This window comes from Pontiella desulfatans, assembly GCF_900890425.1.
Classification (GTDB): domain Bacteria; phylum Verrucomicrobiota; class Kiritimatiellia; order Kiritimatiellales; family Pontiellaceae; genus Pontiella; species Pontiella desulfatans.
The window spans coordinates 633,958-691,628 of record NZ_CAAHFG010000003.1 but is presented as its reverse complement, the minus strand read 5'-3'; the positions used below and the strand labels follow the sequence as shown (position 1 = coordinate 691,628).

Below are 57,671 nucleotides of genomic sequence, written 5' to 3'. Positions count from 1 at the left end.
CGACATCAAGTAGGAATCCTGCGAAAAGGTGGTCAGCTGCAGATCGCCGTAGTTGTCCACCCCGCCGAACGATGCATGCTTGAGGTAGTTCAGGATCGGATCGTCCGGATACGCGTAGTGCAGCACCCGGATCGGCGCGGAGGCGCCCAGCGGGAAGAGCCCGCCGTTTTCCGCATCCTTGAAAATCTCACTGCCCCAGGGCGCCAGGTGGTGGAAGGTGAATTTGCGCACATGGTTCAGGGGCATGGCCGAACCGATCAGTTTCCGCCCGGTCTGCTGGGTACGGCTGAGCATGGCCATGGATCCGGTCACCAGGCTCGCCTTGCCCATCCCCTCGGCGGAGGCGCCGGATTCGCTGTCCCCGAACAGGATGCCTGAAAGCTCCACCGCCCGGGCGGCAGTGGCATAGCCCTCCGGATCAAATCCGTCCTCCTCGTAGATGGCGCTCAGTGCCAGCAGGTATTCACCGGTGATCCAGTTCTGCCAATTGGACCGGTGCGCATCCGACGCCGGCTGACCGTTCATGCCGATGCTCCAGTGGCCGGCGGCGGCATCGGCAATGATACCGCGGATCGTTGCGCGCTCGGCGGGGGTCATCCAGGCATAGAGCCAGTCATAGATCAGCGGTGTGGCCCGCCGCTGCAGGATATCGTGGTAATCATGGCGCCAGTGCGAGGTGGCCAGGCGGGAGGCATCAATCACCGGACGCTGCAGCGCGGCGGTGGCGATCAGCCAGTCAATGACGTTGCGGGCCTTCACGGAGTCGGCCTCCAGCAGAGCCAGGTAGGCCTCGGCAACGATCGTGGCCGCGGCCCCGTTGTCGGAGGTGAAGTTGGGAATGCCGCGTTCATCGCTGCCGCCGTCGAGGCTGAAGGCGGGCTGGTAGTTTCCGCTGGTATCCATGTTGCTCAGCCGCTCGACTTCAGTGTACTGAAAAAGCTCCGCAAGGGTGCGGTGCCCGTCGCGCCCGCGGTACTGCGCCCGGGCCGCGGCGAGATCGTCGCGCGAAAAGACAATGCGCGGATGCTCGTAGGCAGCCGGCGCGGCGCCGCTGCCGAAACGCGCTTCCGCAAAGCCGTTGGTGACATACTGTGGCGTCAGTTCCGGAAAATACTGCTGAACAAATGAAGGAGAATAAGCCCCGGTCTTATAGGGATCCTCAGCGGCGCGGTTGACGACCGTATCCGCGGACTGGCTGTACAGCAACGAGATCTCCTCGTTATTGAGCGTCGTTCCATATACGGCCACATCATCGAGCAGTCCGCGGAAACAATAGCTTCCCGAAGTAGTGCTGAAAAGCAGGCGCGGGCTTCCGCTGCCGGCAGCCAGCGGATCAAATTTCATACTGCCCTCCAGATTGCCGTTGAGGTACAGCTTCCTGAACCCGCTGGATGCGCTGTAGGTGATGACGATATGGTTCCATTGTTCACCGGCCTTAACGGGGCAGCTCACGCTGTTCCAGTTCAGCTGACCGTAGCCGTCCGGCAGCCCCCCCTTATTATGCTGGTTACCCAGCTTCCAGTAATCGGTTGTTCCCGTGCCGTTGGCCCGGAACAGATCCCCCCGCTTGTCCGTGCGGTCCGACCGGATCCAGAACGAAAGTGAAAACTCATCGGTAAGTTCTGTGAAGGTCCCGAGGTCGAACAGCTGAGGCGTCACCGCCCCCGGTGCCACATGCAGGGCACCGCCGAACATTCCGTCGGAGCTCCACGCGCTGGATCCGATATTAAAACTGCCGCCGGCCGATCCCGTGGCCGTCGCGGTGGTACCGCCTCCCTCATCAAAGGCATAGTGTGCCACGAGGGGGAGCGCGCCGGAAGCCTTCCTGGCATCGCGCTCGGGCTCGTAGTTGTTGACCAGCAACGGCACATTCGGATCGGCCGTAAAGAAGGAGGACCCCCCGGAGGAACCGGCGTCAAACACCACGGTATGGACCAGCCCCGTATCGACGGCGGCTCCGTTGCCGGTGATCAGCCGCAGCACATAATCCCCCGCCGTATCGGCCGTTGCGGCGCTCTTCGGATCGGTTGCATCCGCAAACATCAATGCCGCCCCGGCAGGCTTTTCAGCCACCTCCCAGAGATAGCTTACCGCAGCGGTGCCGTTGGTGCCGGGCAGCAGCAGGTCGCCGTCGAGCTCAAATTCGGCCGTTGCCCCGTCCAGCCAGACGGTGTACCCCATGCCGGGATCGGCCACGGGCGGAACCACCTCATCGGCATAAAAATCGGAAGAGGGGTCGGCCAGTGCGGCCACCTCCTCCACACTGAGGATACCGCCATAGATGCGGAACTCATCAATCGGCCCGTCAAAGCGGTGGTGCGCCTGCCCCCGGGAACCGGTCAGCATAGGCGTCACGGCGATCGACGGGTCCCACGGATTGGCCACGATTCCGCTTCTGCGGACCAGCGCCGTTCCATTGAGATACATGTTAATCGCATCGTTTCCGAAGGTAACCACCAAGTGCACCCACTCATCGACCGCCCAGGCGGCCGAGGGGTAGAATTCAGCACTCTTGGACGATCCGTTCACCACCGAACCGATCTTGAATTTACCCTGGGTAAAAGTCACGGTAAGGGCCTTTGTCGTACCGTCATCCGTCCAGAAAGCGATCATGTCTTCAGAGCGGATAATCTCATCAGCATCCTTCGGTTTCAGCCAGATGGAAACGCTCCATTCCGACGGCAGGGTGAGGGGTTCGTCGGAAAAAATGCTGCCGCGGTCGACCACCGCCGCCGCGCCGCCGATGATTCCTTCACCGGGCCGGTACTCTCCGCCACCGCCGCGCCGTGTCAGATACCAGACCAGCCGGCCATCGTGCGAGTTCCCGGAGGCATCCGGCTCAATATAGCCGTTGGGGTAAACGGAATCGAATGTCCAGTTCAGAATCAGATCGCCCTGCGCCGAACTATCCGCCGCAATCAGGATCCATATCAAAAAGAAGGTTACGCGCAAAAAATATAGTTTCATCAAACGCTCCATGATCATTTTTGTATAGAGGCCGGCATCTTCCGTGCCTTAACATCCAGCTGCAGTGCCAGCTTTAGACCCCCTTTTTACTTTTACGTTGATAAACTACACGCTCGGCAATTTCAATTCATTTTTTTATATTTAATTTGCAATACTTTGCACTCGCGCACAAAAAACCTCATGAACGCGAGGGTTGTATCATTTGGCGAACTTCTTACTGTGCGGATGTGGTAGCCCCAATCCTCAACCGGCAGGGATGCAGAATCGTACGCAGGGACTCTACAGGATTTTCGAGCCGTCGGACCATGCGACGAAGAATGGTCACACCCATTTCTTCCGATGAAATGGAAACCGTGGTTAATTCCGGCAGGCCGTTTTGAGGTGGAGCCGCATGAAAACCGGTAATGGAAAGATCCTGCGGAATCCGGATCCCCTCGCTCAGCAAGGTCTCCATAAGCGAATACCCCGGCATGTCGCCGGAACAGACCACGGCCGTCATTCCTTCAGCCATATTTTTTTTAAGACCGGAGACCACATGGCCGACATCAACCAGGGAAACCGACATCAACTCACTAAACCCCAGCCGGGTCGTGAAATTCAGATTGACATCATAGTTCCTGCGGACCAGAGACTCAATGTAGGCACTGTATCTTGAACAGCTCCAGGAGACCTCCGGGCAAAGCCCGAAAAACCCGATCCGCTGATGCCCCAGCTCAACCAAATGATCAATCAAGATGTTCATGCAATACTGATGATCGATCCCTACCCGGTCCATAGGGCCGACATTATACTCATGAACCATCGAAACGACAGGGAAACTCTGCTCCAGCTTTGCGACCACCGAATCGGGCCATTTGAACAGAAAAATAATGCCGTCAACCTGCCCGCATCGCAACGCTGGCGGCTGCATTTTCGGATCAAGCAGTTCTTCACACCGCTCCAACGGCAAACAATGCGTCAAGACCGAAACATTCGCCCCCACCGCCGCCCGGCTGATCCCGGACAGGTAGTCCTGCACCTCGCCCCCTCCGCTGGTCTGGGCCAGCACTAGAATCGTCCGTCCCGTGTGCTCGTCTTCCAGCGTCTTTCCGTACCCCATCTCACGCGCAACCTCGACCACCTTGTTCCGCGTGGCCGGATGCACCCCCTTGAGGTTGCGTATCGCGCGCGACACCGTCGAAATCGAAATATTCAGGCGCTCTGCTATTTCGCTGAGGTTAACCCCATCGAATCCCATATCTGATGAACTTCTTCTTGGCATGAAAAACAAAATACCATAATCACGCAGATGGGAAATATTATTTTGCAATATTTTGCACCACATTCAGAACACAATGCAAATCGATTCGTGAATACTACGAAAATCAGGCATACTATCTCACATTACCATGAAGACGACGGGAACAGGCTGAGGCAGATCGACATTTGAAAACCTCTAATAATACATGGATTTGGGGCGGGTTGGATGGGTGCGGGGTTCTTCCGTTTTGAACATTGGCAGAATAGGACCACTCTGCCTGTTGCGTCCATACTCCACATCCTCCACCTCGACGGTAAGCATGGAGCAGAACGTGCCCCCGGGCACTTCGCCAATCACCACTTCCATTTTCTTCGGCTCTCCGGCCCTGAGCGTAATCCATTCGCCAACAACGGCTGTACTGTTGCCCATATAAAACCGTCGACTGTCCGCGGATGAGCTCGACCAGCCACCAAGACCGGGTTGCAGGAAACCTTCAGTCCCACGCCCACAAGCGTTCAACACGCATTCCCCATCAACCTTCACGACCAGGATATCGTCGCCTTGCCCCCGGAACCGGAAGGTGATGTCCTCGCGGTGAACCAACTGCCCCTTGTAATGGATAGCCCAGCAATATCCGATGGTTTCGCGCTCATTGAATGCCGAGGGAGCCAGCTCCTGCTTTTCACTCATACTGTCTCCTGGTTTGAATTTAATCGGTCTGTTGTCGGCTCTGCTTTTAGCGGCGTTGTCCGCACACAAACTTATACTGTCCCGCGCCAAGATCCACGACGGTCCTATCTTTCTCGACCCTCCGGAAGTTCACCTGTTCGGCCTGCTGGATGGACGATCCATTTACAGTGACATCGGCGGCGGCCTTTGCAGGCAGATAGACCGTCGCGGTGGAGTTGGCCGGAATCTTCAGCGTCATATGGATGACATCGCCGTCCCGTTTCCAGTCACTCTGAATCGTGCCGTAGGCGGAATCGTGACTTCCATTCACATAGCTGAGTTCATTTATGAAAGCAGGTTTGATAATGACATGTTTGAAGCCGGGTTTTTCGGGATCCGGACGAATGCCTGCGAGCCCCTGGATAAACCAGGAGCCGATGCTGTTATAGCAGTTGTGTATCCGGGACGCCCTGCCATTCCAGTGCTCCCACGTGGCGGTGGCCCCCTGTTCAATCATGTGGCCCCATGACGGAAACGTTTTTTTCGAGGCAAAGAGATAGATCAGGTCGTCGCGGCCGATCTGCTGCAGGTACTGAACCATCATGTAGGTCCCAGAGAGGCCCGTGCTCAGATGACCCTTGTCCTGCTCTTTGAGCGTCTTCTCGAACCCGGCGAAGACCTCGTCCCGCAGTTCCTCGGGAACGACGCCCCCCGCGAGCGGCAGGATGTAGGTCATCTGGGTGCCGGTACCGTATGTTGTACTCTCCTTATCAAAGCGATTCCGGTGCGTCGCTTTGCGCCGGGCCTCGGCCCAACCCCTGAACGTTTTTGCATCATCGGCCTTACCCAGTACGTCTGCAAGTTCAGCCGCCTGCTCAAGCGCGTAGCCCATGTATGCCTGAATAAAAACATCCGCATCCTTCTCGCCGCTCCGGTCATCGCCCTTTGGCGATGCCCAGTCGCCGAGGTACCAACGTTGGTCGGTGAACTTCTGCTGCAGATCATTGACCGTTTTGCTCTGGGCCAGCTCGAACCATTTCCGGATGGCCGGGTAGTTGCGTTTTACCAGACTGAGGTCACCGTAGTGATGGTAGTGCTTCAGGGTAGCCGCCGTGATAAATCCGCACCAGAAGGGACCGCCGCCATGCCCTGAAGCAGGAGAGGTATAGGTGAACCCGCCATCGCTTTTCTGGCCATCCAGCCAGTCCCGGGTCCACTTACGGTAGAAGGCATCAGCGCCCAGAAAACAGAGCGTGGTATCCAGCGAAGAGTGACCATCTCCGCCGTAGCCGTACCGCTCCCGGGAGTGGCAGTCCACCTGATAGCCACCGAGCATAAGACAGCGAAGCGTGTGCTCCATCATTTTGTAGATTTCGTTCAGCGTTTCGTCGGAACAGCTGAAGGTGCTGGCCTTGGGAAGCTGCGTCGTGATAAAGTACCCCTTGATATCCCCGGGCGTGAGCTCGCCCTCGGGCGCGTTGGTGATCAGGATGTATCGGCAACTGGCATAGTTGAAACGGTTCTTGAACGTTTCTGTGCCGCTGCCGCGGAAAATGTACTCGCTTGCCTGACCGAAGCTGTTCAGCTCGGGAGTACCTCCATTGTCGGAAGGCGTGTATGAATCGCCAAACACCATCGATACGTTGTGCCCCTTTTCGGCTTTCGGGAAGGTGATCTCAAAGGTCCCGGTCATGGCTTTGCCCATATCAACGAGCCAGGCACCCCCGCTCAGGCTCGTGACCTTAACAGGCGTGATCGTCTCGATGACCCGACTGCGCTGAAGCATCTCCGCTGAAACGATGGTGTCCACAAGCTCGTCTGGTTTGGCCATGGCCCATTCACTGTCATCAAAATCGGCATCCGCCCAGTCGGGTTGATCCTGGCTTCCAGTATGCACTTCCCCGCCGTACTTACCCCACTTCCATTCGCCCAGATAGGCCATGGAACTGGCCTTTACGCGCCAGGACGCATCAGTAACGAGTGTGGTCATTTCTCCTTGAGCATCCGCGATCTCAAGCTGTGCCCGTACAGCAGGAGCTGTCTTTACCCCCGCACCACCGCGGCTCCAGCCGCTGCCCAGCCAGAAACCAATGGCGTTCTTTCCCTTCTTCAGATATTTCGTCACATCATAGGTGATGCAGAAGGTGCGCTTGTCGAACTGCCCTACATGCGGCGCAAACTCATCGTTCCCCACTCTTTCGCCGTTGATGAAGAGCTGGAAATATCCGAGGGCATTGACATAGATATACGCCCTCGCCGGAGGCCCCGTTAACTCCAGCGACTGACGCAACCAGGGCGAACTGCTCCCCTCTGTAATCCACTCCGCCTGCCAGTCCTTATTGAATGGCATATCGAAGAGGGTCCAGACGGCGGGAGTGCTCCATGAAGAAGCCTCACCCATTTCGTTCCATATTCGCACCATCCAGTAATGCGGAATACCGCGTGAAAGGCTTTTGCCCGCATACAAGATGTGCTGGCTCCGGCTGGCGGTGACTATGCCCGAATCCCAGAGATCTGCTGAACCTGGTTTGAGCAGTCCCGGGGAAGTCGCAACAAGCACCTGGTACGCGGACTGCGCTGCGCCGTTTGCACTGGACTGCATCCGCCATGAGAGCCGCGGCTTGAGAATATCAATTCCAATCGGATCTACGAGGTCCTCGCAGCGCAGGTCGGAGACCGAAAATCCGCCCGAATCAGCGAAATCCACCGCCCTCGCGGGGACGGTCATTACAAGTGAGAGTGTGAGCGCCACAGCAACGCCTGTAAAGATTCCGGTCCGGCTGCTTTTTCGCGAGCAGTCGTGGAGCGGTCTCATATTTCCGGTTATCCCCAATATCATAATCTTCCTTTTTATTCTTCCTGAATTTTAATTGTCAGCACCTCTTCCTTGACCCCGCTCCGTAGTGCTCGCGCGGAAAACTTCAATTTCACCCCATGTTTTCAACCAATTCCGACGCAGACACCTTTCCGCACCCTCCAAAACAGATACCAGCATGGACTTCATGTTCAGACTCCTTGACTCATTGAAATGTGCAGCTGTTCGTTCCCATCCGGCTCCAGCTCGAGCGCAACGATCGCGCCTTTTGAGTCAGCATCATACTCAACAGAAACGGGACTTCCGTTGAGTCTTACCTCGGGCATCGACTCCGCCCACAGTTCCAGTCGGACCAATCCAGCTCCCTGAAGACGGGTCTCGATCTGATTCCCGGAAGATTGGTAGTCCTTCAGGACCGCACCGTTTCCGCGTGTAATCATCAGCGGATACGGCGGCTCCGCCACGCGCCGGACGGTAACCGCAACATGGTTCTTATCCTGATAGCACTCCAGCGGAAGCTTGTTCGTACCCCGGACGGTCCGGCCGCCGACCTCAAGCGTTTCAATAAACGGACCGCTGCCCTGCATGGAGAAATCAAAGGTTTTACCCAGGTAATGCAGTCCTTCGAGCACCATCTCCTCCCCGCTGTAGGGATGGAAGGTGATGCCCCCGGCATCGGCATCGACGCCCACGACACCATGTACGATACCCTGATACCAGGTGCGCATGGCAAACGCCTGCCAGGCCCCCTTCAACGCGCTCCAACGGTCGGTTTCGGGGCGGTCGGTTTCGATATGGCACGAAACCGCCTCGGGACAGGAAAGCTGCCCGTACCAGTATTCCAGCCAACCGACCCAGCGCTCCAGCAGATCCTTGCGATCCAGCGCATTGGCCATGCGGACAAACGATTCATCGGCCACGGGCCACCAGGCCTGCAGCTGGTTGGCATCCGCGCCATAGGCCGGGCACCAACGCGGAACCTCACGGATACCGGACCGGCAGACCAGATGGGTTTCAACAAAGTCCATGCACCGCTCCATGACGGGGCGGACAAGATCATAGTAATAATCGTTTTCCCACCGCAACGAACACATCTGGAACACCTCGCGCGGCCGCCCTGTTGAGGCCTCCAGCGACGAGACCGGAAATCCTTTTTCCGTATCGAAGAAACGGTCCATAAAACCGGCTTCCATCCGCTCAGCAAAACGGGCGGACTCCTGCCGGACGGCCTCATCGCCCATCAGCGCAGCCAGGCGGTTCATGGATCGCGACGCGCAATAAAAGATCGAATTGTTCAGCGCACTGATATCGTCGCCGGTCTCTCCGATGAGGTCCCGGTAGTCCGGAAAGAGCGACTGTCCCTGGGTCATTCCGCTTTCGCCGACCTCGGTTGCCGCGGCCATCCGGTAGATCCTGACTGCAAAATCATAGTTTTTACGAACCTGCTCCAAATCAGCGGTCTGGTCGGCATACAGTTGCAGCAGGACCAGGTAGATGCACTGGGCGGGAACCATCGATACCTCTTTAATCGACATGTCATATTCATACCAATGCACAATCCCGCCCTCCGGATCGGCCGTTTCACGGTAAAAGTCGAGCATATCCCCGATGTGCCGGGTATCGCCCCAATAGGCCGTGGCGCTGTTATTGGTCATCCCGTCCCAGCCCCAGACCCAGTAGCGCCAGGTTTTGGCCCGCACCGCACCGGGAATATCCGTCACTTTCAAGGACTCATGGTAGTGCGGAAGCAACTCAAAATAGCGGTTCAGATCCTGGTACGGACTGCGCAACCGCGGAACCGAATCCGCCAGTTGCCGATATCGCTCATACTGCTGCCCGATCTTTTCATCGGCCTCTTCGATAAACGCACGGTTGCGGGTCATGGCGCGTTCCCGCTCCCGGGCAAAACTGATCATCAGCCGGCAGGTCTGCCCCGGTTGAAGCTCCGGGCCGGTCAACACATGCACATTCCCTTTCTCATCGATCCGGTATTCCATTGGAAAATCCGCCCCGAACACACAGCAGAAATCATAGGCCTGCGGGAATTCTGTTTCGGCGAGCCGGTATCCGCCGACCAGCACATTTCCGTCAGGATCAAACGCCCACTCCTTCCATTCCCGGCCCGGCCCCGTCGGATGCCGAAAATCCAGCCGGTCGGAATAACTGAGCGCAAAGGCGGTGTTGAAATCAAACTTAAACCGGCACCCCGGCGGTAGATCGGCGGGCGCGGTCAGCTCAAAAACCATGGTCTCATCAACGGCCAGCACCTTATGGCTGAACACGTGGTCTTCCAGCGGCCATTCCGCTTCCACCCCCCAGGGCCGCACAACCGTATTCCGATAGACCGGGCGATAGTTGAGTCCATCCTGTTCAATGTAATACCGAAACCCGTCCCACAGGTGACGCATAAATACCGTACCGCAGTTTTTTTCATACCAGGCCACCTCGGTTACGGAATGCTCCTCCAGGGAAAAAGCCAACCGGCTGTCCGTAAACCAGCGCGGCATTTGCGGAATGCCCTCCCCGCAGCGGACCGCTCCGCGCTCCACGAAAAAATTTTCATCCAACGTCATGCTACAACTCCGTAATCGTTTTGCCATCGCGGACGATCTTGACCCGGGTGCGGCCATCCTCCCCATCCGCGAAGGAAATGACATCCTTCTGGTCGGCCCATTCAACGCTCACCTGCGTCCGCGCATCGTTCCATGCAATCTCCGGCAGTGTATCACCCTGACGGTGCGGGAACAGCAGCATTTTAAATTTGGGCTCCACGCTGAAACTCGGAACCACCAGGCGCTTGACCAGTCCGAAACTGCGTCCATCCGGCCAGTTGCGGGCATCCTTGAACTCGATGGTTTCAAGGCGGATCTGCGGATTGTTAAACATATTTTCAGGCAGGCTGCGCTCGAGTACCTTGATATAGAGCTGCGGATCGCCCGGCTCGGCCTTGCGGTCAAAATTATAGGTAAAACTGCCCGTCTGCCTGGCCGGATCCCCCCCGAGAAGAATTTCATCAGTCTTGACGCTGACCAGTTCAACATCCGGATCCACCATCATGTTCCAGTCGAAGGTGTGCGGGGCATCATCCTTGCGGATATCATCCACCACTAGGGCATAGGAATGGGTGCCGCGCACCAGACCCGCGGAGCGGAACGCCTTCTGCACCGGATTGTGCGGTACGTGGACCGGCCGGGAATATTCATCCCACATGCGCGGATCCCCCGCTTCAAAGCCCGCCCAGTATTTTTCCACCTGCGGCGTACGGTCAATGTGGGCCTGCCAGTCGACATCCGGATTTTCCGCCAGCCACGTATCTGTTTTGTCCACATACTGCGCCCAGCGCTGATAGTGCCGTCTCGGCTGATTCTTGTCGGCAAAGCCCGTAACCGTGGTCTGCCAATACCCATCATAGGCATGCTTCGCATCGCAGAACCCGAAGGTGGCCGATTCGTCGTCCACCAGGCCGAGCCACCTGCCCGGCGGGGTAAAGTAGCCCTGCCCCATGTAGTCAATCGTCACCACATTGTGATGCCGACTCTCGACGCCACGGAAATGTTCGATCCCCCAGACACGCCCTGCTCCCGCCAGCGTAAACGCGCCGCGGTCGGCATGCTGGTGGTTGGCGGTAAAGGCGTCCTCGCGACACTCAAACTGCAACTGAACCTCATCAGCCCCGAAGCCGGCGTTCGCAATGAGCGAACCGCGTTCCGGATCAAAGAAGGTGTGCCCCAGCGCTGCGCGGGCCGCATCGGCCTCTTCTTCGGTCGCCGGATCGGCGGCATACAGGCACTGCAACATCACATACCCGCGACCGCCATCCACATAGTCATTGCCTCGGTTCACCTCTTCAAGGGCGTTCCGATACACATAATCCACCAGCCGGTCCTGCGGAAAAGCCTTTTTAAACATCAGCGGTGTGAGAATCTGCGGACCGTCATGGCCGCCGTCGCCATGACTGATAAAGCGGCCGCCGCCCGGCTGGACCGCGTGGGCATACCACTCGAGCTGGTTATACCAATTCTGCCGGTTCCACAGGTTGTGTCCGCGCCGTGCCATGGCCACCATCGCCGGACCGCTCCACCGCAGCCCGAACTGGGTATAGCCGATGGCCTCGCGCGAAGATCCGGCCTGTGACCAGCCATATGTAACATAATCGGTCTGGATTTCTTTTGTGTGTTCATAGACGCGGAGATCGTGCCCTTCCTCACCCTCGGTCGCCACCGCATTCAGCAGCAGGCCGGCACCGACCGCGACCCAGTTCCAGTTACGGAAGTGGTGCGGCATGTGCGATCCCATCGTCGTCCTGCCACCGATATAGGTATTGATGGCCTTGCGGCAGGCGGACTGCTGTTTTGCATCCATCCAGTTGTAGGCAAAGTCATACATATAGGCAAACCAGGGCTCCCCGCCAAACGCTTGACGACGTCCACTGCGCCAGACATCCGAATTCAGCTCGCTGTTCGCCGGCATGGCATTGCCATCCCGGTTAACAGAATTCGGTATGCCCAGCCCGCTCAGGAAAGCGGTGTCCATGGCATCGAGGCGTTGCTGGTAAACCTGCGCCAGCGTGGTGACGGCCTTCGCCAGTTCCTGGCCTTTTCGGGCGTCGTCATCCACCAGCGCCGAAAAACATTCCAGCATCAGGATATATTCAAAGTTGGGCCGATGATGCCAGCTGGTGCCGTCATCCGCCCCTGCCTCGCGATAATTTCCAAGCAGTTCATCGACCCGGGCCGCATCGCCGACCAGCAACGCCGTGTAGACATTTGAGAACGCCGTGCTCTCCTGCCGGGCGGTTGCATTGCGCTGCTTGAGGTTTGCATAGGCCTTGCGACCGAGATCGGTATCGTTGACCCCCTTGCGGATGGCCGGCAGGTCCCCAGGTGAAAAAAGAATACGCGGATGAATCCCCGGGGCGGGGACCTGTCCGAACGCATCGGGGTCAAACCCTTTGTCGTTCACCCGTGAAATCTTAATCTCCGGCGAAGCGGGCCACAGGTATTGGCCATTCAAAATCTGTTCCGCGGTCAATTCCCCCGGAAGCTCAGCCGGCGGACGCGCATCCGCATGTGTTATCCATCCCATCCCGCTCAACAACGCGGCCAACACCCATCTGTACTGTACTGGTTTCAAACTCATTTTTTCCTCCACCCGCTCAGAAACGGGATTATTTGTTACACCAATCAACGTCCAACCATCAGGACCGCAACTCAGTATTCGAAGCTTCACTACACCTATTACATCACGACCATCGGACGGACGATACGCGATCCGCCGTCTGCGGCGATCAGCAAACCGATTGTTTCGGTTCCGGGCTCGGACTCGGACTCGGGAACAGCCTCAATCGCCGCATTCAGTTCGGCTGTGGTATCAATCTCCGAGAAGCTGTCCGCCCCCAGCACATAGCGCAGGTAAAGATGATCTCCGGCATCGATATAGCCATCGGCATCGACATCATCCCAGACAATCCCGATCGCATAGACACCTGCACCGCTGGAATCCGTTGCACGGCCGATTCCCGGACCATCCGTTGACCCGACCAGGACCCAGTTGAGGCCGATGTTAAAACCGTTCCGGGGGGCTCCAAGACCGTCGGCCTGATCGTCATTCGGCCGGTTCCCGTCTGCCATCTTCAGATAGATCGGTTCGCCGGACTGCTCATTACTCCACCGTTCAGCATTCCATATTGTGCCGTTAACAGGCACCAGGCCGGAGCCCCCTTGAGGGGCAAAACAGTTATGCGAGCCACGCAGATCATTACGGAAGCGGAAATAACGCGCATTACAGGCAGAACGATTGACGGAATAGATCCCGTACTGGGGATTTGAACCCGCATCCAGCATCAAATCATAACCCGGAACCGAATCTCCGGTACCGGCCTTGCCGAGCGCGGTATAGGCGGCGGTTGTCCAATCTCCCGTATCACCGAAAAATTCGCCGTAATAAATGGCGGCCGGTGCGGAAGCGACTGCAAACCACCCCGTCACCAGAAAAAGATGCCTTATCCCTGCTTTGTATCTCATTTCCTGGTTCCTTTACCGAAACGAAACCATTCGTTTCACCTAAAAAGAAGTCCGGCCATCAGGCCGGACTTGATCATACGCCGGTTTACCAACCACGGCTACATCATGAACAGCCGACGGATCGCAACCAGTCCGCTACCCGCGGCAATCACCAGCCCCAATGTCCCGGGCTCGGGAATGGCTGCATTCAGCTCGGCGGTGGTATCGATTTCCGAAAAGCTGTCGGCGCCCAATATGTAGCGAAGATAAAGGTTATCGCCCGTGTCGATATTACCGTCGGAGTCGAGGTCATTCCATACGATGCAAACTGCATAAACGCCAGCACCAACAGAATCAACGGCGCTACCGATACCGCTTCCGTCGGTAGCCCCGAACAACGCCCAGTTGAGGCCTTCGGAAAACCCGTTCTGTGGGGTGCCTAGATCACTTGTATTTGCATCATCCGGCCAGTTTTCAGCAGAAAATCTCGCATAAGCCTGATTGCCTGATTGCACATTACTCCACAGATCTGCGTTCCATATGCCGCCGGTTGTGGGAACCAGCGCAGTGCCTGCCTGTGGAATCATTTCATTCTGACCGCCGCGCAGATCAGCTTTTAAGCGAAACAACCGTGTATTGCCTGTGGGCGTATTCCCAGTGAAAATGCCATACTGGGGATTGTTCCCCACGTCTGCCATTATGTCGTAGCCGAGGATCGTATCGCCGCTGGTGGCATTGCCGAGTTGTGTAAAGGCAGCCGTGCCAGGGTCAGTTGTCGTGCCGTGATACTCGCCAAAGTAGATCGATGCCTGAGCAGAACCGACTGCAACACATCCGATCACGATCATGTACTTCATCATTTCTTTGTATCTCATTTTTTCTCCTTTTCGTTCACCCTAATCAAAACCATGTGCGCCAAACCGCAACACCGTTCTCTAATTGCAGGAAGTTGTTATACATACCCCTACCGAACCAATGCAAACCATATATTCGGTTAATTTTGCTTTGTCTTTGCATTCTTTTGCTTTCGCTACTCACGGCCTCGTGCCGCATTAAGGGGTCGTGGTAAATGACCAAACAGCACCGGTCGTAACTCCACTGTCATTCACCTCATCCACGGCCCAGTAATAGGTGGTACCGGCCGTCAGGGTTCCCGGATCATATACATGAGCCGGCTGATTCGTCTCAAAACCCAAGGGAACGGCTGTTCCCCAATAGATATCGTGCGATGAACTCATCAGGCCAGGAGACCATTGCAGCAACACATCCTGAGCTACATTGGTCGCCCCATCCAAGACCGGGTCAGGTGCGGGGCATTCGTTGGTTAAGGATTCGCTATGGAAGTCTGACCACACATCGGTGTTCCAGAACTTTGTGGTTTTTCCAGAGTGCTCCAGTCCCGTCCATTTTCCCCCATACCGTAAAACAGGTTGCCGTCGGCATCTTTCAGCTGAAAGGCCCCTTAAGGGGTGATGTTGCAATGAGCAAGCTGCACACGAGCTGATTCACCGTTTCAAAACCACCGAAACGGGCTCATCGGAAGCTGGAATTTGCAACTCATAAAACCCATTGCCGAGGGACGCAATCGAGTATTCGTCAGAGGTGGGCTCACTTTCAGCATAGATCACCAGCGGGCCCGCGCGCTCGAGGAAAAGGGTCAGGCGGCCTGAGTCCGCTTCAACCGACTCAACCGCCATCGCGCCCATATACTTGTCGCTTCGACCGATCACAGCCCAACCGTTTTGGACTGGAGCGATTAAATGGAGCGCACATTCAAGAGCGGACAGATTCTTTTCGATTGGTTTTATGAACGCCCGGCCGGACTTCGCGAACCAGTCGTAGATCACGGTATCCACCGAAACAGACCATAGACCTTCATAGGGTTGGATCAACCCCCCGGCGCAGGCGTAGTCGGCAGGTGAGATCGTGGCACTCACCATGGTGTCTTCCCGAAGGTTGAAGCTCGCGATTGCCGCGACCTTTTGTTTCAGGGGGGCGATAATCTGTTCGGCAGACTCATCGCAGAGCGAATCGGAGAAGATCGAATCCGGCAGGGGCACTCCCGGGGCGAGGGTTCGCAGCAACCGGCCATCGGAGTAGATGATGGGTTGAAAAATAGACGGATTCATTTTGCCGGGGTCGTCCGATGGGTAAACCGGCCCCCCGGAGATGGCTCGAGCCAGACTAAGGAATAACGCCTCGTCGTCTTTGGATGAGTAAAAGCTGTCGAGGTCGCCCCAAACGATGGGGCCCATCCACAGGTGGTTGTCGAAACACTGCTGGACGATGGCGGTGTTGGTGATCTCTTTTTTATAGTCCTCCCCGGAACGCATGAGCGCAGAATAGTGGGTATTGAAGAAGTTGAGGTTGTATTGAGCGATACAATGGAGCAAACCAATATTCATTTCATCACAGATCTTACCCAGGGCCTGGTTACGAAGATGGATCTGATATACGGAATTACCGGAGCCGCGATGCAGGCCAATAGCACGGCTCTGGAAATCCACTTTAACAAAATCGAATCCATTGCCCTTCGAGTGCCCGACCATTTCGCTGTAGAACGCTTCGGAAGCTTGAGCGTTCGGCTGAAGAATCCAATGTTCGTTGTGATGTTCCCCGGGGAGCCCGGCAACAAAATGTTCCTGCAAATGCGCCATCGTGTGCTCTTTGTGAACACCACGATTGATCCCATTGAAATTTCGCCAGATGCCCATCCACTTGATGGTGGCCTCATCTTTAAGTTTGGTCAGCGGTGTCAGGCCGTTGGGGAATTTTTCGGGATCGACGCCAAAAGAGAGGAGTTGTTTGTTCCTCAGGTCCAGGTAGCCGTCATCAAGCAGGAACCAGCGGAACGGGACCTCATGGTTTTTCAGGCCTTTGATCGCTGCCGTCATGTTCTCCTCGTTAATGTTCCACTTGAATTTTTCCCAACTGCACCAACCAAGGTAGTTGAACGGTTCGGGGTAGTCCTTTTCCTCCCGTAGTCGTGTCGTGTGCCCAATCGCGGAAAGCGCTTGTTCCCAGCAGATCCGCGAGACGCTGTATGGATCGTTCGCAGTGGCATACGCAAAGAGCGGATAGTCGCCCTCCGCCCGGGCTGTTCCCCAGGTAAAAAGCCGGCAGAAAAGTTGTCCTTCAGCGACGTCCATCTCCGCGGCAGCCCGGGGAGAGACCAGTGGCAGGATACCGAAATAGCGACCGTCCGGAAGTTCCAGAATGAGAAAATTCCCCATTCCCATATTGCCCTCAGGGAGCTTGCATTTCTCCTCGGCGATTTCTGCGAGTTCTTCGGCGCTGTAAAAGTGCACAGCCTCGACGCGATTGCCGGCGGCCCATATCGTGTCATCGGAGTAGGGACGATAGTATAGTCCCCGTTTGAACGACGGGAGGACCAGTATTTTTGTAAAGATAGCTCCAGCCCCATCGGGAAGCGCCGAGATATTTTTCTCAAAGTGGACCCCGCTCCCGCTGCCTACGCAAAGTTGTAATTCAAGCCTGCTGTCGAGGGAAGCGAATGTGCAGCTGGAAAACAGAAAGGCTGTGCCAAGGGCGGTAAAAGGTTTAATCGTCATGAGCGACGTTTTCATTTATTTTATCCCATCATTTAAAAAATCCGGATTGGGGCGTGGCATATTGGCTTTGGTCTTGCGATGCCACTCCATGAGCAGAGCCCGAAGTTCGGCCGCTTTTTCAGGCATCTCCTCTACAAGGTTTTTCCGTTCACCGACATCGTTTTTCAGGTCATACAGCTCAAGCCTGCCGTCTTCGTGACGCTCAATCAGCTTGAAATCCCCTGCCCTGACCACCGATCCCGGCCAGCCGCCCTGGTTTCCGTAGTGTGGATAGTGCCAGTAAAGTGATGCGCGGTTCGGCGCTACACCACTCCGCAGGAGTTCCGCAAAGCTGACTCCGTCAGCATGCTGTTCCTCACGCAGGGTCAGTCCGGCCAGCTCAAGCAGGGTCGGATAAAAATCTGTACTGATCACAGGAGTGTCGCATGCACGGCCGGCCTCAGCTCCCGGACATTTCACAATCAGCGGCACGCGGATTCCGCCCTCGTACAACCATCCTTTACCGGCCCGCAAGGGTGCATTCGAGGTGGGATGCCCCTCTGAGGTCGACAGGCCGCCGTTGTCACTGGTGAAAACAATGATCGTGTTTTTATCGAGTCCGAGGCTCTCCAGTTCATCCAGGATCCGCCCGACACTTTCATCCACGCTCTCCACCATGGCGGCATAAACCGGCTGGTTTTGCAGCATACGATTTTTTGTTTTATGCTCCGGTGTGAATTCCGCTCCGGGGCAGGCATCAACTCGGCCCAGTTTCGCCTCATATTTATCGATGAGGGCCTGTGGGGCCTGCTGGGGATTATGTACCGCATAATGCGAAAGATAGAGAAAGAACGGTTCATCGCGATGCGTCCGGATAAAACCGACTGTTTCGTCGCTCAACCGGTCGGTCAGATATTCACCGGGCGGACCATCCGGCAGGTGCGGATTCTGATAGGGCGTAAAGTATCCGCCGTAAAACGTCTTCTCGGTGCGGGTCTCGTTTCCGTCGCTGTCCTTGATCCGATACGACGGAGCCCCGGCCTTCCAACCGCCCTTGTTAATATCAAATCCGTGCGCATTCGGCCAGAAGCGCTCCTCTTCGCCCAGGTGCCACTTGCCGGCAAAGAAGGTGGTATAGCCCGCCGCCTTGAATGCCTCCGCCAGGGTAACCTCCTCCAGCGGCATCGCCTCAATATATTCGGCGGGCAGCAGCTTCCCTGTACGGCGGCCGATCAGAAAATCGGTAAGATCCAGCCGCGCAGGATACTTTCCGGTCATGATGGCCGCACGTGTCGGCGAACAGACCGGGCAGGCCGCATAGGCCTGCGTAAACTTCACGCCCTCCGCACACAGCCGGTCAATATTCGGGGTTTCATAAAAGCCGCTGCCGAAACAGCCGAGGTCGGTCCATCCCAGATCATCAATAAGAACAAAAACCACATTCGGCGTTCCCTGCTCCGGGCCTGCCGGCCGTACATCCTGACCCATCACAAAGCCCCCCGATCCCACACATAGACCGATGGCCATCATTCCTGTTTTTATCAGATTCATTTCTCGTTCTTCTCCGAAGTTTCAACGCCCATGCCGGACCGAAGCGTTATTGCTGCGCACTCCAGTCCCTGTGCTGCTGCACGGATCCGTACCGTTCCACAGCGCCCTTTCACTGAACGGACAACCACGAGAGCCAGGCCGTTAAACACCCGGCGCTCCGTGGACTGAAACGACTCATGGCTGTTCGGATTGCCGTTCCCGACGGCCACAATTTCGCCCGGCCCCTCAAGGGTATATTTCACCGTGTTGTGCGTGCGCGGAACGAGGGTGCCGTCCTGGTCAGTCACCCGAACGGTGATAAACGAAAGGTCATATCCGTCGGCAGCGATTCGCACACGGTCAGCCGACATGGAAAGCCGCGCAGCGTTGCCGGCGGTCTTTACAATATCTTCCGCCCACTTTTTCCCATTCTTATAGGCCACCGCTTTCAACTCACCGGGCTGATAACAAACGTCATTCCAGCGCAGGCGGTATTCGAATTCACCCTTCTTTTTGCGCCCCAACGATGTTCCGTTCACGAACAACTCCGCTTCGTCGCCGGATGTGTAGAGATGCACAGGCGTCACCTTGCCGACGCGCTCCGGCCAGTTCCAGTGCGGCAGCAGATGCGCCATCGGCCACTCCGGACGCCAGCGCGCCTGATACATGTAGAAGCGGTCCTTCCTGAATCCGCAGAGATCAACAATCCCGAAATAGCTGCTGCGCGAGGGCACGTTGACGTTCCCCAGCCGGTTCATCTCCGCCTTCATCTCCGCCTGCTTCTCCGGATCGCTGAAGTTAAGCAGGTTGGTCATGTCATCGTTATAAGGCGTCGGCTCGCCGATATAATCAAAACCGGTCCAGACAAATTCCCCATGCGCCGCCGGATTTTTATCCAGCATCATAAACTCATAATCCGGGGTCGCCGCCCAACCGGGTGCACCCACATCATAACTGGACATCTGGAAATCCCCGCCGGTTCCGCGGCTGATTTTTTCATCAACATCATCGGACCCGCATGCGCTCCTGCCGGGATAGCCGCCGGAGGGCCTCCCCCTGAAGTCATCGAAAACCGGAAAGAAGTATTCACCGCGCGAACTGATGCACGATGCGGTTTCTGTCCCGACAAACGGGCGCCCCCGGTTTTCCTCATGCCGCTGGAACACGTCGTAATAAGCGGGAAAATAATTGAATCCGAACACGTCGACATGTTTCTGGAATCCATTGATCGACGCCTGCGGCCTGTTGGAACCGACGGTAACCGGACAGCTCGTATCGTACCGCCTGGCAATGGATTTCAGGCGTTGTACAATCTCGATACCCTCCGGGCTTTCCAGCTCATTCACCTCATTGCCCAGGCACCACATAAAGACCGAAGGATGGTTGCGCGCCATCCGCATGATGTCGCCGAGGTCGCGCTCATGCCATTCATCGAACCAGGCGCTGTAGTCGTTCGGTGTTTTACTCCAGCGCCAGCAATCAAAGGTTTCGACCTGCACCAGAATGCCCATGCGGTCGCAGATCTCCAGCACCTCCGGCGCGGGCGGATTGTGGGAGGTGCGCAGGGCGTTCACTCCCATCTCTTTCATAATTTCCATCTGCCGCTCAAACGCACGGGTATTGAAGGCCGTTCCGAGCGGACCCAGGTCATGATGCATACACACCCCCTGAACCGCAACGCGCTGTCCGTTCAGGCGGAAGCCTTCATTCGCGGTAAAGTCCAGCGTGCGGAAACCGAAAGGCTGAAGAAAGGTATCCACCAGCCGGTCCTGGACGAACACTTCAGTCACCGAGAGATAACGCTGCGGGTCGGTAAGTTCCCACCGTTTCGGCGACGGCACCGCGACCTTCTGAGCCGCAACCTTGCTGCCTTCAGGTGGAATGGAAAGCGTGCATGACGCACTTTTCCCGACTACCTTCCCCGGCTGAGCATCGGGTCCGTACTCATACACCATCGATTGAACCCTGACCGAAACAGGTTCGTCCGATCGGTTTTCAAGCGTGACATCCAGTGTTACCGTTCCCTCCCGGTCGCTGATCTCCGGGGTCTGAATATGCACGCCCCACCGGCCGATGGATACCGGATGGGTCTTCACCAGCCATACATTGCGGTAGATACCGGCGCCCGGATACCAGCGTGAACCCCACTTCGCGGTATTCAGGTGAACGGCCAGCACATTTTCTCCCCCGAAGTTGAGTAGCTCGGTCAGCTCCGTGCGGAACGGCATATACCCGTAGGGGCGGCCGCCCGCCTTTTTACCATTCAAATAGATCGTCGAGTTGGCCATGGCCCCGTCGATATCCAGAAAGATCCGCTTCCCGGAATCCGTGGCAGGCAGCGTGAAGGTTTTGCGGTACCAGCCCTGCCTGCGCCATGGAAGTTTTCCGGTCGCTCCGTCGAGTTTAATATCAAACGGCCCTTCAATTGCCCAGTCGTGCGGCAGGTTTACGGTGCGCCAGCCGGAATCATCAAAATCAGCCTCACACGCCGACTCAGGACTGGTATTCCCCTCAGGAACAACCAGAAACCGCCACCCCCCATTCAGCGATATGCGGCTCCGGACAGATGTATTCAATATCATATTTTCCTCCCGGAACACGCCGCCGTTATAATTCACCCAGCACGTTTACGGCGCGGGTGATTCTGACCGGGGTGCGGCCGGAATCATCCGGCGTAAAGGCGATGGTATCGACCTGCCCGGGGAAGGCTATGGAGACTTCCGTTCGGTCTTCGTTCCAGGAAACCTCCGGCAGCGGATCGCCCTTGCGGTGGGGATAGAGCAGCATTTTAAAGTTCGGCTCGACAGCGCGGCTGGGAACCACCAGGCGTTTCTGCCAGTTGGCCCCGAGCTGGTCTTCCTTAAAGTCTGCAATGTCGTCGGGCCAGCGGCGGGCCTCCTTGAGCAGGATCTTTTCAAAACGGATATCGGGCAGCGTGTATTTATCCTCGGACAACGTGCGCTCGAGCACCTGAACCAGGCACATCGGCGAGCCCTGTCCGACCGTCGGCCACTCCTCCCCCGGCGGATGGCTGTTCCCCTCGAAGCCGGCGTCGTACAGCACCACGCGATGACTCGACAGCGAGAACAACTCAACATCCTTGGGCAGCATCATCAGCCATTCATACAAGCGAACCTGGTCGTCTTTCCTGATATCATCGGTGATGACCACGTAGGGGAACTTCCCCCGCACCAGCATGGCCGTCCGGAACGCCTTCTCAACCGGGTTGTGCTCCATACGCCGGGGACGCCCGTATTCATCCCAGATACGGGGATCGCCCTGCTCGAAGCCCTTATAGAATTTTTCGACGGTGGGATGCCGGTCGATATGGTCCTGCCCGTTGTAGTCGGGATTTTCCGCCATAAATTTATCGGCCTTTTCCCGGTAGCTTTGCCAGCGCGGGAACGGGCGGCGCGGATCGTCCGGATCGGTGAACCCGCACAGATGACCGGGCCAGGCCCAGGCGTAGGAATAGGCCGTATCGACGGCCCCGATGGTCACGTCTTCATTGTCGACCAATCCCAGCCAGTCGGCCGGCGGCGTGAAGTAGCCCTGCCCTTTGCCATCGACGGTCACCATGCTGTGGTGCCGGCTCTCGATCGCGCGAAAGCGCTCGTCCGCCCACACGCGCCCCGCACCGGAAAGGGTAAAGGCTCCGCTGTCCGCGTGCTGGTGATTAGGCGAGGTGCTGTCGTTGCGGGCCTCCATCTGGAGCTGCAGCTGATCCGTCCCCCACTGGCTGCGGGTGATCAGCGAGTTGCGCTCGGGATCGAAAAAGGTATTCGGGTAACCTAGCTTTTCGCCCTCCCGATAATCGGTATCGCCGGCATCCAGCCTGTGCATCAGCAGATCCTCCACCGGATAGGCGTTGTAGAACCCCCGGCCGGGGATTTTGTATTTGCCGTTTTCGTCGGCGATCTCCTTGAACGGGACGCCCGACATCTGGGCCACGAAATCGACCTGGGGGTCGGTCGGATAGAAGCACTTGAAAGCCTGCATCGTCATCTGGGCCGGGCCGCCCTGCCCGCCATCGCCATGGCTGAGAAAGCGGAGCCCCTTATCTCGGGGCTGATTCAGGGCATCCGGCTGGCTGGCATGGGCATACCAGTCCACCTGGCCGCGCCAGCATTTCCAGTTCCAGACATTCACCTCTCTCCGCGCCAGCGCAACGAGCCCGGGCACGCCCCAGCGGAGCCCGAACTGGGTGTAGCCGATCGCTTCATTCGACGACCCCATGTCCGACCAGCCATACTTGACAAAATCGGTGAGAACTTCGGCAGCGTGGTCGATCACACGCGGATCGTTTCCTTCCTCGCCCTCGGTGGCAAGCGCCGTGAGCAGCAGCCCGCCGCTGCCGATGGCGACCCAGTTCCAGTTGCGGAAATGGTGCGGCATGTGGGAGCCCATGGTGGTTTTGCCATAGTGGTATTTGTTGAGCGTCGCCCGCACGGCGGCTCGCTGCTCCGCCGTCATAAAGGTGTAGGCATAGTCATACATGAACGCGAGCCAGGGTTCCCCGTCGATCGCCGAGCGACGACCGCTGCGCCAGACATCACTGTTGAACTGGGTCTTGGCTTCCGTCATCCGGAAGCCGTGGAAACGGTCGGGGGAGTCCATGCCGGTATCAAGCTCACCGGTTTCCGCACCGTGGTCCATGGCCTCAAGGCGTTTCATATAGATTTCCGAGAGCGTCGTGACCGCTGCGGCGACTTCGCGGCCCATTTCTTCGTCCTCGCGAACCAGGGCATCAAACGCCTCGGTCATCAAAACGTAGGCCGGCCCGTAGCGGTGGCTGTAGCGTTGCCCCATCGGGATCTTGACGGTGCCGCGGACGATATCCAGAGCCCGTTGCTCGTCCCCGGCAGCCAGGGCCTTGAACCACGCGTGGCAGAAGGTGCCTTCCCTGCGGATCGACTGCTCCTGGTTGAAGGTGATCTGGTGATAGAAAAAACGCCCGCTGATGGTGTTGTTGATCCGATCGCGCAATGCCGGCAGCCCTTCCGGCGAGATAAGGATGCGCGGATGCACACCCGCATCCGGCACCGTGCCAAAGGCATCCGGAACAAAGTGGGGATTATCGACGGGCGAGGTGTCGACTGCCGGGGAATCCGGCCACCAGTATTTGCCGTCAAGAATGTCCTCCGCCGGCATCTCGCCGGGCAGGACAAATGGACGTTCAGGATCGGCTACGGCAACACAGGTGCCCGCCAGAAGGAAGATTATAATCATGTGTTTCATAGTTTGCTCTTTGTTTATTTCATTTATTATTTCAGTCCATTGTCATCCCATAGATATTGAAAAAAAAGGCTGGCATGTGCCGTTGAAATCCTCCACTCGGAGGGTATGAAAAAACAACATAAACACAAGCCAGCCGGACATAGGTATACAACCTTGAAACAATTGTGCAATCTGATTCCCGGACACATGGTGTCGAGCCTTGCGCAGAAGCATGGCGTGGACATTCAAAGCCGGACGTACACGCCGTGGAGCCATGTGGTTTCTTTGCTGTACGCCCACTTCTCCCATGCACTCGGACTCAACGATGTGTGCGACGCGCTCCAGATGAACGCGGCGGCGCTCTCTACCATCCGCGGCGCGGTTCCTCCGTCGCGTAACAACCTGAGCCACGCGAACAAGATCCGCAACGCGGACATGGCCGAAGAGCTCTACTGGTGCATGATGAAGCATCTGATGGATACAGTCCCGGGCTTCGCGAAGGGCAAGGTTCGGCGCGGATACCTCCGGCGCTTCAGCAAGACGATCCATGCGCTGGACTCGACCACGATCCAGCTCGTCGCCAACTGCATGGACTGGGCGAAGCATCGCCGCCGCAAGGCTGCGGCCAAGTGCCACCTGCGCCTCGACCTGCAAAGCTTCCTGCCCCGGTGAGCCATAATCGACACGGCTAAGCCCCATGACAGCACGATGACCCAAAGCCTGTGCGCCGAGCTCAAACCCGGTGAAATCGCCGTGTTCGACAAGGCCTACAACAAGTTCAAGCATCTTTTCGAGCTGACGGTGCGCGGTGTCTGGTGGGTTGGCCGGGCGAAGGACAACATGCAGTACAAGGTGGTGCGCACCCTCGAAACCACCGGGCACAAGCGCATCCTGCGCGACGAGGTCATCGAGATGGTGGTCGAAGCATCGAAGAAAGCCTATCCGTGCGAGTTGCGCCGGGTCGTGGCGCTGGTCGAGATTAACGGCAAGGATGTCGAAATCGCCTTCATCACCAATCACCTGGAGTGGAGCGCGTGGACGGTCGCCGAACTCTACCGTTGCCGCTGGGACATCGAGGTGTTCTTCAAGGAGATCAAGCAGACGCTCCAACTCTCCGACTTCCTGGGCTACAGCGCCAACGCCGTGCGCTGGCAGATCTGGATGGGGCTGCTGGTCCACCTGCTGATGCGCTGCCTCGCGTTCATGCACGGATGGGAGCACAGCTTCAAGCGGCAGTTCACTGTTGTGCGCGCGGTGCTTTGGCGCCGGTGGAACCTGCCCGCCTTGCTGGATTCCTATGGGACAGCCAAACCGCCCGGCCGCATACGGGGTGCGCCGGAACAGGCGTATCTGCCGGGGTTTGTCTAAGAGCTGTGGGACAGCCATATGCACAAAGCGCGGAACCATGGTTAACCTTCAACAAAAAATCGGAATTGACTAAATGAATCGGACATCAGAAACCTTAACAAAAACGGGGTTTTACTCTCCGTCAGCACCACCTATGGGATGAATGTGATTTCAGTCGATCTGTTTTTCAATTTTCACAAAGTGGAAACCATTGCGCTTAGGGTGCCCGGGTTTCGAGTATGGGTGCCGTCAGCAGCCCCATGGGAAAGAGTTGGTATTCATCCGCCCATTCATCGCCCGTTGTCCGCCAGCTTCCCGGTCCCCACCAGGGAACGGCATCCACGCTGTGGACCTGCCCGAAGGCATTTGCCCGATTTCCAAAGACCGTGAGGTCGACCGCGTCGCCCGCTTCAACTTGGCCCAGCTCCGCGCGATGCGGCGCGAAGGCCAGCGGCTCGGTGGCACCGTTTCTCGTCAGCGTAACGACGGGGCCTGCAAAGTGCTTGATGCGCAGGCTGAGCCCGTCACCGCCCATGGGCAACGTGCAGTGATAGGTTACATTGCCGGCATAGAAGGGAAGATCCTGGCCGGTCCAGTCGCCGAAGGCTAGCTCATGCACCGCTTCGGTAATCACCGCGCGATCGCCGCGAACCTCGACACCGAAATCGCCCAGTAGATAACACCACTCAATGGAGGTTTTCCGATTATAGTCGATGACCAGTTCGATGGTGTGTTGTCCCGCCTCAAAATCGGGCAGGGCGACGGTTTCGATCGCTTCATCCGTGAAGTAGCCGGTAACCGTCTGGTTTACGGGTTGACCATCGAAAAGAATTTCCGTGCCCGCCCGGTTTTCCAGCGCCAATCGGGGCGCGGCGACTGCAACACGACTTTCGATAGTAAAGCGGAGACGCACCGTTGCCACATGGGATACTGGTTCGCAGTCGGCCCAGGGTTGCGCCATCTCACCACCGACCAAGGGCATGCCGAACTTTTCGTGCAGGAGAGGGTCCATGTCCAACACCGGCACTTGGGATTGCCAATCCTGACCGTCGATGGAATAGGTGCAAAAGTCCAGCAGCAGAACGTTAGGCTCGCTGAGCGTGATCGGCACAGGGCCGCGTAACCGCCCCAATTCCTGCATCAACCGCGGCGCGATCGACGCACCCTGTTCCCGGCGACCGGGGGTCATCGACAGCAGCAGGTGCCCATGCTTTTCCATAGCGCAGGGAAGCAGCGTTTGACCGTTTCGATAATTCGCTGCCAAAGCAGTCGTCTCTCCGTTGCTGGTGTCCAATAAGTCCAGTCTCCACTCTCCCTTAAGGCTGAGCGTCAGTTCAGTCGTTGGCAGGAGGGTATAGGTCCTGTCGTCAAATCTTCCGGCGAGCGCTAAATCACCGTCAAACCGGTTCGGGTCTGTATTACAAATAAAGAGCGTTTGCCCTTTTTCGTCTTGCCGCAATTGATGCAGGCAGCTTTGAATCTGCACCCCCTTGCGGTCCAGCAGGCCCACCTCCCGGAAGGACTCCAGAGCGGAGGTTATTCGCGATGCGTTATAGGAAACGCACAGGCTTTTCTGAGCGAGATTGGCTGGCGCATCACTGGGCATGGCATCAACCAGCGTTGGTATCTCGCCGGCAAAAATAACGGTACCGCCGGCCTCGGAAAAGGCTTCCAAACGCGCCAGCGTCGTAGAGCGGATGGTGCGGAGTCCCGGAACCAGAACAACATCATACTCCATTTCTCCCACGGCAAAGCCGCCGTGTTTCGGTGTGTTGGCCTGGTTGGGCAACAGCGATTCGCTGATAAAGTCAAAGTCAAGGAAGCCGTAAAGCAACCACTGAAGCAGGTCGAGGAAGTTGCTCTCACGCTCCGCGCGCTCGTCTTCGGTCTGATTGATCGGGCCGCTGCAGAGCCAGTAGGATTCGATCGGATGTATCACTCCGATCCGCACTTTGGGCCTGCCGCTGCTCAGCATCACATTCACGCGGGCGAAATGATCCTCCACCACCGGATACTCTTTGTGCCAGGGCGATTGATAATTGATCGATGCGGGATAGTCACGTTTGGCCTCGCCGGCCAGCGATACATGGGAGAGGTGGTGAACGCGGTAGGTGACTCCTAGCGCCGCCTGCCAGTCGCCCTGCCGTTTATGGCCGGGGAAGTCGAAGTCCCAGTTGGTGACGCCGTAGAGTTCGCTCAGTACGCCGCTACAGCCGTATTGATGGGCCGCCGATTGGGCCTGTTTGGCGGTGGGAAACTCTTCTTCGCAGCGGTCGAGCAGCACGTCGATGCCGGGAATCTGAAAGGAGCGGTAGCCGCGCATCGACTCGCCGAGTGCCTTGGTTTGGCTTTGTAGTGAATGCTCGGCCATCAGGTGTCCGGTCAGGGCGATGCCATGTATCCTGCACCAGTCACCGAGGGTATCGGAAAAAGCCCGGGTAAACCGCTCGCAGACATGATCGTGGTAGCGATAGCGCCAGACCGACGCCGCGCCATCCGGCAGTTCCCAGAAAATTTCGGGCAGGGTATCCAGGATGTTACCGCCATAGGTTTTTGCAAAGGTTTCCGGAAGGTCTTCGGTCCAAGGCAGTGTGACATCCTCCTGGCTCTCCGCCCGGGGCAGGCTTTGCTTGTGGGAAAACTGCGGCTCATCGGTAAAGATGGCGGGAATGCTTTTACCGAACGACTCCCCGACTTCCCGGTAATAACGCTCGTGGGTCACCTCGATAAAGCGCTCCATGGCCTCCTGGTTCAAGGTGTCCACATAGGTCTGGTTGTTGAACCAGCTCGAGGGTTCCGCAACCTCCAGATAGGCATGCCGCACTAGCGCGTCCTCCGCCGCCGCCTCGCCCTCGGCCAGGCGGCGATACGCTGCCAGCCGACCGTCGACCAGGTGAATTTCATAGCTGGCCAGCCAATGGCCATTCCCCGTGCGGTGTGCCAGCGATGAATAGTCTTCACTCGGTCCGTGCCCTTCATCCGCCGCGTAAGGCGTTGCGATAAAGAGCAGATGGCGTGCGCGAAAGCGTTCGTCCTGCGTCACCAATCCGCCCGCCGATCCCGACGGCCAGCGATCCTCGTCGTAGAGCCAGGTCAGCATATCGTTTGCTTCGGCGTGATTCCGGCAGGCTTTGACCTTGTCGAAGAATTCGTCGCTCAGGTATTCGGTATCCAGGCCGGTGCGCGGGTGGATGTGAAAGCCGCCCATTCCCATCGCCTTGAGGCAGTCGATCTGCCGTATCAATTGATCCGTGTCCAGCCGGTTGTTCCACGACCAGAAGGGGGCACCCCGATGGATGCTATCCGGGTTTTTAAAGGTGTTGTTCAGTTTATCTTCCATCTTTGATTCGCAGTTTAATCATTCAGTTTAATCAGGTTCTTCGTGGATTTTTATGGTGGCTGTGCACCATGAAATTCTACGTATAACCCTTTGTTTAGGGTAAATTATGAACGATTTACAGTAGGTTTACACACCCTGATGGTACGATTCAACCCATACCTGCCTTTATTTTTCCTTTATTTTGCATTTTTTTGCTTCCCCTCAGCAATTGGGTGGCAAGGAGAAGACATGAAGAATTTCGCAACGATTGCCGCACTTATGCTTATTTCAGCAGGCGTATTGTTTGCAGAGATCAATATGCCGACGGTGCATGGTACTGTAGCGCGGCCAGTCTGTTCCGATATGGGGCTGGGCGAAGGATGGAGAATCAGGCAAAAGCAGCAGGCCAAAACCCCGAATGCCTGAAGAGCCTGTCAAGTGGAACTATGTTCCTTCAACACTGTATAACGGGATGGTGCATTCATTGGTACCTTATGCCGTCAAGGGTGCAATCTGGTACCAAGGCGAGTCGAACACCGGTCATTTCCCGGAAGAATACGAACACCGGTTTTCAACGCTGATAGACGCCTGGCGGAAGCAGTGGGACCAGAAGGTGCCTTCCCTGCGGATCGACTGCTCCTGACTGAAGGTGATCTGGTGGTAGAAAAAACGTCCGCTGATGGTGTTGTTGATCCGCTCGCGCAAGGCCGGTAGGTCCTTCCGGAGAAATGAGAATACGCGGATGTACGCCCGGCTCCGGCACCGTGCCAAAGGCATCCGGAACGAAGTGGGGATTATCGACCGTGGACGTGTCGACCGCCGGAGAATCCGGCCACCAGTATTTACCATCAGAATGTCCGCCACCGGCATCTCGCCAGACAGCTCAAACGGGTTGGATGCATCCCCCATCACACCTATGCAGCCCATCGTAATCGAAAACACAAGTATACCGGCCTTTACCTTCTTGGCATCTCTCCTTTCCATATAAGTTCAACATTGTTCATCAACATACAAATAAAGCATCAATCCTAATATTCACTTAAAAGCAATTGGGGGAGTCTGTGAGCGAGGAAGATATCGGATAGTAGCACGACTTCCCGTGGTTTGAATTGAATTACCAGCCCCGTTCCTGAAGTTTCTCCCAGACGGCTTCGGCGACCACGCTCTGTCCGGCATCGTTGAAATGGATGGGGTCGCTGCGCATGGTGTCCGGGACCACATCGCGATCGCGGTAGTACACATCATCCGGATCATCCGGATCGTAGGCCCGCATCAACGCGTGGCGGGCATCGACAAAGTGGTTCGGGTAAGTCTGCCGCAGCCAATAGTTGTAGACGATCTGCGGCGCGAACGAATAGACGTGCTGGTTTCCGGAGCCGTCGATTTGCGCTGACGAACTGGGCAAGGTAAGTACCAGGAAGCGGCTGTTCATGGATTTCAGATGTTCGACCGCTTCGCGGACGTGGTAAAGAATGACCGTGGCATCGCGACTGTTGTTAGCGCCCATGAAGAAGAGTGTGGTGGTCTCATCGTGGTCGGTGTAGGAGCGCAGGGAGAGCGCCGTCTGCCCGCCGGGGTGAGCCCAGTTCAGCACAAAGGGGCCCGTTACGGCGGTAGCCCCCGAGAAGTCCTCGGTCAGGGAGATGGCCGGGAGTGCGGCGACGGAGCCGTTCATCGGTTGCACGCGCACCGTGCGGTTATAATGGGTGGTGAGAGCAGTCCCTCCCGGGGTCAGGGCCAGTTGGAAGCTATCGCCTTCGGCATTGACCACGTAATACGCAATATTGGGATCCCCATCGAAGCCGATGGGAGCGGCTGCGGGCGTGAAGCGGATAACATCGCCATTGACGAAGCTATGCGCAGGATACCCCGAGGGTGAGGTAAACTCATCGGTAGCCGCAGTGATCTCGTAGACGAGATCTTCGGCGGCGAGGGAGAAGCCCCCGCTGTCGGCATCGCGTACGATGTAGGGCCGGTAGCGGTCGAGAGGGGCGGGCAGGTTCTCGTCGGTAAAGTGGACGAGGTCGCCATCGGAGAACGGGTGCCCGGAGGCGATGAAACGGGTAGGATCCAATGCGATGCCCGAAGTGACCGAGGTCTGGAGCGGGTTTGTACTCTCCCCGATCTTCTGACCGAAGTTGAAAAACTCCACCTTGGAGACATTAGCAATGGTTAGGGAATAGCCGGTTGCTTGATTGCTATCCTCCATGATGCGGGGAACACGCGTGCGGTCGGCTACGATGCGTACGGGCGTCCCGGCGACAAGCGTATTGGCATCGAAGGCCGGGAACGGCGAGGTGACATCGAGGCCGATCATCCGGTTACGGATATGGGGCGAGGTTTCGCCGCCGATGCTGTTGTTCTGGATGGTGCGGTTGTAGGGGGCTTCCCCCAGTTTCTCGATCCAGGTGCCTGGGTTGCCGGTGAGGCTGTCGCCCCACGCAGTGAGAGTGGTGGAGGGAGTTATCGGTGCGTGAATCGAAGCCTCCAGTGCAAAAAAGCGTACCTCATCGCCACGGGTATCAAGCGCCGTTCTGGTGCCGTTTGTGTAGGTGGAGGCCAGCGGGCTCTCCGCCCACGATGGCAGCGGGGCATCCAATGTCGCCGACTCAATCAGGGTGAGGGAGGCATCGGCGATGTCAGAATGCTCCGGCCAGGAGACTTGAACGTTATTCGCCGCAGCCTCGATGCCAAAGCCGGCATTGTCGGCTTCCAGAGGATCGGAGCCGAAAAGGTACTCCCAGCCGTTGCTTTTATCGTCCCCATCCGGATTGTCGGAGAATCCACCGACGATCCGGTTCGAATCGTCAAGTCCCCGGAATCGACGAAATTGCTCGAAGGTTCGGTAGGAGGGCGCCGGGCCGGGTCCGTCCATTAGCCAGACCCCGATCCCATTGATGGTCCAGGACTCGGTGGCCCCGCCGTCTTTCTCGGCCTTGATGGTAAAGGTGTACTTGGTCCCCGGTGTCAACCCGGTGATTTGATAGCTGGTTATGTCAGCGGGGATGCCGGATACTGAGCTTCCGTTGTACAGTATCGTGAAAAGCTCTTCGTCTTCATGGTTATCCATCCAGTGGAGCGTCACGGCCGTCCCGGAATCGATGACGACATCCGTGATCAGCGGGCCGGTGATGCCAAAGGTTTCGTCGTCGGTGATCTCGACCGTGGCCGTGGCAGGGGAACCGACCGTGTAACCTGCACCGCCAGCAACCGTGGCGATCACGTCCTCGCTCTTATCGAGCTCATCGACCGGATCGTTGACCGGATCGACGTCGAGATCAACGAACGTTGAACCCGCGGGGATGGTGACGGTATCGGGCAGCGGCTCGTAGTCGTCCCACGAGGTGGCATTCCCGCTGTAGGTGAGGTTGACGGTCAGGTCTGCCGCGATCGAACCGGTGCGGGAGATCCGGAAGGTTCCGGGATAGACCCCGCGCTCGAGGGCGGTGGGATCCTCCGCAGTAATCGTGACGCTGGTCGACGGGATGGATACAGAGACGGTTACACTCACGGTTGCTGAGATCGTACTCTGGCTGTCGTTGTCGGTGGCCACGGCCGTCAGGCTGTAGCTGCCCGCAGGAACCCCGCTCCAACTGACAGAGTAAGGGGAACTGGTGTCCACGCCCAGGCTGTTGAGGCCCTCGAAGAACTCGACCTGGGTAATCGTCCCGTCGGCGTCGGCGACATCGGCGGCGAGCGTGAAGTCCGCCGGAGGGACAACCCAGGCCCCGTCAGCCGGTGACGTCAGGGAGACCGTGGGTTGAATGGGCGGGGTGCTGATACCGATAGCCGCATTCAGCTTCTCTGCGGTGTCCAGCTCGCTAAAGAAATCCGCCCCAAGCACATATTTCAGAGAGATCGTGTCATTCAGGCTGATGTTGCCGTCGGCATCATTGTCGCCCCAGAGAAAGCCCCAGGCAAGCAGCCCGGCATCCCCGAAGGCCGCACCGCTTTCCCGACCGCTGAGTATCCAATTGATTTCCTCCGGCCCAGTGCCGTCATTGACCGTCCATCTGTTGCCGGCCGGCGCAGCCGGGGCGCCGTCCGTTATGTCACCGCTTGACGCCATGGTGGGAGAAGTACTGCTGGTTTGCGTGGCAAGGAACGTTCCGGAACCGGTGAGCCATACATTTCCGCCACTGACATCATTAAACAGATAACCTTGTCCATTCAGAAGGCCTTGATTGCGAAGATCCAGGCGGGCCCGACTGATCCTGTCATCAGCTTCAGTCAGGCTGATATTGAACTGCTCATTGATATCCGTAATGTGGTCAATGGTCCAGGTATAGCTGTTTCCGGTCGGTGTCAGGCCATCAGCTGAAAGCTGCACACTTGATGCCCCGGGTGTGGACCCGGTTCCAACCCAATTTGCAAAATAGATCGATGCCTGAGCAGATGCGACCACAAAGCACCCCGTCAATAGCATGCACTTCGTTATTCCGTTGTATCTCATTTTCACATCCCCGCCCCCGTTCCAGAAGCCTGATCATTTGTTGCACCACAAATAAGTCCGGCCATCAGAGCCGGACTTCATTGCACGCCGGCATCACTCATCATTTCCGACCACTGCTTCTGCGTTTTGACGACTTCCTCTGCCCGAATCACAAACGCCCAGGAGTTAAGCATGGCACGGCTGGCCACACACACGGCACCGTTCCACGCACCCATATTGCAGGCATGGGCGGCAAGTTCATCGAATTTTTCAGGCTTGGTGGAAGCCAGATTATGTCGTTCCCCCGCATCGCGTTCCAGATCGTAGAGTTCGAAAGCGTCGTCTTCAACACGTTTATATCCTTCCACGAGATCCGTGCCAAAAGCACTGAAACAGTGCATCAAACAAGCGTATGCGTCTCTTCGGTCACATCACTGATGGAGGATATGCCGTTTAACTTTGGGCGGTTGACCAGCGAGATGGGGTCCACTCAACCGCTTCGCTCTGGTTCATGTCCGGCAGGGCGTCGAACAGCTCTTTCAGGTATGCGGACGGATTGATGCCAAGTTTCCGGCAGGTTTCAACAAGGCTGTAGATGACTGCGCTGGTCTGCCCGGAGTTCGGGCTGCCGAAAAACAGGAAGTTCTTTTTGCCGATGGCGGTTGGACGGATGGCGTTTTCAACTCCATTGTTATCGATTTCGAGCGTTCCGTGGTCGAGATAAAGATTGAGCTCCGGCCAGCGATCAAGCGCATAGTTGATGGCTTTACCAAAACTGCTTTTCGGAAGCTGCCGGGCTTGTTCGCGGTCAAGGATCTCTTTTATTCTTTCCAGAACCGGAACGGCGTGTTCCTGCCGGTGACTCATCCGGTCAAGCTCAGGATTATCCCGAAGCTGTGTTTCGATGCGGTAGAGCTTTGCGATCAGTTTCACAACCTTGCGGGAATTTGAGTTGCCGGAAACCTCAACGAAGTTCCGGCGGGTATGCGCCCAGCAGGCGGCGTGGATGATTGCAGCATTTTCCGTTTGATGCTCCGGCCGGTTCAGCCAGGACGGATAGGCTGCGTAGCCATCGGTCTGGATGTATCCTTCATAACCGCCGAGCATCGGATCAAGGCATTCGGCGGCGCGGCTCGGAAACCATTCAAACAGTACGCCGGCTGCGGGACTGCGATACGCCCACAGATATCCGTTAGGACAATAGTCCTTTTTCGGATCCTGATATTTTATAAAGGTTTCATCGATCTGCATATATCCGCTTTGCCGTATTTCAGTGCGAAGCGCTTCATAAATCAGCGTCAGCCAGTCGGCGATCAGATACATCCAGTTGCCCATGGTTTTTCGGCTGACTTCTATGTCATGGCGGTATTTTAAAGTCATTTCCTGCCGGTAAAGCGGCATGTGATCACAGTACTTACTGAGAATGATATGGCGGATAAGTCCGGCGGAGGCATAGCTGTTCGGAATCAGCCGTTTCGGAGCCGGAGCGATTACCGGTGCGGCGCTGCGATCGTCCACTTTAATATACTTTTCGCGAATGATAATACGGCGGAAATACTGAGCCGGTGTAACATCAAGTTCTTCGAGTGTTTCCTCTCCGATCTTTTTATACTGTTCCGGCTGAGCTTTTACTTCATCGGGAATGATGACAACGCGCTCGGTCGGGAGATCATCAGGAATACGCTCTTTAAGCGGCTTGCGCTTACCGCGCCGGGACTCTTCTTTCCTGTCAAGGCCTTCGAGTTTTTCCGTAGCTTCGTCGAGCGCATCCTGTACCTCGCGAAGTTCTTCAAACGCCAGTTCCATCTGGTCCGGAGTCATCTTTTCCGAACTGCGCCCGAACATCTTATTCATCAGATACCGGACCTTCTCGTGAAGAAGGCGGATTTCAACCTGCTGATCGGTGTTTTGCGCAAGCAGCTTATCAAAATTTTCCCGGTTGAAATCCATGCCGTATATTATACCAAAACCTGCATAAAAAAGGCGCTCTCAAGAGTAGAAAAACGAAAAAATATCAGCGTTGATACCAGGGTTTAAACGAGCCCTGCTTCAGGTCCACCCCGTCAAGCAGAAGAGCCAGTGCTTCAGGCGCGAGTTGAAGTTTTTCATTCACACCCACCCCCTCCGGCCAGGTGAAGCATCCTTGCTCAAGCCGCTTGATCGCCACCCACATGCCGGTGCCGTCCCAATACAGTGTCTTGATCCGGTTCCGGCGACGGTTGGTAAAGACGAAAAGCGCTCCCGAGCACGGATCCTCTTTTAACCGGTCAAGAACGACTCCGTGTAATCCGTTAAAGCTTTTTCGCAGATCCACCGGCTCCACGGCCAGAAGAACCTTGATAGAATTATTTAATCCAAACATCCGGCCGCCTCCCGCAGAACACGGCCTAACTCATCCGCTGATCCAATGTTCAGCATCACCTTGACACCGTTTGGCAAATCGATCCTCAGCTCATCAGTCACAGGAGGATCCTGCTTAAGCTCTACCTCACAGAAAGAAACCTCATTCTCCTGTCGTTCAGCCCGCAGCCATCTGGCGAGCGTCTTCGGATTAATATTCCACTCCCGGCAGAACGCCGCCTGCGTGGATTCCGATGCGTGGTATTCCTTGATCAACTCCCGGCGTTCTTCATCCGTATACGAAGCCCGCCCCGACCCATTGTTTTCATTCATATCCATACCCGACAAATTATCAGGCTTTACCGGAGCTGCCTACTGGGTGGTTGAAGAGCCGTATACAAACAAGCGAGCAGCAGGGTGATAGGTGGTATGCGTCTTTTCGATCACCTCATTGACAACGGCTATGCCGTTTGAGTGCGAGCGGTGGACCAGCGGGCAGGTGTCCAGTTCGCAGCTTCGGACTGTTGCATGGTCGGCAGGGCGTCGAGTAGGTCTTTGAGATACTCGGCGGGGTTAAGGCCGAGTTTACGGCAGGTTTCCACCAGGCTGTAGATGACGGCACTGGTCTGCCCGGAGTTCGGGCTGCCGAAGAACAGGAAGTTCTTTTTGCCCAGCGCGGTCGGACGAATGGCGTTCTCGACCAGGTTGTTGTCGATTTCGAATGTTCCGTGTTCGAGGTAAAGATTAAGCGCTTCCCAGCGATCAAGCGCATAGGTTATGGCTTTTCCAAAGTTGCTCTTTGGCAACTGGCGCGCCTGTTCTTTATCGAGGATCGTTTTAATTTTATCCAGAACCGGAGCCGCATGTTTCCGGCGGTAGGCCGCGCGTTCAAGTTCAGGATTGTTTCGAAGTTCTGTTTCAGTGCGGTAGAGTTTGGCGATCAGCTTTACGACTTTCCGGGCGTTCGAGTTGTCAGGCACTTCCACGAAGTTCCGACGGGTATGCGCCCAGCAGGCGGCGTGAATGATGGTCTCTTTTTCTTTTTGATGTTCCGGACGGTTCAGCCACGCCGGATAGGCGGCATACCCATCGGTCTGAATATATCCTTCATAATCGGTGAGCATCGGATCCAGGCATTCGGCGGCCCGGCTCGGGAACCATTCAAACAGCACGCCGGCCCCGGGACTGTGATAGGCCCATAGGTATCCATTGGGACAATGGTCCTTTTCCGTGTCCTGGTATTTTATGAATGTTTCATCGATCTGCATGTATCCGCTTTGCCGGATTTCATTGCGGAGCGCTTCATAAATCAGAGTCAGCCAATCGGCGACCAGATACATCCAGTTGCCCATGGTTTTGCGGCTGATTTCAATATCGTGGCGGTATTTCAGCGTCATCTCCTGCCGGTAAAGCGGAAGATGGTCACAGTATTTGTTCAGAATGATGCTCCGGATCAGTCCGGCGGAAGCATAGCTGTTCGGGATCAGCCGCTTCGGGGCAGGAGCAATGAGCGGTGCGACGTTGCGGTCATCTACTTTGATATATTTTTCGCGGACGATGATGCGGCGGAAGTATTGAGTCGGCGTAACGTCGAGTTCCTCAACGGTTTCCTCGCCAATCTTTTTATAGCTCTGCGGATCCGCCTGCACTTCATCCGGAACGATAACGACGCGCTCGGTCGGGAGATCTTCAGGGATACGCTCTTTAAGCGGTTTGCGCTTACCGCGCCGGGATTCCTTTTTTTCGTCGAGCTCTTCGAGTTTTTCTTCGGCTTCGTCGAGAGCATCCTGCATCTCGCGAAGCTCTTCAAACGCCAGTTCCATCTGGTCCGGGGTCAGTTTTTCACTGCTGCGCCCGAATATCTTATTCATCAGATAACGGACCTTCTCATGCAGAAGGCGTATTTCAACCTGCTGATCGGTGTTTTGCGCAAGCAGCTTATCAAAATTTTCCCGGTTGAATTCCATGCCGTATATTATACCAAAACCGACCGGAAAATGGCGGCATCAAGAGCAGGAAAAATGCAAAAAAAATCAGCGCTGATACCACGGCTTAAACGCTCCCTGTTTCAGATCGGCACAATAGAACAGCAGGGCCAGCGCCTCGGACGCGAAAGCAAGCGTCTCTTTCGCGGCAACGCCCTTCGGCCAGCTAAAGCATCCTTTCTCCAGCCGCTTGATGGCCACCCACATACCGGTGCCGTCCCAGTACAGCGTCTTGATCCGGTTCCGACGACGATTCGTAAACACATACAACGCCCCTGAACACGGATCTTCATTCAACCGATCCAGCACAACGCCATGAAGGCCGTTAAAACTTTTTCGCAGGTCCACCGGCTCCACCGCCAGGTACACCCGGATAGAGTTGCTTAATCCAAACATCCGGCCGCCTCCCGCAGAACAGCACCGAGTTCTTTCGGCGATGCAACCGGCACCATCACCTCAATCCGGTTCGGCAGACAGATCCGCACCTCATCCGGCTCGGCGGCATCAGGCCGCAACTCCACCTCGTAAAAAGCAGGTTCCTGCTCCTGTCGTTCAAGGCGCAACCAACGAGCCAGCGTTTTCGGATTAATATTCCATTCCCGGCAGAATGCCGCCTGAGTTAGCCCGGCACCATTGAACTCTTCGATCAACTCCCGGCGTTCCTCCTCTGTATAAGAGGCTCGCCCCATTCCATTGCTTTCATTCGTATCCATGCCCGACAAATTATCAGGCTTCCCCCGAGCTGACTACGGGGAGGAGGAAGAGGCGTATACGATAGGTGTCAGGTTTCTATTTTCTACATCCATTCCGTTGAGTTCCATTTTTGTTTAAAGGTTTCAATGTCATCTTGAGTGCGCAACGTTTCATCATTGTCCCTTCACATGCTCATGATTTAACGGCCTCCGGCCGCGCCCTGCATCCAGTTGCCGAGGGCTACGATTACGTCGCTCTACTGTTCGGGCTTAAGGGTAAGACCCTTGTTGCGGCTGAGGAACTTTATGGCAGCAGGCCTGCTTGGAAGGAGGAGCGGAGTCCAGTTGAATAGAGCGGGAGAACTGGAGGGTGACGGGGCCCTGCAGTCCGGCCTCGGTCAGTTCGTCATCGCTGTTCCAGAGTTTGACAACGGAGAATGTTTTGCCGGACGAGGATTTCGCTGGGTTGACCTTCTTGAGCCAGTCCGGGTAGGTGGTGATGATTCCATTGCTTTGGTACTCCTGCTCGTCTTGGCCGTGAGCGTCGCCAATGAGGCGGTTGGCGAGGGTGTTGGTGACCTTCACCTCGAGCCGATTGGGGCCGGGGGTGACTAAACCGGTGATATTGACCCGGTAGGGTTCCTTCCAGAGGATGGCCACGGGTTTGCCGTTGAGGGCCACCTCGGCGATGCACTCCACCCGCCCGAGGTTCAGCCAGATCTCGAGTCCGTCGTCAAACCGGTTGGCGTCGATATGCACTTCGCGGGAGTAAGTGGCGGAGCCGGAAAAGTATCTGATCTTCCCGTCGGGATGCCGGGTGAACGAGGTGAGGGTGTCAAAGACGAGGTGATCGCCGTCCTTTTTGATATCCGAGTCGCCGCCGGAGGGGGGAAAATACACATTCCAGGGACCGTCGATGCGCTCTTCCTGAGGCACGTTACCAATATCGAGGGTCGTCTCCTTTCCACTCCCGGAGGTCAGGTGGTAAGCCCCGGCCTCCCAGACCCGGGCAAAGGGTTTGCCGTCACGGTATCGGAGTTCCGGGAACGGGTGCCGGTACCGCCACGCCATGACGGGCAGCACCACCGTCTCCTCCATCCCCACCGTCAATTCTCCGGATTCCCCGTTCTGCCGGTAGGCGATCCGGACCTGCCGAGGCACGCCATCATCGGGCACCTCGAAGTGATCGCCCGGTATGAGCCGCAAGCATCCGTCGTGAACAAGACCGCGAATGGATCCCGTGATATCCCGGGCTTGGTGCCGAGGCAATACGGACAGCTCCTCCGGCAGGAGACCATAAAGTGCGCGCAGGATTTCGAGAGATTGGGATGAAGGCGCGATATTCAGCATCTCCTGCTCGCGTGCGAAGGCGTTCTGTATTTTTCCATCCTGCCGATACTCTACCCAGAGTGTCTTCCCATTACCGGGGGCAGGATCGCCCCCCAGTTGATTACCAGACTGAATTGCGAGGCCATTTTTGAGGACCTTCTTGCGGATGATACCGGTGACATCCACAAGGTGCGGATGCTCGATCTTGATTATCCCGAATTGAGCGGATTCAATCTCGAGCTTCGGCAACGGGGCGGCGGGACGTTCCGACAATCCTTCGGTCCTGCGGATGGCCAGGTATTCCTCCCGGGCCGGGTGCGTCCGCTTGCGGAAAACCACGAAATACGCTTCCTCTGACTCGAAATTCAGGTCGAGCCGCGCGCGGCCATCACCGGCTCCTGCGCAGCCGATGCTGAACATCGCACCGGATTCCGGCTTCCAGATTTCGGCTGCGTACCCGGCTCCGGGCCGGAAGGTACACTCCATATTGACCGGTTCGTTCATCTGGTTAGCGAGGAAATAGATCTGCGCGCCGTCGAGTTCCCGGTGCACCCATGCGATCTCGGCCTGCGGGTCGCGGACCTCGAAATCAGGTAGCAGGTCCAGGGCTTTGATGGCCGCGCCGATGTCCTCCCGCGAGATCACCCGTCCCGCGCGGGAGTCACTGGCGCCGATGGCCGGGTCCCTGTCGAACAGCTCGCCCACCAGTGCCGCGTATTTCTCCCGCGCCCCGAGGTCGCTTCTGCTCGGTGAGGCTAGCGGAAGGGGCGCGAAGACCGTCGCCCCCGCGTCGGTCAGTTCCTTGATTTTCTCGAGCGTGTGCAGGGTGAGATGGGCGCTTCCTGAAAAGATCAGGGCCTTGTAGGTCGCACCACTGGGCAGGATGAATTCCCCGTTGTGGTAGCGGAACTGCGGTACCTGGCTGGCGCTGACCATATCGTAGTCATAGCCCAACTCTTTAATGTCGGGGCGCCAGGTCCCGTGGGAGGGCATGCCCTCGTCTGCGACCAAAGCGATGTCGGCCACGGCCCTCCCGGCCTGGAGAACTTGCTGGGCGCGGGTCAGGTAGGTGATCCATTCCCGGGACGGATTCCACCACGGGTTGGTGCGTTCGAAGTGGGTTCCATAAGGCCCAAGGGACTGACCGGGCCGGACATTCATCCACGGCTGGTGGGCGTAGCGGTGGATGACAAAATGGTTCACGCCTTCCGACCAGACCCGGTCGCCGATACGCTTGAGGTTACGGGGATGCCCCTGCCAGCGCCCATGGAACCCGTCGGCGGTGAAGATCTCGCATCCCACCCGCCGGATGCCGTAGGTATGGGCTACTGAGGAGGCAACCTTGTTCCAGTGGATCATTGAGCCGTTGGTCCAGCACTCGCCCATCACCGCGTGGGCGGTGGCGCCGACCCGCAGGCTGTCGAAGGGACCTTCATAGGGCTCAAGGTAAAATTCCAGTCCATGCTCTCCGGCCAGCCGGGCCGCGTGATGGTAGTAATGATCTTCATAGAGATCGGCGATCGTTCTGCGGAAGTCCCACAGGAACGCCTCAGTATCGTAAACAGAATCGACATACCTGCCCGTGAGCACGGGCAGCCATTTGAGGAGGTCGTAGCCGCGCCGGGTCCGGAATTCGTCGGGCATTTTGGCGGTCCAGGTGCTGCTCTTGGCTTCATAACTGTCGAATAGCACGCCGTTCAGGGCCCCGTCCCCCAGCGACTCGACGATCGGCTGGATCGCGTGTCGCCAATGCGCATCCACAGCCTCGCAGCTCATCTTGTCGCATTCCAACCCGATCCCATCCCGGATGCCTGTAGTATTCCTTCTGCCGGTGAGCGTGTAACCGACCCGCAGGACCGTCCAGTTTTCACCCGCAGGCGCGTCCCAACTCAGGACCCCCTGCTCTGAGACCTGGTCCGACAAATCGATGATCGCGGACGACGGAACGATCGCCTCCGCAGAGACGGTTTCCGAGCCGATGGTCAGACCGAATTGCCGCTCGAAGCCCGCCTTCCCCGCAATGTCTGGCACACGTTGCTTCTTCGCCGGTGCGGGAAAGGCCAGGCAGGCAATATCCCGGTAGTAATCCAGCTGTTTCTCCGGCATGGGCAGGGCCTGATTGCAGGACTTCCCGCCGGAAACCTGAACCTCCGAGAACACCAGCTTCTTCATAGCATTGTCCTTGGTAACCCACGGTCCCCCGGAGGTGGCCCATCCAGCGCAATTGTGAATCACGAAGGAGATATCGAGTTCCTTTGCCGTTTTGGTGGCGTGCCGGACCATCGCCATCCACTCCGGCGACTGGTAATGAATCGGACCCTCTGGAACAATGCTGACATTGAACATCATCACGCCGCCGATCCCGACAGCGTGCATCGCTTCGAGGTCTGCCGTGATGCCCTCCTTCGAGATATTTCCGTTCATCCAGAACCAGTACACCCAGGGCCGGGCGTGGCGCTCCGGCTCATTGAACCTTCGCGCCAGCTCATCGAGAGCATGGGAGCCCTTGTAACAGTTATCTACCCCGAGAGGTGAAGGCGCCTGGTCGGCGGCAAGGCTCTGAAAACCCAATAGCAGTCCACATAAAAAGGTAATGTATTTTGCAATCATTGATTTTATCATATTCACCCGGTTTGCCTGGGAATGTTCATGGTTTTGCTCATACATCATCAGGATCGTACTTTGGGTTTTTCCCGGTTGGAACCGGAGCGTTGACGTTTTTGCGCCAGGCATTGAGAAGCCTTTTCAGTTCCTTCACCTGCTCAGGATTGGATTCAGCGAGGTTGTTTCGTTCTCCAATGTCCGTTTCCAGATCATAGAGCTCGAAGGCGTCGTCTTCAAAATAGTGATGCAGCTTCCACTTGCCGAACCGCATGGCGGAACCGGGCCGGGTGCGGAAGAGCGGATCGCGTGCATCGTCCAGCGATCCGTCGTAAGCCTGCAGATAGATCGGAAAATGCCAGAAAAGCGCTCGCTCCGGCAAAGGCGCGTACTCCGTAAGCACCGGCATAAGGTTGACGCCATCGAGCTGCGTGCCGGCAGGGACGTCGGCTCCCGCTGCATGGACCAATGTAGGAAAGAAATCGAGTCCGGTCACCGGTTCTGCGCAGGTTGAACCCGGACGGATTGTACCCGGCCAGCGCATGGTCAACGGTACGCGGATCCCCCCTTCATAGTACGACCCCTTCCCTGCGCGGTATGGATCCTGACGACTGATGGAGCGAATGCCGCCATTATCGGATGTAAATATGACCAACGTATTGTCGCTTAAGTTGAATTCTTCCAGGCTTTCAAGCAGCCGTCCGATGTTTTCATCCAGCGCCTCCACCATGGCGGCATAGTCGGCATTAATCCCTTCAACACGTTTGTATCGCTCCACGAGATCGGGACGTCCCTGAAGCGGCGTGTGAACCGTATAATAGGGAAGATAGAGGAAAAAAGGTCCGGTCCGGTGATCGCGTACAAATCGAATGGCTTCATCCGTCAGTCGATCGGTCAGGTATTCACCGTCAGGACCATCCGTCAAGACGGGATTGCGATAGGGGCTGAAATAGGATTTCGCCCCCCCCCATTCCCCGCCGCCGATATTGATATCGATCCCCTGCTGTGCAGGATCTTTGCCGACGTGCCATTTACCAATCTGGCAGGTAGTATATCCGGCATCCTTAAGGACATCTGCAATCGTCAGCGCTTCGTCCGACAACACCGGCCGGTTTTTTATGGGTATCAGTTTGCGGGTTTCCGTTTTTCCCCGAGCGGAATTACCTACCGTATAGACGCCTGTTCGCGAAGCCTGTTGACCGCTCAGGCAGGCCGCACGGCTCGGCGCGCAGTTGGCGGCCGGCGCATAGGCGCAGGTAAACACCATGCCCTCTGCTGCCAGCCGGTCGAGATTCGGGGTGTGATATACAGCATTCCCCATGAATCCCACATCGGCCACGCCAAGGTCATCCGCGTTGATGTAGAGTATATTAGGTCTTGCGGCGGCCTGTTCACGGCGCTGCAACTCCTCCTGCTCCAGCCGTATATATTTCTGCTGCGCCCAGTTCAGTTCCACTTCAAACCCGTTCTTTTCCAGCAACCACGCCCGCAGGTCTGACTCCGTATCGGACAGCTCAGACAGGCGCTGGACGGATTTAATCAGCGGCTGCCCTTCATCGCCCAGCCAGTCGATGGCGTTGAGCACGCTCAATAAGGCATACGATTTCGCCTGCATCAGCTCACGGAAACAGGCATAAGCCTCCCGCGTTTCGCCCAGCCTGACCAGCGCATAGGCCGCCATAATACGGACTTCGTGCGACTCGTCATTCAGCGCCATCTTCAGCTCCGGAACCGCAGGCCGCGCCTGCTCTGCCAGACCAACCAGTCCAACGGCCGACCAGTAGCGAACTCCAACGATTTCCGACCTCAGTCCCTTGAGCAATTCGGGGAGGTTCCGGACCTCCTGTTCCAGGGCCAGATCCGCGGCATCCAGCAGGGTCGGCAGATCATAAAGCGCCGGATCACGTACCAGCTCATAGATCGTGATCCCGTGCTTTGCGGTCAGGCGGGCACGTTCACTTTCCGGCAGCAGGCCGGAGTCGTGGATGTCCAACTGGTAGGCCCGCAGCCGGGCGCGCATGGCGGCAAGCTTTTCCTGCAGGGCCGGATCCTCCACCAGGTTGCGGACATTATCGGGATCAGAAGATCCGCAATACAGCTCTTCCGGCGGACGCGGACGGAAAAAGCGCCCGGTTACCGCATCCGTTTTCCCCGCCTGGTCATATGCACTCCAGACCTGCGTGGCTTTCATGATCCAGGGATACATCAGGTGCTGGCCGCCCGGAACAAAGGGCAGGTAGTTTTTGATATAGATATAGTCCCGGGTGCGTATTGAGCGCACCGGATCGATGCGCTCATCCGCACGCTCGCGAAAGCTGAAATGAAAGGTCGGCTCATCGCCCATTCCTTCACCCAGAAATACGGTGCCCTGGAACCGTTCCGGAACGTCCGCGCCGGCCAGGCTTAACCAGGTGGCAGGCATATCCACAAAGCTCACCAAACGGTCCACCACAGTGCCGGTTTTTTGATTCGGCCACAGGTGCCTGAATTTTGCGGGAATACGAATGATCAGCGGACAGTGCGTCCCGCTGTCATACAGAAAGCGTTTACTGCGGAACATCACGCCGCCGTGATCGGAATTATAGATCACAATAGTGTCATCCGCGAGCCCGTCCTTTTCCAGTTCAGCCAGCACCCGGCCGATTTCGGCATCCATGTTTTCCACCGCATCCATGTAATGCGCATAGTTCTGACGGATCACCGGCAGATCCGGATGGTAGGCGGCCGGCTTCACCTTGTCCGGATCATGCCTTGTCCGGTCCACGAGTCCAAACGCCCTGCTTTCGTGCGATTCCAGAAAATTAATCACACAGAAAAAGGGTTGCCCCGCGTTGCGGCCGCGCCAACCATAGCGCTCACCGGAATCCCAGCAGTCGTTATCAGCCCGTCCGCCAATGTTGTAGTCCGTCTTTTCGTGGTTCGTGACGTAATAGCCGGCTTCACGCAGGTGGTCCGGATAGTATCGCAACTGATCATGCGGAATGGGATAGCGACTGCGCATGGGGTGGGTTCCTGTGGAAACCGCCTGCAGGCCGGTGATCCAGGTCGAACGGGAAGGCGCGCATACCGTTGCGTTGGCATAGCAATGGGCATACCGGAACCCCTCAGCAGCCAGTCGGTCGATATTCGGCGTGGTCGCCTGCGCATTCCCGTAACAACCGATCCACTTCGCGCTGTTATCCTCGCTCGTCAGCCATAGAATGTTCGGCTGTTCTAAAGCAAAGACCCCGCTCAGCGAGATCTGCAGCGCAACCGCGAAGGCCACACAATTCCTTTTCGTTCTACTCACACGCACTCTCCTTTCCCAACGGGCGGCTGTGCTCCGCCAGATCCTCGGCATGCTGCTCCAGTAACGGTTGCATGCGGTCCACCACGTCAGGATGTTCTTCATAAAGGTTGTGTTGCTCGCCGGGATCGTTCGACAGATCATAGAGTGCCGGCAGCGGGCCCTGCTGCTGCGACATGGCATGCTCCTTCAGCATCAGCTTCCAGCGTCCCATCCGCACGCCGTCGGTCGCGTAGAAAAAAGCCTGATGCGGTGATCGCCCCCCGGAAATCCCCTTGAGCAAGGGCAGGATATTCTTTCCATCGATGATGCGGTCATCCGGGAGTTCAGCCCCGGCCAGCCCGGCAAAGGTTGGCAGCAGGTCGATCGACGAAGCCACTTCCGCACAGGTTGTTCCGGCGGCCACATGTCCCGGTCCCCAGGCAATCATCGGCACACGCATGCCGCCCTCATAGGTCGTAAACTTCCCGTCACGCAACGGTGCCGCGCTTCCGCCCTCTTCGCCGTACGAGAGCCAGGGTCCGTTATCGGAGGTGAATACCACCACCGTATTGCGGTCAAGTCCGGATGCCCGCAACGTATCGAGCAGGCGCCCCACATTCCAATCGATCTCCTCAATCACATCGCCGTAGAGTCCGCGCGGACTCTTCCCGGCAAACTGCTCCGATGCATAAAGCGGCACATGCGGCATGGCCGGTGTGATATACAGAAAAAAGGGCTGTTCCCGGTTCGCTTCAACAAACCGGATGGCCCGATCAAAATAGCGGCGCGTCAGCGTTGCCTGATCCACCGGAAACTCAACAATCGCCGACCCTTCAAACAAGGGGACCTTCCCCTTCAGCGGACTCTCCCAGATCGGCTTGCGGGCATGGACATGGGGGGCCACAAAACGCTGCGCCTCCAGGGCTTTTTCCCGATCAAACCCCTCCCGGAACACGGCATGCTCCGCAATCTCCTGATCCGGACCAATGTACATGTCGTTGCTGTACGGAATGCCGAAATATTCATCAAAGCCCTGCGCCGTGGGCAGGAACACCTTTTCATCGCCCAGATGCCACTTGCCGACCGCCGACGTGGCATAGCCCCGGGTCTTGAGCAGCTCGGCCATCGTGATTTCATCGGGATGGAGCCCTTCTCCTTCCCCCGGAAAAAATGCGCCGGATACACCGACCCGCTCGCTGTAGCATCCGGTCAGCAGGGCCGCCCGGGAAGCGGAACAGACCGCTGAGGCCACATAGAAATCGGTAAACCGTGTGCCCTCAGCTGCCATGCGGTCGAGCTGCGGTGTTTTGATCAGGGGCGAGCCAAAACATCCCAGATCGTTATACCCCTGATCGTCGGTAAAGATGACGATAAAATTGGGCGGCCGTTCCGACTCCGCCTGCTTCGCCCTCTCCGGCCCGACGCACCCGGTCAAGACATAGAGAAACACCCATCCAAATTTAAAATGATTCAGCATTACTGTTTTCCTCCGCCGCCCGGGCGGCCGACTATTTTAACATTCCGGATTTCCGCATCCAGCCCCGCTCCCAGCACCAGCTCATTGGACAGGAAAGCATGACGGAATTCATTGGCAATTTCCACCGCCTGACTTTGTGTGCGGATCACCACCTTGTCCCGCCCCAGTGAAACAGTGACCGTCTGCCATTGCTCCGGTTGCAGCAGAAGCTCTTTCCCCCGAAGGCGCATGCGCAGCGCCTTGAAATCCTGTCCGCCGTTGCTGACCTTCAGGGAGCAGCCGAAGCGGCCGGTCAGAGCAAACAGCTGACCGGAAAACTTCCGCGCCGGCTTCACCTCCAGTTGAATCGTCATAAAGCCGGGAAATCCCGCCGGGCGGACGATCGTTTTCGAACCGGAAAACGGGTCCTCTACCGACTCGATCACCGCATCCGTTTCCGGATAATCCGGCATACAGATGGACGTCGGACCATCGAGCAGCCCGCGGTGCAGCAGAAAATCATCAAGATCCAGGATCGCCTGTGTAATCTCTTCGAGGGTGGCGCTGTATCCATAAACAATGAAGGCATGCTGTGCCCCCGGATAGAGTTTGTATTCGCAATCTGCGCCTGCGGTTTTCAAAGCGCTGTAAAATGCTTCCGCCATCTCCGGCTTCACGGTCGCATCCCGTTTGCCCTGCAGGACCAGGAACGGCGGACTCGGCATCGTGATATTGAACAGCGGGGAAGCCTTCATAATCCGTTCATCCCGGTCCGCACCGGGCCGGATATACGTACTCCAGTTTTCAAACCCCATATCCGTGATGCCATTGCAATCCACAACGGCGTCCGCCCGTGCCTCCCCGGTCGCACCGGTTCCGAGGCAGCTGGCCAGATGCCCGCCGGCAGAGTCGCCAATAACGGAAATACGCTGCGGGTCGATTCCAAGCTCCTGTGCATGATGACGGATATAGCGCACGGCATCCTCACAATCCGCGATGCAGTCGGAAATCACCGGTCCGGAGCCGTCCTTCTCTTTGTTGAGCAGCCGATACTGCACACTGAAACCGACCGCCCCGCGGGCGGCGCTGTAGCGCAGATGCGGCAGAAAATCCTCCGGCCCACCGGCCACCCAGCCGCCGCCATGAATCCATACCATGGCCGCACACTGCTGCCCCGGCTCCCAGCCGTCCGGCCGGCAAACCAGCAACCGCAGATCCCGGTCTTCAACCCGTTTATAAATATTGGTCTCCACTGGGCGCGCATCGTGTTCCGCAAAATCAAGAATCGACTTCATTTCCACCTCCGCCTGCACGGATAAAGCACTGCACAGCAGCACACCTATTAAATACTTTTTTTTCATCGTCTCACCTGCCTTCTTTCATGGTACGTATTCTGATCCCTCTCGGGACAAACTCGATCGGAACCGGCTTGCCGACCCCGGTTGTCGGTGGATGCAGAACCGTTCCGCTCAGATAATAGTCGCCCTTAAAACAAAAAACCATGGTTGCTGCAATTCCTGCCCAAGACAGCCGGTAAAATGGATTCTGCATGCTCATTTATATCTCTTCTTTACATTCATTTGATGCACAGGGTGTCAGCAGGACGGCGCGCAGGTTCATCACCGCGCCGACCGGAACGCAGGCCGGAATGACGCGCATCTCCACCTCCTCGCCGGGTTCCAGACTCACCACCCCAGCGGGTGCCCTGCAAAACTCCCCCCATCCGCCGGTTCCCGTCGCAGCGAACGGCAGGCTCTGCCCACCGATGCGGATTTCGGCGACGGTCCCCTCACGGTGTGCCGGTACGGCATAAATCACTTCAACCCGATACGTGCCGGCCCGGTGCAGACTGACTCGCCAGAGCGGATGCGAGTCCACGGAACTCCAGCATCCGAGGAACGGATCCTCCCCGCCCAGCAGGCTGAGGTGGTCACCGATGATCTCGGCATCGGCGGCGCGCAACGCCAGCGAACCGTCGGCCGGCTGTGGAATAACCGGCGGCCGGGGACGCGACGGAATGTTCCCGATGCGGGGCTCGGCCGCAAACCGGAGGGCCACCACGCAGACCGCCGCGCCGGGCGCGGAGGCGGGGAGCGTAATGCGGAGGACGTTATCCACGATCCGGAACCCCACCGGTGCTTCCGGATCGGACAGGAGCTGCGCGGTTTCCGGCAGGTCGAGCAGCGGAACCTCAAGCAGCCCGCCGACCGGCCACTCATCAATCATCAGATACATCATCCGGTCGCGCCGACTGGCAAAGCCCCATGGCAGCCGGTACGGGAACGGCCCCGCCGACGTACCGTGAACGGCCTCTCCATTCACCCGCATCCAGTCGCCCACCTCGCGCAACGCGGCGAGACTCGGCTCTGGAAAGGTTCCGTCCGCACGCGGACCGATGTTAAGGAGATAGTTGCCGCCCTGCGAGACCACCTCGCAAAGCTGACGAATCAGCAGCGCCGCCGGCTTCCATGCGTTGTCGCTGGCGCAGAAGCCCCACGACTCGTTGGTGGTCATGCACGTTTCCCACGCGCGGCCGGGCCGGTTCGCCGGAATCCGCTGTTCAGGGGTATCGAAATGGCCGGGGTGCTGCTCCCGGATAAGCCCGAGACGGTCGTTTTGCAGCATCCCCGGGGCAACCGCCTGTACGGCGGCATCGACGCGGGCCGCGCGGTCCGGCGTCATATCGGAGGGCGTGTCCCACCAGAGAACCGCCGGAATATCGGGCCCGTAGGTGGTCAGCAGTTCCCGGATCTGCGGAATCGCCACCCGATCCAGATAGGCATCAAAATCGTTCTCCTGGACCGGATCCCATTTTTCTCCGAACACGGATCCGCCATTGAACCAGTCCTGCGCCTGCGAATAATAAAACCCGATTCGCAGTCCGGCGCGGCGGCAGGCGTCCACGAGCGGCCCCAGCAGATCGCGGCCGTACGGCGTCGCCTCCGCCACATTCCACGTGCTCGCCTTCGAAGGAAACAACGCAAAGCCGTCATGATGCTTGGCCGTGATGACCAGGTATTTCATGCCGGCATCGACCGCAGCGCGAACCCAGGTCTCCGGATCGTAGGCCACCGGATTGAATGCCTCCGCGAAGTGCCTGTATTCAGAAGCCGGAATCTTCGCCTGGTGCATCAGCCACTCACTGGCACCTGTAAACACCTTCCCGCCGTACTCCCCGGCCGGAACCGCATAGACACCCCAATGGATAAACATGCCGAAGCGGGCATCGCGCCACCACTCCACCCCGGCATCGCGTTCTACGTTCGTTTTATTGGCATATGAATCCGATCCCGTTGGGTTCGACATAACCTGTTCTGCACTCATTATACTCTCCCCGATCGCTTAATCCATTTCAGCTGCTGTTCCCACGCGAAAGGAACGCTCCACAAAAGCGGCGGACTGCACGAGGGGGGCAACCGTTCGCCCCCACTGGCAGGCGGCCACGGTCACCTCAACGGGTAAGTTGGTCCGCGGAGGGATTCCGGTCAGTTCCAGTTGACCCTCCCGGATTACCGCCGGACCTTTCACCACAAAAAATTCCACCGGAAGCCCTGAATCAGCCGAAGCATTCAGCGCAATCGGCCCGGCACCGACCGGCTGATCGGGAATCGAAGCAAAGGTAATCAACTGAGGCACACCCTCTCTGATTTCATATGGGAAGTTGATCGAGCAAGACTGTTCGGCATAGCCGTATCGTTCGTCGCCGGGATGCCAGGCCATGATCATCAGACTTCCGGGCCGGCGTCGGGCATACATGAACCGGTCAAATTTTATGCGGAAGATATTCGGCCCCAGCTGCTCTCCCCCGCCGCTCCAGCCACCGATCAGCCGGAAGCAAACCGGACCATCGGCATGGCTGAGCGGACGCATGCCGCTCTCCACAGCGAACACCGCCGGGGTTTCCTTCACAAATCCGCCCTCTACCCGCACCGTCATGCCGTCACCCTCAACGGGGCTGAACGCTATGTTTTGTATCCATGCGGGTTCCAACGGTTCGCCATCCTCGACAAAGGAGACCAACTGCAGTTTTTTTCCGTGGTCCCTGCTGCCGTATACTTCATTGACTTTTGCAAGCTCTTCATCCAGGTGCCAGAACGCCAGCCCCCGGTCTCCGGCATACGTGCGGTACGGGGCCGGCGGATAGCGGCCCGGTGAGACCAGCGTGTGGTCGGACAGCCAGCCGGACGCGAGGGGAATCTCCCGAAGCGCGGATGAACCGTCGTTGGGCAGTCGCATTTGCGCCGCCTTCCTGATAAACAGGGCCACATAGCGGGCTAAATCATCGTCCCAGTTAAAGTGTCCTGCACCGGGTTGCACGAGCACGCTGGCCAGGGCACGGTCCCAACGCGACCGCAAGGCCAGGATATCACCGCGGCACCAGCGCCAATGGTGCTCGATCGATCGCGCGGCATCTTTGCTCCACGACTCATACTGCCCGCTGATCACCAGCAGGGGCACCCCCTCGAGCCGCGCCTGCGGATCGTGGCTCGGCGGATCAATCGGTGCCGCATGCAGCCCAATCACCCCGAAACACCGTTCCGGCTTCCAATATGCCAGGCGCCAGGCCGGGAGCGCCCCGCCGCTGTGACCGATCGTCAGGAACGGAGCCGTTGCGATCTCCGCATAGCCACTGACCTCAGCCAGCTCGGAGACGATTCGAAGATAGGTCGCCTCCCCCCGACCATCCGGCCCGAAATCATCATAGGCAATCGCACCGGGCACGATAAAAAGGATTGCCAGATCCTGCTGCGCCGCGACCGCCCGGATCTGCGGATCCTCAAATACGGCCTTTTCCAGGATGACCTGTTGACCGACAATCAGTCCACGGACCTGCCTGCACTCTGGAGGAACCCAGAGAAAAGCCTTTCCATGTTTCTTTACGCCGGTATCAACGGCCCACTGCCAGACCACCGCACGGGTGGTCGTGCATAAACCGATGATCGCGATCAATAATGTGGCATATCTATTAAGCCGTCGTTTCATTCGTCAATCGCTGCTCCCGATCATGCTGCCGCCTCGATGAATGGTGAATACGCGTCTCCCGGAACGATCCGGCTGAAATACAACCACATCCTTCTGCGAACCCCATTCAATGGTGAGTTCGGTCTGATCCGGATTCCACGACGTCGTGGGTGCCTCATCCGGTGCATCCACTGCGGCAATGAGGGTGATGAAATTGGGGGCAGTGGCCCTGGCAGTAAAGGTCAGTTTAGGGATGATCGTATTTTTTTGCGGTGGGTTTTTAGAGACCACATCCAAAATGGCCGGATCGCCTTGTAATCCATCGGCACGCAGCATGCGCACCAGAAGGAAACGGCTCTCTTCCACGGATCGCTCTTTCTCCTTCAAAACGGCATCGGCATGGAATGCTATACGGGAGGACCCGGAACGGGTTTGATGGATTTCGACATCTTCTGCCACCGTCATGCCCCATTGATATTCACGTTCCGTGTCGTCTTTCTGAATGTCGTCGACGATCAGAATGTAGGAATGGGTTCCACGTACCAGTCCGGTGGTCCGGAAAGCCTTTTTCATCGGGACAGAGCGTTGAGTCCAATACGATGTGGGTCCCGGGCGCGCCCCGATGGGTTTCGGTTTGCGGCTGGTATACCAGTCGGGCCGTTGCTCAATGGGCATGCTCCAGGTGGGGCGGTCCGACGGCGTGAGTCGGAAGTCATTATAACTGTAAGGGAGCGCCACGATGCTGTCGCGATCGGTGCTGGGGAAGAGATAGTTGCTGCTGTAGTCGTACGTAATCTTATAGTCACCAGCGGCAAACGTCGCCAGGGGCTGATCATTAAAGCGGATCGATTTACCGGGCGCGATGGAGGGGCCGAGGCCATCAACCAGCACCACGCTGCGGTTCATCGGCCAGTAGGCTTCACGGACCTGGCGCATCTTTTGATAGATACCCCAGTGGCGTCCATCGGCGTACACATTGAAGTGGCCGCGGTCCGCGTAGCGATGACCTCCGGTGATATTCCGGTTCAGCGAATACAGATAGAGGGCGTCATTGTCCCACCCGGAACGTGTGATCATGGTGCCGGTATCGGATCCATAGTAGGAGAGAGGCGCATCCAGGGTGATATTGTCCCTCGCTTGATCCCAGGTTTTGGATTCGTCAAAGGTGGCCGCAAAGATGGCCATGCAGAAGCCGGTGTAGGTGGAGAAGTGGTGCCGCAGGTTTACCCGGTCATCGAATTTTTTGTAATCCTCCCCGACCGCATTGCGGTAAATGAAGTCAATGTAAGGATCCTCGGGATAAAGTTTTTTATAAACGAGCACGTCAGACATACTCTGGATATTATTATCGGTGCCGCCCTGGGAATCGTAAAAGGTGAAGGGACCTCCATAATGATCCTCGTTCCCGCTGCGTCCCCAGGGATTGAGGGCGTGGAGCCAGAACTGGCGGAAGGTGCTTTGTTTGACGTTTTGCAGCGCGAGAATCGGTTCGCCGCGACGGGCCATGATGTAGCCCAGCTCCGCCATCAGGAATTGTTTCCCCCAGCCCTCCATACTTTCCCCTTCCGGAAGCACGCTCAGGGCAAAGAACCACTTCAAGGCATTCACGGAATGATCATAGGAGGTCGCATCATAACCGGGTTCGCCCTCAATGGCGGCGCATAGCGTCACGAGACGGGCCGTCCAGGAAATCCAGTTACTGCCGCTGGTACGCGGGGTGCGGAGGGTCTGCGCACCCTGTAGGGTCATGTTGGAGGACGCCAGCGCAATCGCTTCGCGGACCGTTTGACGTTGCTGGTCATCCATCCACCCATAGGCCCAGTCATACATGAGACCCAGGATTCCATTGTGGGAACTGTGTTTGGTGGTGAGGCGAAAATCAATGCGTTCGGCATCGGGATTTTTCGCCTTAAACTCCGCGATCGATTCTTCGAAAACAGCCTGGTCGATACGTGCGATCGTGGTGATGGCTTTGGCAACCTCTCTGCCGGCGATTTCATCGTCCTCAACCAGACAGCGGAAAGCTTCATAGGCCGCGGCGTAGGCGATGGTGATGTTCTTATGGATCGGCACGTCGGTCTTGCCGGCGATGAGATCCTGATACCCTTGCGTCGTGTCCGACCCTTCCTTACGGATATTACTGTCCAGTTCTTTCTTTATAGCAGCCATGGCCTTCTGGCCGGGGACCGTGTTTTTCAATTTTTCACGCAGGGCAGGCAGTTCGTCTGGACCGAAGAGGACCCGGGGATGAACCCCCGGCCGGGGCGGGGCCTGAACGCTTTGAGGATCAAAGCCGCGAAAATCATAGTTTAAGGTGATGGTGTGATGGAACTGCTCAGCAAGTTCCTCCGGAGTGTAGCCGAAGAAATCATTCCGTTCGATCATATCCAGGTCGGGTCCTTCCTGGACGGTGATGACACCATCCAGAGCTTCCCGCGGGTCGAAGCCAAAGAAACGATAGAACGAATCCAGAGGGGGGGAGTCCGGCAGGACCTCCGGGATGGACAAAGCGGGGGAAGATAGAGGGGGAGCAGCAGATTCTGGAGTCTCCATATCCGGAATGTCCGGTTGGCAGCCGGCAATGGCCAGGATCAGGAAACAGCCGGTGAACATATGGGGCCGATTTTTCATTTTCTTCTTATCCTTTTTGGTTGTCGTCCGAGGGGTAAATTCTATTTGATTTCGTTCGTATTGAAACATGTGAAACGCTCCGTCGGGTTATTCGATGATAATACGGTAAAACGCAGCCGGTGCATTCGTCATGGTAACCCCGAAAATATTCGTTGGCGGGGTGGCCACGATAGTGGTCCGTAGCACATCCCAGGATCCCTCAAGATCACTGACCGTCTCGACAACGTAGGTGCGCCCCGTCGCCGACGGCCAGGAAATGTCCATTACGTTTAGGGGAATGTCCATGCCGGTCACATTGAGGCCGAAGAAGGACATCGCATTCGTCGGGTTGGTTCCGGCCCTGAATTCCGTATAATCCGAGTTGCCATCCTCGTCCCTGTCCGAAGTGGCCGTGGCGTTGGTCAGGCTGTTGAAGTACGTCATTTCCCAGTCATCATCGATGCCGTCGTCGTCAGTATCCGGGAATGTCGTGACCCCGGTTCCCTGAACAGTAAAGATGAAGGGGGTTTCTTCGCCATCGGTACTCGCAATGCTGACGGTCGCCGTGCGCAATCCATCCGCTGAAGGATCAAAGGTAACGGTGAAGGTGGTTTCATTGTCAGCGGCCAGGGTGCCGGCGGGATGGGCCGTCACGATAAAGTCATTCGAGTGAGCACCCGTGAGGTTTACGGCGCTGATGGTTAAATCAGCCGTGCCGAAGTTTTTGATGCTGAAGGTACGGGCTACTGTACCGCTCAAGCTTTCGGCGGTGCCGAAGTCGGTATGATCTGCGGTGCGGGGTTCGCTGTCTCCGGAGGTCAGTTCGAGACTGTTGCCTCTGACGAGGATTTCCGGTTCCGGAGATGCAACGACGTTACCCACTGCAGCATTCAGTTCAGCCAGGGTGTCCATCTCAGCAAAGGCAGCCGCCTGCCCACTGGGATGATTTGCGGAGAGGGCGTATTTGATGAGGATCGTGTCGTTTCCACTGTCCTCCAGGAGTCCGTCCCCATCATCAACCCATACCAGCCCGATGGCAATGGCTGCAGCATTTCCGGGAGACGTATCATTACTGAAAATCATCCAGTTGATTTCCTCGGCGCCCACCCCGTCATCGGCCGTAAAGCCATTAACCGGGCTGGCGGTTCCCGTGCCGCCCGTATTCCAGTCTCCACTGCCCATGTTCTGGTTCACTGAACCGGTCACATTTTGCCAGCTTTGCGGAGAATATGTCACCGTTTCCGAGGCAGTAGAGAGATAGACTTCCGCGGCATAAAACGTGCCTGCGGTACGCATGTCGATATAGAAGCGGCGGTAGCGGGTGCCGCCAGAGGCCGCACTCCAGAAGTTGAATTTAATATTGCCATTATTGCCTACAGCAAGACCCGGCCCCCAACTGCTGCCATTCCAGAGGGGCGTGCGGGTGCCGCTTGCCTGACTCTCCAGCACCACATACTCGATTTTCTTGATATAGGTAGAGGCGGCTGCCGTAGCGCCAACCCCTTGAATCGCGAAGGAAAACATGCCCTCATCAGGGTCATCATTCTGGAGGGTAACGGTGGCATTACGCTCGCCGGCGGCGCAAGGATTAAAGGTGATCTGCAGGGAGGTCTGGGTCTTGTTCCTGATGGTTCCTGACGGATACTCCGTGATGACAAAGTCATCGGCATGGTCACCGGAAATACTCACATCGCTGAGCGTCAAGGGAGCGCCGCCCGTGTTTTCAACGGTGAAGGTATGCACCACCGTTTCGCCCTCCACCTTGGCGGTGCCGAAAAGGGTATGATCGCTACCACTGGTTACAGTGCTGCCATCCAAAATTTCGGTTTCATTCGCATACACCAGAATCTCCGGAACGGCGACATTGCCCACGGCGGCATTGAGCTCAGCGGTGGTATCGATGTAGGGGAAGGCCTTGCGATACCCCTCATAGTGATGCGCGGAAAGGGCGTATTTGACGATATAGGCATCATCCCCGCTGTCCTCGAGGAGTCCGTCCCCGTCATCATTCCAAATCATGCCGATCGCCATCGCCCTTGAGTTCCCGGCAAAGAGTTCCCAGGGTTCCCACGAATAGGATTCCTGCGGAATCAGGATCCAGTTGATTTCTTCCAGGCCGACGCCATCATTGGGGGTAAAGCCGTTGATTGGATTGGCCAAGCCGCTGCCGCCTTGCCCCCAATCCGCATCACCCATTGAGAAGGACGACACATCTGGCTCATCGTTCCAGCCGAAGGGCGAGAAAAGATCGGTCTCGCCATCGACTGGAGCTTTGCTGCTGACTTGGAAAATGCCGCCGTTGTTTCTCAGATCCAGATAGAAGCGATGGGCCCGTAAGGTCTCCGAATAATTGGGATCCCCCGGAAGCGGATGGTCCTGAAAATCCAGTTGGTTGTTGCTGTCCACCACGAGAGTTCTTCCGCCGGTCCAGCGAAAACCATTCCAGATGACGTTATCACCAATTTTCGCAATCGGGTTGTAAGCGGCCTGGCCCAAAAGATCCGGATTCAGTGTAACGGTAGCATTGCCGGAGGTATCGGTGCCATCGGTGACATTGTAGGTGAAAGTCACCTCTCCCACATCGCCGGGTTGAGGAGTATAGGTCATCAGTCGTCCGTCAAATGAAATCGAACCCACACTGGGCGAAGTGACCAGATTCATAGTCAGCGTCTTGTTGAACGCGCCGAAGGCATGCGGAAAAAAGGGCTGTGGCTCGCCGTCGTTCTCGAAGCGAACGGTCTGATCAAAGGCCTGTGGAGCGATGGGGGTATCCAGGCTGCGCAAGCCCGACAGCATATAGGCCAGTTCGTAGGCTGCATTCAGGGTATAGCGTTCGTCAAAGGAGAGCACCGACCCATACATCTCGTCATCCAACGCAGCGACGGGGGGATCCGGTAGCAACGCCGGATTCTCCCCGGTGGCCAGGGTGTAAGGGATGGCCGTGTTGATGGCCGACCCCACAGCACTTAAGTGGGTATAGTCCTGATGCATGTTGATATCCGGACGCCTGAGACCCAACCAACTGAACCCAATGTAATTGGGGATGGCCTGTACGTTGGGATGTCCTGTGGATGCATCAAAGTTTTCGATGGTATGGCTTCGTGCTTTACGGCCATGCGCAAAGGGTTCTTCCGTCTCCGCCTTGACCTGGTAATCCGAAATATAGTGAATCAAATCAGCATCCGGATCATGAAGGAGAACCTCCGTCATCCAGACTTCATACCAGTAGGCACTGGACAAGCGGCGCCCAACCGTAAAGACAAAATCGTTGGCCGCTACCCCCGCCTGCACATCAGGGTCGCTATAATTACTGGGAAAATGGCCGTTGTAGGGCGCACT

At 57.2% G+C, this 57,671-nt stretch carries 32 protein-coding genes and 1 pseudogene (2 of these 33 only partly in view); 3 read left to right on the top strand and 30 right to left on the bottom strand.

Translation table 11 applies throughout. The annotated features are described in order from the left end of the window. The 12 genes from E9954_RS23860 to E9954_RS23805 form a co-directional block, all read right to left on the bottom strand. Positions 1-2,967, bottom strand: partial view of a LamG domain-containing protein gene (locus E9954_RS23860; RefSeq protein WP_168442545.1) — the 5' portion only. 1,518 nt of this gene lie to the left of the window's left edge; only the first 2,967 of its 4,485 coding nucleotides appear in the window; the start codon lies at positions 2,965-2,967; the stop codon falls past the left edge of the window. A 214-nt stretch (positions 2,968-3,181) separates the two neighbouring features. Continuing rightward, positions 3,182-4,204 (bottom strand): LacI family DNA-binding transcriptional regulator, encoded by a 1,023-nt coding sequence (locus E9954_RS23855; protein WP_168442544.1) that lies wholly within the window; start codon positions 4,202-4,204, stop codon positions 3,182-3,184. Positions 4,205-4,402: 198 nt separating this feature from the next. Next, on the bottom strand, positions 4,403-4,897 hold the full coding sequence (locus E9954_RS23850) for a hypothetical protein (RefSeq protein WP_136081784.1): 495 nt from the start codon (positions 4,895-4,897) through the stop codon (positions 4,403-4,405). Between the two features lie 46 nt (positions 4,898-4,943). Beyond that, entirely contained in the window at positions 4,944-7,691 is a 2,748-nt protein-coding gene (locus E9954_RS23845; protein ID WP_168442543.1) for a family 78 glycoside hydrolase catalytic domain, read from the bottom strand. A 191-nt stretch (positions 7,692-7,882) separates the two neighbouring features. Next, on the bottom strand, positions 7,883-10,264 hold the full coding sequence (locus E9954_RS23840; protein ID WP_136081782.1) for a glucosidase family protein: 2,382 nt from the start codon (positions 10,262-10,264) through the stop codon (positions 7,883-7,885). A 1-nt stretch (position 10,265) separates the two neighbouring features. Then, positions 10,266-12,830 carry a hypothetical protein gene (locus tag E9954_RS23835; RefSeq protein WP_136081781.1) on the bottom strand — a complete coding sequence of 855 codons (2,565 nt, stop codon included), beginning with the start codon at positions 12,828-12,830 and terminating at the stop codon, positions 10,266-10,268. Positions 12,831-12,928: 98 nt separating this feature from the next. Next, positions 12,929-13,714 (bottom strand): hypothetical protein, encoded by a 786-nt coding sequence (locus E9954_RS23830; RefSeq protein ID WP_136081780.1) that lies wholly within the window; start codon positions 13,712-13,714, stop codon positions 12,929-12,931. A gap of 98 nt (positions 13,715-13,812) precedes the next feature. Next, positions 13,813-14,568 (bottom strand): PEP-CTERM sorting domain-containing protein, encoded by a 756-nt coding sequence (locus E9954_RS23825; protein WP_136081779.1) that lies wholly within the window; start codon positions 14,566-14,568, stop codon positions 13,813-13,815. A gap of 630 nt (positions 14,569-15,198) precedes the next feature. After that, complete coding sequence (locus tag E9954_RS23820; protein WP_136081778.1) at positions 15,199-17,280, bottom strand: Sip1-related alpha-galactosidase; 2,082 nt, start codon at positions 17,278-17,280, stop codon at positions 15,199-15,201. Beyond that, a complete protein-coding gene (locus E9954_RS23815; protein ID WP_136081777.1) occupies positions 17,281-18,795 on the bottom strand; it encodes a sulfatase in 1,515 nt (504 codons plus the stop codon). After that, complete coding sequence (gene galB, locus E9954_RS23810; protein WP_136081776.1) at positions 18,792-21,356, bottom strand: beta-galactosidase GalB; 2,565 nt, start codon at positions 21,354-21,356, stop codon at positions 18,792-18,794. The genes E9954_RS23815 and galB overlap by 4 nt, the downstream gene beginning before the upstream one ends. A gap of 25 nt (positions 21,357-21,381) precedes the next feature. Further along, positions 21,382-24,012, bottom strand: coding sequence for a hypothetical protein (locus E9954_RS23805; protein ID WP_136081775.1), 2,631 nt, complete (start codon positions 24,010-24,012; stop codon positions 21,382-21,384). Positions 24,013-24,117: 105 nt separating this feature from the next. Between E9954_RS23805 and E9954_RS23800 the strand changes: the two are divergent. Beyond that, a pseudogene (locus E9954_RS23800) lies at positions 24,118-25,359 on the top strand (IS4 family transposase). A 196-nt stretch (positions 25,360-25,555) separates the two neighbouring features. Here E9954_RS23800 and E9954_RS23795 read toward each other — a convergent pair. Beyond that, a complete protein-coding gene (locus E9954_RS23795) occupies positions 25,556-28,678 on the bottom strand; it encodes a glycosyl hydrolase (protein WP_136081774.1) in 3,123 nt (1,040 codons plus the stop codon). 228 nt (positions 28,679-28,906) lie between these two features. Here E9954_RS23795 and E9954_RS32730 point away from each other — a divergent pair, with 228 nt between their 5' ends. Beyond that, positions 28,907-29,083, top strand: coding sequence for a hypothetical protein (locus E9954_RS32730; protein ID WP_168442542.1), 177 nt, complete (start codon positions 28,907-28,909; stop codon positions 29,081-29,083). After that, positions 29,076-29,300, top strand: a complete 225-nt coding sequence (locus tag E9954_RS23790; protein ID WP_136081773.1) for a sialate O-acetylesterase — start codon at positions 29,076-29,078, stop codon at positions 29,298-29,300. The genes E9954_RS32730 and E9954_RS23790 overlap by 8 nt, the downstream gene beginning before the upstream one ends. A 471-nt stretch (positions 29,301-29,771) precedes the next feature. Here E9954_RS23790 and E9954_RS23785 read toward each other — a convergent pair whose 3' ends face one another. The 17 genes from E9954_RS23785 to E9954_RS23710 all read right to left on the bottom strand — a co-directional run. Continuing rightward, entirely contained in the window at positions 29,772-33,110 is a 3,339-nt protein-coding gene (locus E9954_RS23785) for an Ig-like domain-containing protein (RefSeq protein ID WP_136081772.1), read from the bottom strand. A gap of 77 nt (positions 33,111-33,187) precedes the next feature. Next, positions 33,188-33,457: a hypothetical protein gene (locus E9954_RS23780; RefSeq protein ID WP_136081771.1), complete on the bottom strand. Its 270-nt coding sequence runs from the start codon at positions 33,455-33,457 to the stop codon at positions 33,188-33,190. Positions 33,458-33,542: 85 nt separating this feature from the next. Next, complete coding sequence (tnpC, locus tag E9954_RS23775) at positions 33,543-35,039, bottom strand: IS66 family transposase (RefSeq protein WP_136081770.1); 1,497 nt, start codon at positions 35,037-35,039, stop codon at positions 33,543-33,545. 64 nt (positions 35,040-35,103) lie between these two features. Next, complete coding sequence (gene tnpB, locus E9954_RS23770; protein WP_136081769.1) at positions 35,104-35,451, bottom strand: IS66 family insertion sequence element accessory protein TnpB; 348 nt, start codon at positions 35,449-35,451, stop codon at positions 35,104-35,106. Further along, positions 35,439-35,762 (bottom strand): IS66 family insertion sequence element accessory protein TnpA, encoded by a 324-nt coding sequence (gene tnpA, locus E9954_RS23765; protein ID WP_168442540.1) that lies wholly within the window; start codon positions 35,760-35,762, stop codon positions 35,439-35,441. Before tnpA (E9954_RS23765) ends, tnpB (E9954_RS23770) begins: the two co-directional genes overlap by 13 nt. Before the next feature lie 128 nt (positions 35,763-35,890). Further along, on the bottom strand, positions 35,891-37,396 hold the full coding sequence (tnpC, locus tag E9954_RS23760) for an IS66 family transposase (RefSeq protein WP_136077479.1): 1,506 nt from the start codon (positions 37,394-37,396) through the stop codon (positions 35,891-35,893). A 66-nt stretch (positions 37,397-37,462) separates the two neighbouring features. Next, positions 37,463-37,810 (bottom strand): IS66 family insertion sequence element accessory protein TnpB, encoded by a 348-nt coding sequence (gene tnpB / locus E9954_RS23755; RefSeq protein ID WP_136081767.1) that lies wholly within the window; start codon positions 37,808-37,810, stop codon positions 37,463-37,465. After that, a complete protein-coding gene (tnpA, locus tag E9954_RS23750) occupies positions 37,798-38,127 on the bottom strand; it encodes an IS66 family insertion sequence element accessory protein TnpA (protein WP_136077477.1) in 330 nt (109 codons plus the stop codon). Before tnpA (E9954_RS23750) ends, tnpB (E9954_RS23755) begins: the two co-directional genes overlap by 13 nt. Before the next feature lie 249 nt (positions 38,128-38,376). Then, positions 38,377-42,045, bottom strand: coding sequence for a glycosyl hydrolase (locus tag E9954_RS23745; protein WP_168442539.1), 3,669 nt, complete (start codon positions 42,043-42,045; stop codon positions 38,377-38,379). A gap of 49 nt (positions 42,046-42,094) precedes the next feature. Next, complete coding sequence (locus tag E9954_RS23740; protein WP_187357966.1) at positions 42,095-45,325, bottom strand: sulfatase-like hydrolase/transferase; 3,231 nt, start codon at positions 45,323-45,325, stop codon at positions 42,095-42,097. After that, positions 45,318-46,781, bottom strand: a complete 1,464-nt coding sequence (locus E9954_RS23735; RefSeq protein WP_136081764.1) for a sulfatase family protein — start codon at positions 46,779-46,781, stop codon at positions 45,318-45,320. The genes E9954_RS23740 and E9954_RS23735 overlap by 8 nt, the downstream gene beginning before the upstream one ends. Beyond that, positions 46,781-48,121 carry an alpha/beta hydrolase gene (locus E9954_RS23730; protein ID WP_136081763.1) on the bottom strand — a complete coding sequence of 447 codons (1,341 nt, stop codon included), beginning with the start codon at positions 48,119-48,121 and terminating at the stop codon, positions 46,781-46,783. The genes E9954_RS23735 and E9954_RS23730 overlap by 1 nt, the downstream gene beginning before the upstream one ends. Before the next feature lie 4 nt (positions 48,122-48,125). Beyond that, on the bottom strand, positions 48,126-48,263 hold the full coding sequence (locus E9954_RS32725) for a hypothetical protein (protein ID WP_168442538.1): 138 nt from the start codon (positions 48,261-48,263) through the stop codon (positions 48,126-48,128). A 54-nt stretch (positions 48,264-48,317) separates the two neighbouring features. Continuing rightward, positions 48,318-50,084 (bottom strand): alpha-L-fucosidase, encoded by a 1,767-nt coding sequence (locus tag E9954_RS23725; protein ID WP_136081762.1) that lies wholly within the window; start codon positions 50,082-50,084, stop codon positions 48,318-48,320. 18 nt (positions 50,085-50,102) lie between these two features. Next, positions 50,103-51,743 carry a hypothetical protein gene (locus E9954_RS23720; RefSeq protein WP_136081761.1) on the bottom strand — a complete coding sequence of 547 codons (1,641 nt, stop codon included), beginning with the start codon at positions 51,741-51,743 and terminating at the stop codon, positions 50,103-50,105. A gap of 3 nt (positions 51,744-51,746) precedes the next feature. Next, positions 51,747-54,353: a hypothetical protein gene (locus E9954_RS23715; protein WP_136081760.1), complete on the bottom strand. Its 2,607-nt coding sequence runs from the start codon at positions 54,351-54,353 to the stop codon at positions 51,747-51,749. 87 nt (positions 54,354-54,440) lie between these two features. Continuing rightward, a protein-coding gene (locus tag E9954_RS23710; RefSeq protein ID WP_168442537.1) for a choice-of-anchor D domain-containing protein crosses the window boundary here: on the bottom strand, positions 54,441-57,671 show its 3' portion. The gene runs 978 nt beyond the window's last position; the window shows 3,231 of its 4,209 coding nt (coding positions 979-4,209); its start codon lies beyond the right edge, outside the window — the gene reads right to left on this strand; it ends in the stop codon at positions 54,441-54,443.

Bases quoted from the DNA above. Each gene is read 5' to 3' on its own strand.
- E9954_RS23855 (WP_168442544.1), bottom strand. From the start codon at position 4,204: ATGGGATTCGATGGGGTTAACCTCAGCGAAATAGCAGAGCGCCTGAAT.
- E9954_RS23850 (WP_136081784.1), bottom strand. From the start codon at position 4,897: ATGAGTGAAAAGCAGGAGCTGGCTCCCTCGGCATTCAATGAGCGCGAA.
- E9954_RS23845 (WP_168442543.1), bottom strand. From the start codon at position 7,691: ATGAGACCGCTCCACGACTGCTCGCGAAAAAGCAGCCGGACCGGAATC.
- E9954_RS23840 (WP_136081782.1), bottom strand. From the start codon at position 10,264: ATGACGTTGGATGAAAATTTTTTCGTGGAGCGCGGAGCGGTCCGCTGC.
- E9954_RS23835 (WP_136081781.1), bottom strand. From the start codon at position 12,830: ATGAGTTTGAAACCAGTACAGTACAGATGGGTGTTGGCCGCGTTGTTG.
- E9954_RS23830 (WP_136081780.1), bottom strand. From the start codon at position 13,714: ATGAGATACAAAGCAGGGATAAGGCATCTTTTTCTGGTGACGGGGTGG.
- E9954_RS23825 (WP_136081779.1), bottom strand. From the start codon at position 14,568: ATGAGATACAAAGAAATGATGAAGTACATGATCGTGATCGGATGTGTT.
- E9954_RS23820 (WP_136081778.1), bottom strand. From the start codon at position 17,280: ATGAAAACGTCGCTCATGACGATTAAACCTTTTACCGCCCTTGGCACA.
- E9954_RS23815 (WP_136081777.1), bottom strand. From the start codon at position 18,795: ATGAATCTGATAAAAACAGGAATGATGGCCATCGGTCTATGTGTGGGA.
- galB (WP_136081776.1), bottom strand. From the start codon at position 21,356: ATGATATTGAATACATCTGTCCGGAGCCGCATATCGCTGAATGGGGGG.
- E9954_RS23805 (WP_136081775.1), bottom strand. From the start codon at position 24,012: ATGAAACACATGATTATAATCTTCCTTCTGGCGGGCACCTGTGTTGCC.
- E9954_RS23795 (WP_136081774.1), bottom strand. From the start codon at position 28,678: ATGGAAGATAAACTGAACAACACCTTTAAAAACCCGGATAGCATCCAT.
- E9954_RS32730 (WP_168442542.1), top strand. From the start codon at position 28,907: ATGAAGAATTTCGCAACGATTGCCGCACTTATGCTTATTTCAGCAGGC.
- E9954_RS23790 (WP_136081773.1), top strand. From the start codon at position 29,076: ATGCCTGAAGAGCCTGTCAAGTGGAACTATGTTCCTTCAACACTGTAT.
- E9954_RS23785 (WP_136081772.1), bottom strand. From the start codon at position 33,110: ATGAGATACAACGGAATAACGAAGTGCATGCTATTGACGGGGTGCTTT.
- tnpC (WP_136081770.1), bottom strand. From the start codon at position 35,039: ATGGATTTCAACCGGGAAAATTTTGATAAGCTGCTTGCGCAAAACACC.
- tnpB (WP_136081769.1), bottom strand. From the start codon at position 35,451: ATGTTTGGATTAAATAATTCTATCAAGGTTCTTCTGGCCGTGGAGCCG.
- tnpA (WP_168442540.1), bottom strand. From the start codon at position 35,762: ATGAATGAAAACAATGGGTCGGGGCGGGCTTCGTATACGGATGAAGAA.
- tnpC (WP_136077479.1), bottom strand. From the start codon at position 37,396: ATGGAATTCAACCGGGAAAATTTTGATAAGCTGCTTGCGCAAAACACC.
- tnpB (WP_136081767.1), bottom strand. From the start codon at position 37,810: ATGTTTGGATTAAGCAACTCTATCCGGGTGTACCTGGCGGTGGAGCCG.
- tnpA (WP_136077477.1), bottom strand. From the start codon at position 38,127: ATGGATACGAATGAAAGCAATGGAATGGGGCGAGCCTCTTATACAGAG.
- E9954_RS23745 (WP_168442539.1), bottom strand. From the start codon at position 42,045: ATGATTGCAAAATACATTACCTTTTTATGTGGACTGCTATTGGGTTTT.
- E9954_RS23735 (WP_136081764.1), bottom strand. From the start codon at position 46,781: ATGCTGAATCATTTTAAATTTGGATGGGTGTTTCTCTATGTCTTGACC.
- E9954_RS23730 (WP_136081763.1), bottom strand. From the start codon at position 48,121: ATGAAAAAAAAGTATTTAATAGGTGTGCTGCTGTGCAGTGCTTTATCC.
- E9954_RS32725 (WP_168442538.1), bottom strand. From the start codon at position 48,263: ATGGTTTTTTGTTTTAAGGGCGACTATTATCTGAGCGGAACGGTTCTG.
- E9954_RS23725 (WP_136081762.1), bottom strand. From the start codon at position 50,084: ATGAGTGCAGAACAGGTTATGTCGAACCCAACGGGATCGGATTCATAT.
- E9954_RS23720 (WP_136081761.1), bottom strand. From the start codon at position 51,743: ATGAAACGACGGCTTAATAGATATGCCACATTATTGATCGCGATCATC.
- E9954_RS23715 (WP_136081760.1), bottom strand. From the start codon at position 54,353: ATGAAAAATCGGCCCCATATGTTCACCGGCTGTTTCCTGATCCTGGCC.